At 72.8% G+C, this 55,895-nt stretch carries 54 protein-coding genes and 2 pseudogenes (2 of these 56 running past the window's edge); 31 read left to right on the forward strand and 25 right to left on the reverse strand.

Annotated features, from left to right (window positions below; all coding sequences use genetic code 11):
* From OG730_RS39710 to OG730_RS39720, 3 genes are all read left to right on the forward strand, one after another.
* Positions 1-145: the final stretch of a helix-turn-helix domain-containing protein gene (locus tag OG730_RS39710; protein ID WP_442815155.1), read on the forward strand. 458 nt of this gene lie to the left of the window's left edge; 145 of the gene's 603 nt are visible here — the last part of the coding sequence; its start codon lies beyond the left edge, outside the window; it ends in the stop codon at positions 143-145.
* A gap of 115 nt (positions 146-260) precedes the next feature.
* The gene (locus OG730_RS39715) at positions 261-1,256 is read left to right on the forward strand and encodes a class I SAM-dependent methyltransferase (RefSeq protein WP_327308857.1); all 996 of its coding nucleotides are present in this window, start codon (positions 261-263) and stop codon (positions 1,254-1,256) included.
* Positions 1,257-1,592: 336 nt separating this feature from the next.
* On the forward strand, positions 1,593-1,763 hold the full coding sequence (locus OG730_RS39720; RefSeq protein ID WP_327308858.1) for a CorA family divalent cation transporter: 171 nt from the start codon (positions 1,593-1,595) through the stop codon (positions 1,761-1,763).
* Positions 1,764-1,821: 58 nt separating this feature from the next.
* Here OG730_RS39720 and OG730_RS39725 read toward each other — a convergent pair whose 3' ends face one another.
* Positions 1,822-2,439 carry a TetR/AcrR family transcriptional regulator gene (locus OG730_RS39725; RefSeq protein WP_327308859.1) on the reverse strand — a complete coding sequence of 206 codons (618 nt, stop codon included), beginning with the start codon at positions 2,437-2,439 and terminating at the stop codon, positions 1,822-1,824.
* A gap of 116 nt (positions 2,440-2,555) precedes the next feature.
* Here OG730_RS39725 and OG730_RS39730 point away from each other — a divergent pair.
* Positions 2,556-4,018 (forward strand): annotated as a pseudogene (locus OG730_RS39730) (MFS transporter).
* A 23-nt stretch (positions 4,019-4,041) separates the two neighbouring features.
* Here OG730_RS39730 and OG730_RS39735 read toward each other — a convergent pair.
* The gene (locus OG730_RS39735; protein WP_327308860.1) at positions 4,042-5,151 is read right to left on the reverse strand and encodes an SRPBCC domain-containing protein; all 1,110 of its coding nucleotides are present in this window, start codon (positions 5,149-5,151) and stop codon (positions 4,042-4,044) included.
* Between the two features lie 57 nt (positions 5,152-5,208).
* On the opposite strand from OG730_RS39735, the gene OG730_RS39740 reads away from it, so the two are divergent.
* Both OG730_RS39740 and OG730_RS39745 read left to right on the forward strand, forming a co-directional pair.
* The gene (locus OG730_RS39740; RefSeq protein WP_327308861.1) at positions 5,209-5,733 is read left to right on the forward strand and encodes a GNAT family N-acetyltransferase; all 525 of its coding nucleotides are present in this window, start codon (positions 5,209-5,211) and stop codon (positions 5,731-5,733) included.
* 262 nt (positions 5,734-5,995) lie between these two features.
* Positions 5,996-6,796 (forward strand): AraC family transcriptional regulator, encoded by an 801-nt coding sequence (locus tag OG730_RS39745; RefSeq protein ID WP_327308862.1) that lies wholly within the window; start codon positions 5,996-5,998, stop codon positions 6,794-6,796.
* A gap of 38 nt (positions 6,797-6,834) precedes the next feature.
* Here OG730_RS39745 and OG730_RS39750 read toward each other — a convergent pair whose 3' ends face one another.
* From OG730_RS39750 to OG730_RS39760, 3 genes are all read right to left on the reverse strand, one after another.
* A complete protein-coding gene (locus OG730_RS39750; RefSeq protein ID WP_327308863.1) occupies positions 6,835-8,106 on the reverse strand; it encodes an alpha-L-fucosidase in 1,272 nt (423 codons plus the stop codon).
* Between the two features lie 169 nt (positions 8,107-8,275).
* The gene (locus OG730_RS39755; protein ID WP_442814818.1) at positions 8,276-9,379 is read right to left on the reverse strand and encodes an IS110 family RNA-guided transposase; all 1,104 of its coding nucleotides are present in this window, start codon (positions 9,377-9,379) and stop codon (positions 8,276-8,278) included.
* A gap of 209 nt (positions 9,380-9,588) precedes the next feature.
* Positions 9,589-9,801, reverse strand: coding sequence for a hypothetical protein (locus OG730_RS39760; protein ID WP_327308864.1), 213 nt, complete (start codon positions 9,799-9,801; stop codon positions 9,589-9,591).
* Between OG730_RS39760 and OG730_RS39765 the strand changes: the two genes are divergently transcribed.
* A complete protein-coding gene (locus OG730_RS39765) occupies positions 9,800-9,955 on the forward strand; it encodes a DUF6131 family protein (RefSeq protein WP_327308865.1) in 156 nt (51 codons plus the stop codon). The two genes, OG730_RS39760 and OG730_RS39765, sit on opposite strands and share 2 nt — an antisense overlap.
* 203 nt (positions 9,956-10,158) lie before the next feature.
* Positions 10,159-10,509 (forward strand): DUF3618 domain-containing protein, encoded by a 351-nt coding sequence (locus OG730_RS39770; RefSeq protein WP_327308866.1) that lies wholly within the window; start codon positions 10,159-10,161, stop codon positions 10,507-10,509.
* Positions 10,510-10,600: 91 nt separating this feature from the next.
* Here the strand turns inward: OG730_RS39770 and OG730_RS39775 are convergent, their stop codons facing one another.
* On the reverse strand, positions 10,601-10,933 hold the full coding sequence (locus tag OG730_RS39775; protein WP_327308867.1) for an SH3 domain-containing protein: 333 nt from the start codon (positions 10,931-10,933) through the stop codon (positions 10,601-10,603).
* A 234-nt stretch (positions 10,934-11,167) separates the two neighbouring features.
* Here OG730_RS39775 and OG730_RS39780 point away from each other — a divergent pair, with 234 nt between their 5' ends.
* A complete protein-coding gene (locus tag OG730_RS39780; RefSeq protein ID WP_327308868.1) occupies positions 11,168-11,671 on the forward strand; it encodes a hemerythrin domain-containing protein in 504 nt (167 codons plus the stop codon).
* A 120-nt stretch (positions 11,672-11,791) separates the two neighbouring features.
* Here the strand turns inward: OG730_RS39780 and OG730_RS39785 are convergent, their stop codons facing one another.
* On the reverse strand, positions 11,792-12,157 hold the full coding sequence (locus tag OG730_RS39785) for a PRC-barrel domain-containing protein (protein WP_327308869.1): 366 nt from the start codon (positions 12,155-12,157) through the stop codon (positions 11,792-11,794).
* Positions 12,158-12,360: 203 nt separating this feature from the next.
* Between OG730_RS39785 and OG730_RS39790 the strand changes: the two genes are divergently transcribed.
* Both OG730_RS39790 and OG730_RS39795 read left to right on the forward strand, forming a co-directional pair.
* Complete coding sequence (locus OG730_RS39790) at positions 12,361-13,134, forward strand: VanZ family protein (RefSeq protein ID WP_442815156.1); 774 nt, start codon at positions 12,361-12,363, stop codon at positions 13,132-13,134.
* A 106-nt stretch (positions 13,135-13,240) separates the two neighbouring features.
* Entirely contained in the window at positions 13,241-14,308 is a 1,068-nt protein-coding gene (locus tag OG730_RS39795) for a mechanosensitive ion channel family protein (RefSeq protein ID WP_327308870.1), read from the forward strand.
* A 58-nt stretch (positions 14,309-14,366) separates the two neighbouring features.
* On the opposite strand, the gene OG730_RS39800 is transcribed toward OG730_RS39795, so the two are convergent.
* The 5 genes from OG730_RS39800 to OG730_RS39820 form a co-directional block, all read right to left on the reverse strand.
* The gene (locus OG730_RS39800) at positions 14,367-14,489 is read right to left on the reverse strand and encodes a hypothetical protein (RefSeq protein ID WP_327250591.1); all 123 of its coding nucleotides are present in this window, start codon (positions 14,487-14,489) and stop codon (positions 14,367-14,369) included.
* A gap of 80 nt (positions 14,490-14,569) precedes the next feature.
* Entirely contained in the window at positions 14,570-15,001 is a 432-nt protein-coding gene (locus OG730_RS39805) for an ATP-binding protein (RefSeq protein WP_327308871.1), read from the reverse strand.
* Between the two features lie 185 nt (positions 15,002-15,186).
* The gene (locus OG730_RS39810; protein WP_327308872.1) at positions 15,187-16,143 is read right to left on the reverse strand and encodes an anti-sigma factor RsbA family regulatory protein; all 957 of its coding nucleotides are present in this window, start codon (positions 16,141-16,143) and stop codon (positions 15,187-15,189) included.
* A 13-nt stretch (positions 16,144-16,156) separates the two neighbouring features.
* Complete coding sequence (locus OG730_RS39815) at positions 16,157-16,594, reverse strand: STAS domain-containing protein (RefSeq protein WP_327308873.1); 438 nt, start codon at positions 16,592-16,594, stop codon at positions 16,157-16,159.
* 9 nt (positions 16,595-16,603) lie between these two features.
* Entirely contained in the window at positions 16,604-17,530 is a 927-nt protein-coding gene (locus OG730_RS39820; protein ID WP_327308874.1) for a SigB/SigF/SigG family RNA polymerase sigma factor, read from the reverse strand.
* 209 nt (positions 17,531-17,739) lie between these two features.
* Between OG730_RS39820 and OG730_RS39825 the strand changes: the two genes are divergently transcribed.
* Complete coding sequence (locus tag OG730_RS39825; protein WP_327308875.1) at positions 17,740-18,084, forward strand: STAS domain-containing protein; 345 nt, start codon at positions 17,740-17,742, stop codon at positions 18,082-18,084.
* Between the two features lie 31 nt (positions 18,085-18,115).
* Here OG730_RS39825 and OG730_RS39830 read toward each other — a convergent pair whose 3' ends face one another.
* The gene (locus tag OG730_RS39830) at positions 18,116-18,619 is read right to left on the reverse strand and encodes an ATP-binding protein (protein WP_327309602.1); all 504 of its coding nucleotides are present in this window, start codon (positions 18,617-18,619) and stop codon (positions 18,116-18,118) included.
* Positions 18,620-18,960: 341 nt separating this feature from the next.
* On the opposite strand from OG730_RS39830, the gene OG730_RS39835 reads away from it, so the two are divergent.
* The 3 genes from OG730_RS39835 to OG730_RS39845 are packed head-to-tail and all read left to right on the forward strand — an operon-like array spanning position 18,961 to position 26,357.
* Positions 18,961-22,986, forward strand: coding sequence for a HAMP domain-containing protein (locus OG730_RS39835; RefSeq protein WP_327308876.1), 4,026 nt, complete (start codon positions 18,961-18,963; stop codon positions 22,984-22,986).
* Entirely contained in the window at positions 22,983-25,499 is a 2,517-nt protein-coding gene (locus OG730_RS39840) for a SpoIIE family protein phosphatase (protein ID WP_327308877.1), read from the forward strand. The genes OG730_RS39835 and OG730_RS39840 overlap by 4 nt, the downstream gene beginning before the upstream one ends.
* 51 nt (positions 25,500-25,550) lie before the next feature.
* The gene (locus tag OG730_RS39845; RefSeq protein WP_327308878.1) at positions 25,551-26,357 is read left to right on the forward strand and encodes an N-formylglutamate amidohydrolase; all 807 of its coding nucleotides are present in this window, start codon (positions 25,551-25,553) and stop codon (positions 26,355-26,357) included.
* 27 nt (positions 26,358-26,384) lie between these two features.
* Here the strand turns inward: OG730_RS39845 and OG730_RS39850 are convergent, their stop codons facing one another.
* The gene (locus OG730_RS39850; protein WP_327308879.1) at positions 26,385-27,071 is read right to left on the reverse strand and encodes a GNAT family N-acetyltransferase; all 687 of its coding nucleotides are present in this window, start codon (positions 27,069-27,071) and stop codon (positions 26,385-26,387) included.
* A gap of 153 nt (positions 27,072-27,224) precedes the next feature.
* On the opposite strand from OG730_RS39850, the gene OG730_RS39855 reads away from it, so the two are divergent.
* The 3 genes and pseudogenes from OG730_RS39855 (at position 27,225) to OG730_RS39865 (ending at position 29,774) form a co-directional block, all read left to right on the forward strand.
* Positions 27,225-27,638: a cytidine deaminase family protein gene (locus OG730_RS39855; protein ID WP_327308880.1), complete on the forward strand. Its 414-nt coding sequence runs from the start codon at positions 27,225-27,227 to the stop codon at positions 27,636-27,638.
* A gap of 196 nt (positions 27,639-27,834) precedes the next feature.
* Entirely contained in the window at positions 27,835-28,536 is a 702-nt protein-coding gene (locus tag OG730_RS39860) for a beta-glucanase (RefSeq protein WP_327308881.1), read from the forward strand.
* A gap of 174 nt (positions 28,537-28,710) precedes the next feature.
* Positions 28,711-29,774 (forward strand): annotated as a pseudogene (locus OG730_RS39865) (WD40/YVTN/BNR-like repeat-containing protein).
* 31 nt (positions 29,775-29,805) lie between these two features.
* On the opposite strand, the gene OG730_RS39870 reads toward OG730_RS39865, so the two are convergent.
* Entirely contained in the window at positions 29,806-31,167 is a 1,362-nt protein-coding gene (locus OG730_RS39870) for a hydroxymethylglutaryl-CoA lyase-like TIM-barrel protein (protein WP_327308882.1), read from the reverse strand.
* A 204-nt stretch (positions 31,168-31,371) separates the two neighbouring features.
* Between OG730_RS39870 and OG730_RS39875 the strand changes: the two genes are divergently transcribed.
* Positions 31,372-32,109 carry an SAM-dependent methyltransferase gene (locus OG730_RS39875; protein ID WP_327309603.1) on the forward strand — a complete coding sequence of 246 codons (738 nt, stop codon included), beginning with the start codon at positions 31,372-31,374 and terminating at the stop codon, positions 32,107-32,109.
* A 19-nt stretch (positions 32,110-32,128) separates the two neighbouring features.
* On the opposite strand, the gene OG730_RS39880 is transcribed toward OG730_RS39875, so the two are convergent.
* The gene (locus tag OG730_RS39880; RefSeq protein ID WP_327308883.1) at positions 32,129-32,815 is read right to left on the reverse strand and encodes a DUF4230 domain-containing protein; all 687 of its coding nucleotides are present in this window, start codon (positions 32,813-32,815) and stop codon (positions 32,129-32,131) included.
* Positions 32,816-32,868: 53 nt separating this feature from the next.
* Positions 32,869-33,798, reverse strand: coding sequence for a DUF7916 family protein (locus tag OG730_RS39885; RefSeq protein ID WP_327308884.1), 930 nt, complete (start codon positions 33,796-33,798; stop codon positions 32,869-32,871).
* A 395-nt stretch (positions 33,799-34,193) separates the two neighbouring features.
* Here OG730_RS39885 and OG730_RS39890 point away from each other — a divergent pair, with 395 nt between their 5' ends.
* A complete protein-coding gene (locus OG730_RS39890; protein WP_327308885.1) occupies positions 34,194-35,099 on the forward strand; it encodes a D-hexose-6-phosphate mutarotase in 906 nt (301 codons plus the stop codon).
* A 39-nt stretch (positions 35,100-35,138) separates the two neighbouring features.
* Here OG730_RS39890 and bla read toward each other — a convergent pair whose 3' ends face one another.
* Positions 35,139-36,065 carry a class A beta-lactamase gene (gene bla / locus OG730_RS39895; RefSeq protein WP_327308886.1) on the reverse strand — a complete coding sequence of 309 codons (927 nt, stop codon included), beginning with the start codon at positions 36,063-36,065 and terminating at the stop codon, positions 35,139-35,141.
* A gap of 508 nt (positions 36,066-36,573) precedes the next feature.
* Here bla and OG730_RS39900 point away from each other — a divergent pair.
* Entirely contained in the window at positions 36,574-36,978 is a 405-nt protein-coding gene (locus tag OG730_RS39900) for an aggregation-promoting factor C-terminal-like domain-containing protein (protein WP_327308887.1), read from the forward strand.
* Positions 36,979-37,076: 98 nt separating this feature from the next.
* Here OG730_RS39900 and OG730_RS39905 read toward each other — a convergent pair whose 3' ends face one another.
* From OG730_RS39905 to OG730_RS39915, 3 genes are all read right to left on the reverse strand, one after another.
* Complete coding sequence (locus tag OG730_RS39905; protein ID WP_327308888.1) at positions 37,077-39,851, reverse strand: helix-turn-helix transcriptional regulator; 2,775 nt, start codon at positions 39,849-39,851, stop codon at positions 37,077-37,079.
* 95 nt (positions 39,852-39,946) lie between these two features.
* Complete coding sequence (gene bdeA, locus OG730_RS39910) at positions 39,947-40,804, reverse strand: bis(hydroxyethyl) terephthalate hydrolase (protein WP_327309604.1); 858 nt, start codon at positions 40,802-40,804, stop codon at positions 39,947-39,949.
* A 481-nt stretch (positions 40,805-41,285) separates the two neighbouring features.
* Positions 41,286-42,479, reverse strand: coding sequence for a PucR family transcriptional regulator (locus OG730_RS39915; protein WP_327308889.1), 1,194 nt, complete (start codon positions 42,477-42,479; stop codon positions 41,286-41,288).
* 187 nt (positions 42,480-42,666) lie between these two features.
* Here OG730_RS39915 and OG730_RS39920 point away from each other — a divergent pair, with 187 nt between their 5' ends.
* The 5 genes from OG730_RS39920 to OG730_RS39940 are packed head-to-tail and all read left to right on the forward strand — an operon-like array spanning position 42,667 to position 47,530.
* Complete coding sequence (locus OG730_RS39920) at positions 42,667-43,464, forward strand: ABC transporter ATP-binding protein (RefSeq protein ID WP_327308890.1); 798 nt, start codon at positions 42,667-42,669, stop codon at positions 43,462-43,464.
* Positions 43,461-44,252, forward strand: coding sequence for an ABC transporter ATP-binding protein (locus OG730_RS39925; protein WP_327308891.1), 792 nt, complete (start codon positions 43,461-43,463; stop codon positions 44,250-44,252). Before OG730_RS39920 ends, OG730_RS39925 begins: the two co-directional genes overlap by 4 nt.
* Positions 44,249-45,139 (forward strand): branched-chain amino acid ABC transporter permease, encoded by an 891-nt coding sequence (locus OG730_RS39930; protein WP_327308892.1) that lies wholly within the window; start codon positions 44,249-44,251, stop codon positions 45,137-45,139. The genes OG730_RS39925 and OG730_RS39930 overlap by 4 nt, the downstream gene beginning before the upstream one ends.
* Entirely contained in the window at positions 45,132-46,268 is a 1,137-nt protein-coding gene (locus OG730_RS39935; protein ID WP_442815157.1) for a branched-chain amino acid ABC transporter permease, read from the forward strand. The genes OG730_RS39930 and OG730_RS39935 overlap by 8 nt, the downstream gene beginning before the upstream one ends.
* Positions 46,265-47,530, forward strand: a complete 1,266-nt coding sequence (locus OG730_RS39940) for an ABC transporter substrate-binding protein (RefSeq protein ID WP_327308893.1) — start codon at positions 46,265-46,267, stop codon at positions 47,528-47,530. Before OG730_RS39935 ends, OG730_RS39940 begins: the two co-directional genes overlap by 4 nt.
* Positions 47,531-47,910: 380 nt before the next feature.
* Here OG730_RS39940 and OG730_RS39945 read toward each other — a convergent pair whose 3' ends face one another.
* Positions 47,911-48,699 (reverse strand): GNAT family N-acetyltransferase, encoded by a 789-nt coding sequence (locus OG730_RS39945; protein WP_327308894.1) that lies wholly within the window; start codon positions 48,697-48,699, stop codon positions 47,911-47,913.
* Between the two features lie 140 nt (positions 48,700-48,839).
* Entirely contained in the window at positions 48,840-49,043 is a 204-nt protein-coding gene (locus tag OG730_RS39950) for a cold-shock protein (protein ID WP_243336897.1), read from the reverse strand.
* 272 nt (positions 49,044-49,315) lie between these two features.
* On the opposite strand from OG730_RS39950, the gene OG730_RS39955 reads away from it, so the two are divergent.
* A complete protein-coding gene (locus OG730_RS39955) occupies positions 49,316-49,708 on the forward strand; it encodes a TOBE domain-containing protein (RefSeq protein WP_327308895.1) in 393 nt (130 codons plus the stop codon).
* 13 nt (positions 49,709-49,721) lie between these two features.
* Here OG730_RS39955 and OG730_RS39960 read toward each other — a convergent pair whose 3' ends face one another.
* Both OG730_RS39960 and OG730_RS39965 read right to left on the reverse strand, forming a co-directional pair.
* Positions 49,722-50,330, reverse strand: a complete 609-nt coding sequence (locus tag OG730_RS39960; RefSeq protein WP_327308896.1) for an HAAS signaling domain-containing protein — start codon at positions 50,328-50,330, stop codon at positions 49,722-49,724.
* On the reverse strand, positions 50,327-50,701 hold the full coding sequence (locus OG730_RS39965; protein WP_327308897.1) for a PadR family transcriptional regulator: 375 nt from the start codon (positions 50,699-50,701) through the stop codon (positions 50,327-50,329). Before OG730_RS39965 ends, OG730_RS39960 begins: the two co-directional genes overlap by 4 nt.
* A 189-nt stretch (positions 50,702-50,890) precedes the next feature.
* Between OG730_RS39965 and OG730_RS39970 the strand changes: the two genes are divergently transcribed.
* The 4 genes from OG730_RS39970 to OG730_RS39985 form a co-directional block, all read left to right on the forward strand.
* Entirely contained in the window at positions 50,891-51,901 is a 1,011-nt protein-coding gene (locus OG730_RS39970) for an AraC-like ligand-binding domain-containing protein (RefSeq protein WP_327308898.1), read from the forward strand.
* Positions 51,902-51,945: 44 nt separating this feature from the next.
* Positions 51,946-52,584 carry a class I SAM-dependent methyltransferase gene (locus tag OG730_RS39975; protein WP_327308899.1) on the forward strand — a complete coding sequence of 213 codons (639 nt, stop codon included), beginning with the start codon at positions 51,946-51,948 and terminating at the stop codon, positions 52,582-52,584.
* A gap of 263 nt (positions 52,585-52,847) precedes the next feature.
* Entirely contained in the window at positions 52,848-54,977 is a 2,130-nt protein-coding gene (locus tag OG730_RS39980; protein ID WP_327308900.1) for a glucose PTS transporter subunit IIA, read from the forward strand.
* A 154-nt stretch (positions 54,978-55,131) separates the two neighbouring features.
* Positions 55,132-55,895 carry the 5' portion of a PRD domain-containing protein gene (locus tag OG730_RS39985; protein WP_327308901.1) on the forward strand. It continues 88 nt past the right edge of the window, so only the first 764 of its 852 coding nucleotides appear in the window; the start codon lies at positions 55,132-55,134; its stop codon lies beyond the right edge, outside the window.

Raw genomic sequence — 55,895 nt, forward strand, 5'->3', positions numbered from 1 at the left:
GGCTGCGGAGTTCCCGACGATGATGCCGCACGCGATCGGCGCCGAGGGGGGACCGTGCGAGATCCTGGGGATCTTCGACCGGGACGCCCGCCGCGGTCATCAGCGCGACGGCGGCGGACTCGACGAAGGTGCTGATCAGGGGTAGCGGCGAGACGTGTCCGAAGCGGGCGTCTTGCGCGTCCGGGGGGCCGCGAGGCCATCTTCTTGCCTAACCGGCAAGAGTCGATGCGGCAAGCGCATGAGCGTCCTACGGTGGAGCCATGACCGACGCACAGCACGCACCCCAGCACGGCAGCCACGGCGAAGCTCACCAGACCCCCGGCCAGGATCACGGCCACGGCCGGAACCACGGTCACGACGGCGGGCAGGGCCACGGCAACGGCCACCACGGCCAAGCGCGGCACGGCCACGCCCAGGCTCACGGCCACGCCCACCACGACACCGAGGCCGACAGCCAGGCGGAGATCCTCGACCTGGACGCGGAGGTCCTGGCCGGGCACATCACCGACATCGCCACCTGGCTGCCCCTGAACGAGCCGCCCCGGCACATCGTGGACCTGGGCTGCGGCACGGGAGCCGGCACCTTCGCCCTGCTCGAACAGTTCCCGGACGCGCAGGTCACGGCCGTCGACTCCTCGGCGGCGCACTTGCAGCGCCTGAGGGAGAAGGCCTGCGCCCGGGGCGTCGAGGACCGTGTCCGCACCGTGCAGGCCGACCTCGACGAGACCGAGTGGCCCGACCTCGGCGCACCGGACCTCGTGTGGGCCTCGGCCTCGATGCACCACATGGCCGACCCGGACCAGGCCCTGCGCACGGTCCGTGAACTGCTCGCGCCCGGGGGACTGTTCGCCGTCGTCGAGCTGGCGGGATTCCCCCGGTTCCTGCCCGCGGACGCCCCCGAAGGCCGGCCCGGCCTGGAAGACCGCTGCCACACGGCGAGCGAGAGCCACCACGCCGAGCACGTGCCCCACCGCGGCGCCGACTGGGGACCCAAGCTCACCGCGGCCGGATTCGCCCTCGACGGCGACCGCACGATCAACGTGAACATCGAAGGCTCGCGCAGCGAGGCGGTCGGCGCGTACGCCCTCGGCAGCCTGCGGCGCCTTCGGCTCAGCATCGTCGACACCCTGCGGCCCGAGGACCTCGCCGCCCTCGACCGGCTGCTCGACACCGACGGGCCCGGGAGCATCCTGCGCCGCGAGGACCTCGCGGTGCGGACCGAGCGCGCCGTCTGGGCCGCACGCCGCAAGGGCTGAACCGTACCGCGGCCCCGCGGCCCCGCGGCCCCGCCGGCCCGGTCCCGCGCCGCGACGCCTCCCGTCGGGGTTCGCTCGCGGACCGGCCGGAGCCGTCCGCCCGGCCTGCTCGGGTGGCACGAACCCGGCTCTACCGCGACGGCGTCCTGGCCCTGGAGGGATTCCCCGCCCAGGACCTCCCCGCCTACGCGGGCCAGCCGGACCGCACCGTCTGGCTGGACCTCTGCGATCCCACCGAAGCGGACTTCGACCTGATCACCGAGCAGTTCGGGCTGCACGAGCCGGCCGTCGAGGACGCCCGGCACGCGCACCAGCGCGCCAAGCTCGAACCTGATCATGAAGAAGGTCACCAGCTGGGCGTCCATCATCGCGGTCCCGACCGCGATCACCGGCTTCTACGGCCAGAACGTCCCCTTCCCCGGGGACGGCACGCACACCGGCTTCGTGGTCTCCTCCGCGCTGATGCTGGCCCTCTACTTCGGCTTCAAGCGGCGCGACTGGATCTGAGCGACCGCTACGGGGCTCTGCTCACCGGGGAGACCGCGGCGCTAAGGCCCGAAGGAGCTCACTCCTGCGGCCAGCGCAGCAGTGGGGGAGCCGGGTGGGGCAGGGGGGTCGCCGCGGCCGGGCTCAGGCCGTCCATGACCAGGGCCACGTAGCGGCGCCATCCCTCCTCGGCGGGGTCCATGGTCCACAGGACGCTGACGAGCATGCTCATGATCCTCTTCAGATCGTCGGGCACGAGGTCCCCCCGGATCACCCCGGCCCGCTGACCCCGCGTCACCAGCGGGTCCAGCGCGTCGAAGAAGCGGGCGCTGACCTCGGGGGAGAGGACGCCGGCGTTCCGGGCGGCCGTCAGCACGTGGTGCTCGTCGGCCGCCGAGGCCAGGGCGGCTTCGAGCACGGAGGCCAGGCCGCGGCGGGGGTCCTCGTCGGTCAGCGCGCGGTCGATGGCCGGGAGCACGTCCTGGGTGAACTGCTGGTCGATCACGGCCCGCAGGAGGGCGCCCTTGTCGGGGAAGCGGCGGTAGAGCGTGGCGATCCCCACGCCGGCCCGCCGCGCGACCTCGTCGAGCGGCACATCGGGTCCCAGCTCGGCGTACACGTCGCGGGCCGCTCGGACGATCTTCTCGATGTTGCGCACGGCATCGGCGCGCAGGGGTTTGGGGCTGTCGTTCGGCACGCTGCCGACCCTACAACTGATAGTCGACGATCGGATCCGGTTGACACGTCGGACACCGCGAACTGATAGTTGACTACTGATTGTGGTGTGTGCCGATCTCGCTCTTAGGACCCCTCATGCAACAGCCGCCCATGGCCGTCCCCCGCACCGGCAAGGTGATCGCGACGCTCGCCCTCGCGGGCATCGCCGCAGCCGTCATGCAGACACTGGTCACGCCGCTGCTGGCCGACCTGCCGACCATCCTCCACACCTCCCACTCCAACTCCGCCTGGGTCGTCACCGCCACCCTGCTGGTCGCCGGCGTGTGCGTACCCATCAGCGGGCGGCTGGGCGACATGCTCGGCAAGCGCCGCATGCTCCTGGCCTGTTGCATACCGCTGATCGCCGGATCGGTGGTGTGCGCGCTGGCGGGCGGCGTCGTCCAGATGATCGTCGGGCGGGGCCTCCAGGGCGTCGGGATGGGCATGATCCCGCTGGGCATCGCCCTGCTCCGCGACATCGTCCCCGCCGAGAAGCTCAGCTCCTCCATCGCCCTCGTGAGCGCCTCCATGGGCATCGGCGGCGGCATCGGCCTTCCGGTCTCGGCGGCCGTCGCCCAGTACACGAGCTGGCGCTTCCTGTTCTGGGGGTCCGCGGCCCTCGCCTGCTGCGTCGCCGTCATGATCGTGGCCTTCGTCCCGGAGGTTCCGGCCGCCGCCAAGGGCCAGCGCTTCGACGTGGTCGGCGCGCTGGGCCTCGCGGCCGGCCTGGTCTCCCTGCTGCTGTTCGTGTCCAAGGGCGCCGACTGGGGCTGGGGCTCCGGCACCACCCTCGGCCTGATCGGCGCGGCCGTCGTGATCCTGGCCGCCTGGGGGTGGTTCGAATGGCGCACCACCGACCCGCTCGTCGACCTGCGCACCACGGTCCGCCCGCGGGTCCTGCTGACCCCCTCGCCTCGGTCTCCATCGGCTTCGGCATGTACGCGAGCATGCTGGTCATCCCCCAGCTGCTGCAGTTCCCCGCCGCCACCGGCTACGGCCTGGGCCAGTCCATGCTGGCGGCCGGCATGTGGATGCTCCCCGGCGGGCTGATGATGATGGCCGTGTCCCCCCTCGGGGGCAAGCTCACCAACGTCCACGGCCCGAAGGTCACCCTCGTCTGCGGAGCGCTCGTGCTGGCCGCGGGCTACGGCGTCGCGCTCCTCTTCTCCGCGACGGCCGTCGGGCTGATGGCCGCCGTCATGGTCATCAACAGCGGTGTCGCCCTCGCCTACGGGGCCATGCCCGCTCTGATCATGAGTGCGGTGCCCCTGACGGAGACCGGCGCCGCGAACGGCTTCAACGCCCTCATGCGCTCCCTGGGCACCTCCGTCGGCGCCGCCGTCGTCGGTGTGGTCCTGGCTCAGATGACCACCACGGCGGGCGGATTCACCTTCACCTCCGAGGCGGGCTTCCGCACCGGCCTCCTGATGGGCGGCGGCTTCGCCCTGCTGTCCGGTGCCATCGCCGCTCTGATCCCCGCCCTCCGGCCGCAGCGGCTCGAACTGCGGGACCAGGCCGGCCCCGCGACCGAAACGGCCCCCACCGCGGTGGGCAAGTAGCGCCGCCGCTCAGGCTGCCCGGGTCATCGGCCCCCTTCGACGTACGAGGCCAGGTGGGCCAGTGAAGAGGCGATGCCCGCCTCGTGTTCCGCCCGGTCGATGCCGGGCGGAACACCGGTGGCGGTGACGGTCACCTCGGTGCCCCTGCCCCCGTCACGGGCGCCGAGGCGCCAGGTCATCGTCATGGTGCCGGCGTACGAGGGGTCGTCTGACTCGAACACGGCCTGCTGCACCACGCGCTCCGGCGGCACCAGACCGGTGAACCGTACGTCGACCACATCGGTCGAGCCGGAGGTCTTCCCGGGGCTTTCGGTGGGATCGAGGTAGGTGAGGACCATCCGGAACCCGCCCCCGGGACGCGGGTCCCACCGCTCGATCCGGCCGCTCATCCCGTCCGGCGGGAGCCAGGCTTCGAGGGACGCGCGGTCGAGCAGGGCGGCGTAGACGGCCGCCGGCGGCGCCGCGACCGTCCGGGCGCCGCGGTCGGTCCTGCCGGGGGACCCGTTCCCCGTTCGGTTCCGGGGCCCCGGCGCACCGTCGGCGGGGGCCTCCAGGGTGCGCAGGTGGGCCGTCACCGCCGCCGTGGTGCGCGGTTCGTCACGGCTCGCGAGGAGGTCCAGCAGCGCCCCGCGCAGGACCGACAACAGCAGGGTGCGCTCGGCGAGCCCCTCCGGCGTGTCGCGGCGGGCGGCCGGCTGGGCGGCGGCGAAGAGCTCCAGCCAGTCGGCGATCGTCCGCTCCGCGAAACCCGCCCAGGGCCCCTCGGCGCCGCTCAGCGAGCGCGCGTAGCCCTCGACCCAGAGCGTGAGCACCTTGCGGTGCCCAGGGTCGGCCAGCCAGCTCCACACCAGTTCGCCCGTGCGAGCGAGCCCGTGCTCAGGCCGGGCCCGGTGCACGGCTTCGAGCATGCCCGTCTCGTCCTGCCGGGCCCGCGCGAGCAGCGCCCGCACCAGTGCGTCCTTGCTGCCGAACAGGAAGAGCAGGACGCGCGGGCTGCTGCCGATCGCCTCGGCCAGGGGCCGCAGGGACATGTCCGCCAGCCCGTGGTCGAGCACGTGGGCGTAGGCCAGCTCCAGGAGCTGCAGCTTGCGGGCGGAGTCGGCGCGGGCGGAGTCGTCAGCGGAGGGGGTCACCCGGCCATTATGCTTTACTGAAACAGTCGTTTCAGTTGCCTGGAGATGAGGATTCCCATGAACGAGGTCCGCGCGGTGATCCGGCCGCTGGGGGAGCCGGGCGATCTCGGTTGGGTGGTGATGGCCCACGGCGAGCAGTACGCGAAGGAATTCGGCTGGGACATCAGCTTCGAGGCCCTGGTCGCGCGGATCGTCGCGGACTACGCGGCCGGCCACGATCCCTCCCGCGAGGCGGCCTGGATCGCCGAGCTGGACGGCCGCCGGGTCGGCAGCGTGTTCTGCGTGGCCGACGAGGAGGGCGGGCGGGGAGCGGCGGGAGAGGGGCGCACCGCCAAACTGCGGATCCTCCTCGTGGACCCCGCCGCACGCGGCCACCGCCTGGGCTCGCGCCTGGTGGCCCGGTGCGTGGACTTCGCCCGTGAGGCGGGGTACGAGCGGATCCGGCTGTGGACGAACGACACCCTGGTGGCCGCGCGCGGGATCTACCTCGCCGCGGGCTTCCGGCTCGTCGAGGAGGAACCGCACCACAGCTTCGGCGCCGACCTGATCGGACAGGTCTACGCACTCGACCTGTCCGCCTGAACGGCGCCCCGCGCTCCCGCGCTCCGCGCCCCCGCGCTACCTCGCTCCCGCGTCAGCGCCGCTCCCGTGCTACCGCCGCTGCGGCCCGAGGTCGACGGCGACCACCGTGCAGACCCCAGCAGGCGTACGGGACCGTCGACCACCTCGAGCCGGGCGCCCACACGGTCACCGTCACCAAGACCGGTGGCGCCTATCCGCTATCCGCAGACCGACTCGGGCACGGTCCTCCCGTAGGTCCGGCCGGCCCCCACGAAAGCGCGATGTGAACGAGACGTACTGGACCGATCCCGGCCGCACCGTCGCCGTCCCCCTGGACGAACCGCCGCGCGTGGCCGGCCTCGGCGTCGGCGTCCACGGCGCCACGCGCGCCCTGGACGTCTTCCGGCTGCCCGACCTGTGGCAGCTGCACCTCTACCGGTACGGCGCCGAACTGACCGTCGACGGAGTCGCGCACCAGGTCCGGCCCGGACACGTCAGCCTGGTTCCGCCCGGCGCGGTGGTGGCCTTCCGCTACCGGGGCCGCTCCGAGCACCTGTACGCGCACTTCGCGCTGCCCGGCGCTGCCCGGACGGACGGGATACCGGTGGTGCAGGACGCCGGGGCGCAGACCCCGGTCCTCTCCGAGCTGCTGCTCCTCGCCATCGCGTCGGCCCCGCGCACCCCGCGCCGGGCCGACGCGGAGGTCTGGGGTGCGCTGTGGCGCGTCGCGGGCCTGGCCGGGCCCGCGGACGGAGGGCCGCGACCGCACCGTGCGTTCGCGGCCGCCCTGGCGCACATCGAGTCGCACCTGGCCGAACCCCTGGCCGTGCCCGGGATAGCCCGCGCCGCGGGCGTCTCGCACAACCACCTGCTGCGGCTGTTCAGGGCCGAGACCGGAACCACGGTGGTGGCCTACGTGCGCCGGCGGCGCATGGAGCGGGCCCGGCACCTGCTGCGCGAGTCCACCCTGCCGATCGCCGCGATCGCGGACGCCGTGGGGATCGGGGACCTGCAGGCCTTCAACAAGGCCTGCAGGCGCGAGTGGGGAGCCCCGCCCCGCGCGGTGAGGGGCGGCGAGGGCTGATGCCGGCCGCATCAGCCGCATCAGCCGTATCAGCCGCGTCAGCTGCGTCCGGCGCCTCGGTAGAGGTCCAGCTCGTCTTCCAGTTCCACGGCGAGCACGGTCGCCCGCCCGTCCACGTCGGCCGGCGCCGGGGCGTCGATCCACAGCACGCCGGGCACCTCGCCGAGGCCGCCGGTGACCCGGTGCCCGAGGAGGGCGCCGGAGCCGACCACCGAGACCCGTCGCACCTTGGTGCGCAGGCCCCGCAGCGAGACGGTCTCGCGCGGCGGGTCGAAGCAGACCAGGTACAGCGTGCGGCCGTCGGCGGACAGCGTGCTCGGCCCGTAGTGGTGCCCGGCCGGGAGACCCGCGACGGTGGAGTGCACGGCCTCGGAGTGCTTCGCGATCCAGTCACCGAGGCCCTCCAGCCGCTCCACCTGCTCGGGGAGGAACGTGCCGTCCTCGCGCGGCCCGACGGCCAGCAGCAGGTTGCCGCCCATGCCGATCGTCTCCGCGAAGTAGCGGACCAGCTGCCGCACCGACTTGTGCGCCCGGTCCTGCGGCTGGTAGCCCCAGGACTCGTTGACGGTCAGGCACAGCTCCCAGGGGCCGGGGGGCTGTTGGAGGGGCACTCCCTGTTCGGGAGTCGCGTAGTCCCCGTAGCCGAGCATCCGCGCGTTCAGGACGGTTTCGGGGTTCCCGGCGAGGATCCGTTCGGCGAGTGCGGGCAGGCCCCACTGCTCCTCGCCGCGCTCCCACTCGCCGTCGAACCACAGCAGATCGGGCCGGAAACGGGAGACCAGCTCGCCGACCTGGCCGTCGCGGTACGCCAGGTACCGGGACCACGCCCGCGGGTCGTCGACTCCGTCCGCGGGGGTGACGAGCGGGTGGGTGGCGACGGATTCGTTCGGCGGCGCGGGATGGGTCACGCTCGCGTAGTCGGGGTGGCTCCAGTCCGAATGCGAGTAGTACAGACCGACCTTGAGGCCCTGCTCGCGCAGCGCCGCGGTGTACTCGGCCACCAGGTCGCGGCCCGCGGGGGTGTGGTGCACGGCGTTCAGCTCGCCGTGGGCCGTGTCCCAGAGCGCGAAACCGTCGTGGTGGCGGGCGGTCAGCACGGCGTACGCGGCTCCGGCGCGGGCGAACAGCCGGGCCCAGGCCCCGGCGTCGTAGGCCGAGGCGGTGAATCCGTCCAGCTGCCGCATGTACCGCTCGTGCGGGACCTCGCCGCTGTAGAGCGACCAGGACTCCGGGACCCCGTCGACGGAGTAGATGCCGTAGTGGACGAAAATGCCCAACTTGGCTTCGGTGAACCAGGGTTGCATCGGCATGATCGGGTTCCCTTGGTGAGAGGGGGGCGGGGTGCGCGGCCTCGTGGACCGCGCACTTCGAAGCTATGCCCGGGTATTCGCCCACCGCGTGGGGGACAGTCACCAAAACTGGTCGGTTCTCACCACGGGTTCTCACCACGGGGTGTGGGCGGGGATGCTCTTATGGATGTCAAGCAGGGGTTGTGAGGTGACTTGAGGTTGCTGTTGCGGCATGGGTAGCGGTCAGGACGCGGAAGATCTCGCGGGCGACGAACCGCTTGAGACAGCGGATGGTCTCCTTCTTGGAGAGGCCTTCTTTGGTGCGTCGTTCCATGTAGTCCTTGGTGCGCTGGTCCCAGCGCAGGCGGCAGAGAACGATCCGGTAGAGGGCCGCGTTCGCGGCCCTGTCGCCGCCACGGTTGAGGCGGTGTCGATGGGTGCGACCGGATGAGGCCGGCAGTGGGGCGACGCCGCAGAGCATCGCGAAGGCCGCCTCGGAGCGGAGCCGGTCGGGGTTGTCGCCCGCGGTGACCAGCAGCTGGCCGGCGACGTCCGGGCCGACGCCGTTGAGCTCGGTCAGGGCCGGGTTGATCTCCTGGGTGAGCGGGGCTATCAGCTCGTTCAGTTCGTCGATCTCCTGGCCCAGGTCGCGGTGGCGGCGGGCGAGGGAGCGCAGGGCGATCTTCGTCGCGGTGACCGGGTCGCCGGCCTGGTCGAGGCTGGGGCGGAAACCCGCGCAGATGGTCAGCAGGTCCTTGTCGTTCAGGTGCCGCAGCATGGTGCGGACTCCCTCTGGCGCGGTGATGATCAAGGTCTTGATCTGCCGGGTGGCGTCGGCCCGCTGCTGGACCGCGCTGCGACGGGCGACCCGCAGGGCCCGCAGGGCCTCGACACGGCCATCACGGGACTTCGGGGTCCCAGTGCGGCGTTCTGCGAGCGCGGCCCGGGCTGCTGCCTCGGCATCGACCGGATCGGACTTGCCCTGCCAGCGACGGGTCTTGCGGTCTGGCCGGTCGATCTCGACCACTGTGACGTCGTTCTCGCGCAGGTAGCGGGACAGGCCGGCGCCGTAGGCACCGGTGCCCTCCACCCCGACCAGGAGCAGGGCACCGAAGGAGCGGAGCCAGGTCAGCAGTGTGCGGTAGCCGACTGTGGAGGCTGGGAACTGGGCCGACCCCAGCACCCGCCCTGCCGAGTCGATCGCGGCCGCGGTGTGGGTGTCCTTGTGGGTGTCGACGCCGCCGGTGACCTCGACCTCATGCTGTGCCATCGTGGATCGTGCCGTCCTCTCCATTCGACCGGGCAGGATGGCACCCGCCGGCCGGGAGGGCGGACAAGACAGTGATGGGGCCTCTGGCCAGGCTCTTATGAAGTCACGTCCCCCGGTCCGGCGGATGCACGTGAGCGTCCCCCGGCCGGAGCCGACAGATCCAGTTGAGGACCCTGAGTCAGTCAGTCGTTGGGTCAGACCCCGCCGGGGAACGCTTCCGTACATCCTCACTGTCAGTCGTCGAGCCGGCCGCGCATCCACTCCTCGACCTCGCCGACGTGCGCGGCAGACCGTGCGTACGGGTTGAAGGCCTGACCCGACCGGCCGACGACGGCACACACGGCGACGGCGGGGATAAGGCGGGCGCCCGGGGGCAGACGCGAGCCGAAGCACCGCGGCGGAGCCACCGCTCCGCCGCGTTCTCGACGCGCGAGTGAGGACATCATGCTTTTCGCCGGACTCATCCTCCTGCTCATCGGATTCCTGACCGGAATCTCCGTTCTGTGGACCATCGGCGTCATCCTGCTCGTGGTGGGGGCCGTGCTGTGGATCATGGGCTCGGTCGGACACGCGGTCGGCGGCCGACGTCACTACTGGTAGCCGGTGAAGTGTGCGCGCAACACGGCAGGATGGCGGCCCGCCCCCGACCGGGGCGGGCCGCCATCCCGTTTCAGGGGCAACTCGGCTGTGTCATGGGCCCGTTGCCGGGTATCCGCGCAGCACGCCCTCCGGCAGATGCCGCTGGGCGGACGACACCCGGCCGGCCCGCGGGCAGGCGGAGGACTCGAAGGAAGGGAACCGCGATGACGACGACCGGATTGCACGGAAACAAGACGCTCCCCGGCGCACGGACGCTCCGCCGGCAGGCCGTCCGGACCCGGAAGGAGCTCGGCCGGACCGTCGAAGCACTGGTCTCCAGGGCGGGCTCCCCGGCGCGGGTCCAGGAGAGCGCCGGGCGGCTGAGGAAGACGGCCGCATCGCACGTCGGCCGCCTCGTCCAGGACGGGAAGCTCGACGCGGCACGGGGCAAGGCCGTACGGGCCGCGACCGCGGCCCGGAGCCACCGGACCGCGTTGGCCACGGCCGCCGGCGTACTCACCGCGGCCCTGCTGGCCCGGCGCAGCCGCCGGGCACGACGAGGTCGGGCTGTTTGATCCGGCTGGAGCCGCGGCACCGGCGAAGGGAGCGGCCCCCGGACGCCGGGGGCCGCTCCCTTCACCGGTGCTCAGCGCGTGCCGCGCGCTCTCAGCAGGGGCGGACCGGCTGGAGGTTGTGGACGTAGCGGGCCGAGACCCAGCCCTTCGAGCCGTGCAGGCGGTACCACACCGGGTTGCCGTCCACCCAGCCGCCGCGCTTCTGGCACACGAGGAGCACCCGCTCGTGCGGACGCAGCTGCTTCACCACGTCCGAGTACACGGTCGGCTTCTCGCGGACGTTGAGCGGCGCGCGGGTCTCGACCACGCCCACGGGGCCGGACGCGGCCCGCGCGTACCCGTCGGCGGCCCAGCCGGCCGTACTCAGCGGCCCGATCAGTACTCCGGCCGCCAGGGCGTACGTCAGCAAAACCTTCTTCACCATCGGATCCACTCTCCCTCTGCCGCCTGGGCGCGGGGCCGGCGGCCCGTGCGGCCGACCGCCCCGACCGACTATCCCCCGCGCGGGCGGCGGATCGGCGGCGGCCCGGAGGGAACACGCCCCCGTTGCTCCGGATGGCCCAGAGCCGTTCGCCCCGGTGGACCCGAGGTTTGAACCCGCCGGTATCGAGCAGGCGCCCCTGCGGAACGAAACGTACGAGAACAGGAGGAACGTGGCATGGCCGCGGAAGCACAGGATAACCAGGACGTCGTCGCCTTGATCCTCAAGGATCACCGCAGGATGGAGGACCTCTTCCGCCGGATGCGCAGTGTGGAGGCCGACCGCGCGGACGCGCTCGCGAAGCTGTCCGCGCTCCTCGTGGCCCACGGCGAGGCCGAGGAGACCGAGGTGTACGGCGCGCTGAAGCGGTTCAAGGGCGTGGACGACGGGGAGGTCGAGCACGGCGCCAAGGAGCACGCCGAGGGCAACGAGGCCCTCCTGGCGCTGCTGGAGGTGTCCGAAGTGGGCTCCGACGACTGGGACGAGCGTCTGGAAGACCTGGTCAAGGCGGTTTCCCACCACCTCGACGAGGAGGAGCGCACCATCCTCAACGGAGCCCGGGAGAACGTCCCGGACGAGCGGAGGGCCGAGCTCGGGGCGGCCTTCCTGCGGGAGCGGGAGCGTCGGCTGAACGCCGACTGCGGCAGCGTCGAGAACGTACGCACCCTCGTACGGGGCTGACGGCGGCTGCCGCCGCGTCCGCGACCGGCTCGGGGGACGAGGATGAGGAAACGGACCCGGACCCGGACGCGGACGCGGGCCCGGACTCGAGGAGTCCGGGCCCGCGTCCGTCCCACCGCGTCAGATGATGCGGCCGCCGAAGCCGCCGATGGAGTAGTAGGTGCCGATCTCCTCGCGATACCCGACGTCGTCGAGGTGCTTCTCCCGGTGGAACTCCGGTGCGTTCTTGATCTGTTCCTTGGTGCCGTCGACGTAGATCGTCTCCCGGTTCACGTCGACGATGATGACGGTGCTCGCGGGGAGCAGGACCTCCTTGCCGAAGATCCAGATCCCCGTGTCCACGACCAGGTAGGCGTCACCGGCCTCGTCGGAGTGCTTGTCGACCTTGCCGATGCTGCCGTCGGTCGCCTCGACCGTGTACCCGATCAGATCGGTGCCGGTCAGGTGGCCCGCGGTCGACCTGTAGCTCCACACATGCTCAGTCACGCGAAAACAACTCCTTCGCCAGACAGGGGGCGGCGGCGCGGTGCCGGCCGTCCCTCTCTTTCGATGTCGTACGCGGCGCCGTAGGCGCCCCGCCCGAACTCGCCTGCCCCGGCTCCGGTCCTTCATTCGCCCGGGATCGCCGACGTCGCGAAGGCGCGGCGGTCGCGGCGCGTAGGGGGCCGTTCACAGGGCAGACGGCCGCCATGACATGGAGACACGCGCTGCGGCGCGGCGAGAGTCCCGACAGCGGGTCAGTGACGGCAGCCTGGCAACGACGCCGACCCGCGCACCCGGCCGTCCGGGCGCTGGCGATGCTGGCGGCCTTCGTCGGGACCGTCCTGTTCAGCGTGGTGCTGGCACGGCTCACGCTGGAACCCTCCGCCGCCTCGGTGGCCCTGGTGCACAGCAACACGACGCCCGGCCATTCGATCAACGCCTACCTGGACGGCGCGTCGACCACGGAGGCGGTGCGCCAGCTGGGCGGGAACCTGCTGCTGGGCCTGCCCTTCGGGGTGCTGCTGCCCGTCCTCATGCCCCCGGCCCGGGGGCTGCTGCGGGTCGCCGTCGTGACGGTGTGTCTGATGACGCTGGTGGAGCTGATCCAGGGCGCCCTCGTCACGGGACGCGTCTTCGACATCGACGACGTCATCCTCAATACGGCCGGAGCCCTCCTCGGCTACTTGCTGATCGGCCGCCGCCTGGGCCGCGCCGTGCACCCGCGCCGCAGGCACTGGTGGCACCGCCGGCCCCGGCCGGAACATCCCGCGACCTCGCCGCGACCGGAACCGAGGCCCGTGGAGCCGGAAACGAAGCCGGAGACGAAGTCTGCGGCGAAGTCGGCATGGACTCGGGCAACGAGGGCAGCAACGAAGCCGGCAGCGACGCGGACAACGAAGCCGGCGGCGAACCCGGCGGCAAAGGCGATCACGAAGCCGAGTCGCGCGGGTTGGCGGAAGGCCTTCCACCGCGGCGAGTGACCGCCGGTGGGGTCGGGCGACCGGCGGGGAACGGGCTCCCCGTGTCAGGTCCTCGCCGTGGGGCAGGCGCGGGAAGATCCGTGCCGCTTCCACCCACTGGGGAGACATGAACAGCGCCCTACGCCTCCTGACCCTCCTGGCGGGTTCGATCCTGCTCACCGCCGCGGCCGGCTGGGCCGTCGACCGACTGCTCCGCCGCGCCGGCGCGCGACACCCCGAGACGCCCTTGTGGAACCTGCTGCGCCGCTGCCGCCACGCCCTGCAGATATTCCTGCTCGCCGCACTGTTCAAGGGTGCCTGCCGGCAGACGGCGTGGCCGCCGCTGCGGGACCACGCGGCCGCCACGGGCCGGATCCTCGCGCTGGCCCTGATCGGTGCCGGGGCCTGGCTGATCGTGGCCGTGGCCTCCGCCGTCGTGGAGTCGGGGTACGCCCGCTACGCCACCGGCACCCGCGACCCCGCCCGGGTGCGCAGGGTCCGTACCCAGGTGACGTTGATCACGAGGGTCGTGACGGTCGTCGCGGCCGTGATCGCCGGCGCCGCCATGCTCCTCACCTTCCCGAGCTTCCGCGCGCTCGGCACGTCCGTGCTTGCCTCCGCCGGAATCATCGGCATCGTGGCCGGGGTGGCGGCCCAGTCCACGCTGGGCAACCTCTTCGCGGGCTTCCAGATCGCCTTCGGCGACCTCGTGCGCATCGGGGACACGGTCGTGGTCGCCGGCGAGTGGGGGGTGGTCGAGGACATCACCCTGACCTTCCTCGCCGTACGCACCTGGGACGAACGCCGCATCACCATGCCCGTCTCGTACTTCACCACCAGGCCCTTCGAGAACTGGTCGCGCGGCGGTGTCCAGATGACCGGCACGGTCTTCCTGCACTGCGACCACGGGGCGCCCGTGGACCTCATGCGGGACAAGGTGCACGAGATCCTGCGCGACTGCCCGCAGTGGGACGGCCGCGGCTGGGACCTCGCCGTCACGGAGACGACGCCCTCCACCATCGTGGTGCGGGCCATCGTCACGGCCAAGGACGCCGACGACGTGTGGACGGTGCGCTGCGCCGTACGCGAGCAGCTGATCGCCTGGCTGGCGGAGAAGCACCCCGCCGCCCTGCCCCGCATCCTGCTGGACCCGGCTCCGACCGGGCCCGGCGCGACCGACGGGCACCCTCGCTGACGGAACTCGGCGCCGGGCCGCGCCCGTACGGCCCGGCCGCGGCCGGGCACGGGAGTTCCTACCGGTGCCGTGCCAGGGTGTGCACGAGCACGATCAGCGCGAAGGCGATGACGAGCAGGTGCACCCAGGAGGGCCCGATCGCCGGGGCCAGGGACAGGGAGGTGAGCTGATGAGAGGTCATGAGGCGCTCCTGCCCCCGACGGCCGGATCGACGCCCGCGCGCGACGACCGAGGAACGGACCCGGGGGTCCGCCGGATCGGTCAGCGTGGCGCCGGCCTGCCGGACATCAGACGGTCCGCCTCGATCTCGGCCCAGACGGACTTGCCGCCCTCGTGCGCGTGCGTGCCCCAGCGGTCGGACAGCCGCTCCACGATGTGCAGACCGTGGCCCCCCGGCATGCCGCGCCGCGGGGCGGGATGGAGGAGGGGCAGGGTCGTCGTGCCGTCGTACACCTCGATGCGCAGCGTCTCCCCGGCCGTCAGGACGAGTTCCCGGCAGCCGCCCGCGTGCAGCGAGGCGTTGGTCAGCAGCTCGGACACGAGGAGCAGGGCGTCCTCGGAGGTCTCGGTTCCGTCCCAGCCCCAGTCACGCAGCGCCCGGCGCGTGAAGTCGCGTCCCTTGGCCACCGAGCCCCCGACGCCCGTCAGGGCGAGGCGCCGCCGCTGGCCTCCGCCGGGAAGGCCGACGCTCACTGGATCTCCCGTTTCCGCTCCGATGGTCTCCACCGTGCTCTCGCACCCCCGTGCCGACGCTGATCCGCTCACTGTTCCCGGGAGACCGCCCGCCGAGTTCGTGGCCGGTGTCCGGGACTGTCCGTATGCCCCCGAGCGGCCCGGGGACACCCGGGCCAGACCCCGAGTGTAGGTGACCTCCCCCGTCAGGGCGCCGCCATGTGGAGCCGCAGGGTGAAGCCGTCGGGCAGGGCCCGGACCTCGACCAGATCGCAGAGCTGGTGGATCATCCACAGGCCGCGACCGCCGTTGGCCGAGGCCAGGGACGGGCGGCGGCGCCCCGCGAGGGGATCCGCCAGGCGGCCCGCGTCGCGGATCTCGGCGACGGCTTCCGCACCGGGCCCGGCGGTGACCCACAGGCGCAGTGCGCCCTTCCCGCCCCCGTGGGAGAGGGAGTTGGCCGCGGCCTCGCTGACGGCCAGGACCAGGTCGCCGCGGCGCGCCGCGCTCAGACCGGTGCCGCGGGCCCAGGCGTCGGCGTACTCGCGCACCTCGGCCAGCCCTCCGTGGGCGTACGTGAACCAGGGCACCTCGCCCCCGGGTTCGGGCAGCGGCCGGTCGCAGTCCGCCGAGACCCGCGCGGCGTCCGCGTACGCCGGGCTGGGGAGGTCCGAGCCCCCCTCGATGAGGGTGGGGTGCGTGCGGCGGGCGTCGGCCAGGACCTCGGGCGCCAGGCCCCGTACGTCGTACGGGCACAGGACGGTGGCGGGCCGGCCGGCGAAGGCGGTGTTGATGAGGGCCTCGTGCCGGGTGGCCTCCAGCACCTCGGCGGGGGAGCGGCCGGCCCAGATCGGCTCTCCGACGATCCGGGCCGGCCGGCTCACGTGCAGGTCGGCGAAATCCTGCAGGGCGGCCAGAATGCGGCCGGGGTTGCGGCCCAGATCCGTCATGTCCGTCCAGGTGACGCCGTCGGCGCTCCCGCCGAGGCTCTCGCGCAGGGCGTCCAGGCTCGGGCCCGGTACGGCGACGAGGACCGGTTCGCCGGCCGACACGGCGGCGCCCACGAAGGCGCCCACGCCGGCCACGTACCCGTCGAAGTCCTCGTAGAAGAAGGCGGGATGGACGAAGGCCCCGGGCCCGGCGGGCTCAGGAACAGTGATCATGCTGCGACCTCGATCATGCTGCGACCTCCAGCGCGGCGCATTCGTCCGGGAACATCTCCACGACCTTGCGGAGCGAGTACGGCGGATCGTGGAGCAGCAGACGCCGCCCCTGCCCGCCGAGGGCCGCGGACGCCCCTACGAGCGCGGCGACCGCGGCCGTGTCCAGGAAGACCACGGCGGACAGGTCGAGATGGACCACGGGTCCGGGCAGCGCGGTCACGACGCCGAGGGCGGCGGACAGGCACTTTCGGGTGTCGAGGTCGCAGCTGCCGCTCAGGCGCGCGCCCGGACGGTCCTGCCAGGGCCGGGCGGTCAGCGGCGCCCACGCGCCCGCCGCCGCCCCGGAGCCCGCGGCCGTCACAGAGCCCGCCGCCGATTTCGGGCCTGCCGCGGCCGAGCCCGCCGGCTCCGAGGAGCCCGCGCGCTCCCGCGCGCCGGATGAGGAGTTCACGGTCCCTTCCTACACCGCCAGCATGCCGGTGCGCAGCCGCGCCAGGGTCCGGGTCAGGATGCGGGAGACCTGCATCTGCGAGACGCCGAGCTCGGCGCCGATCTCCGCCTGGGTCTTCTCCAGTCCGAAGCGCAGCCGCAGGACGAGCCGGTCGCGTTCGTCCAGTTCCTCCAGCAGGGGCGCCAGGGTGTGGAAGTCCTCGAAGAGTTCCATGCCGGGATCCACGGTGCCGTGGCGCTCCGCCATCGGCCGGGCGCCGCGGCCCGCCACCGGGGAGCTGTCGCCGTCGATCGTGGCGGCGTCGAGGGAACTGCTCGTGTAGCCGTTCGCGGCCACCAGCCCCTCGATGACCTCGTCCTCGGACAACTCCAGGTGCTGGGCCACCTCCTTGACCGTCGGGGCCCGGCCCAGGACATCGCTGAGGGCGTCCTGGGTCTTGGCGAGCTCCGTACGCAGCTCCTGCAGCCGGCGCGGGACGTGCACGGCCCAGGTGGTGTCGCGGAAGTAGCGCTTGATCTCACCCGTGATGTACGGCAGGGCGAGGGTGGAGAACTCCACCTCGCGCTCCGTGTCGTAGCGGTCGATGGCCTTGATCAGGCCGATGGTCCCGACCTGGATGACGTCCTCCATGTCGAGGCCCCCGCCGACCACGCGGGCCCTGAAACGCCGCGCCGCGAACTGCACGAGGGACAGGTTCATCTCGATCAGGGTGTTGCGCGTGTACTGGTACTCGCGCGTCCCCTCCTCCAGCGTGCGCAGCCTCACGAAGAAGAGCCGCGAGAGTTCCCGGGCGTCCGAGGGGGCCATCTCCCGCGGGTTCTCCACCCGGAACAGGTCCGCGTCCTGCGTGGTCGCTCCCGCGGACTCCAGGTCACACGCGGGTACCGATGCGTCTGCTGCACGAATGGGGCCTACAACGGTGGCCGAGCGATTCATGGTGGCCGCTCCCTCCCGATTGACTGACGGCTGCCGGGAGCGCTTCTGCCCCGCCTTCGCGGGTCTACACACTTCGAGGGCAGGGGAGTTCCACCCCTGGCGCGCCGAGGCCCGGAGAGGGGCCGCGGCCCGGGGGGCGGTGGTGCCGGAGCGATGAGCAGGCATACTCCCTGGGAAGGACGTACGACGGACGATCCGGGGAGGCGGACATGACCGGAGCAGGGGACGGATACGGGCAGGGCGTGGTCGGGGACGGCTACCCGGTCGGGGCCGGCTGGGTGGTGGTGGCCCGCGGAGAGCTCGACCAGGACACCCTCATTCCCTTGGAGGAGGCTCTTGTCGCCGCCGCGGACCTGCATCCGCTGGTGGTTCTGGACGCCGCTTCCATCACCTTCGGGGACTCCTCCTTCCTGAACCTGCTCCTGCGGCTGCACCGCCTCACGACCCTGCGCATCGCCGCCCCCGGCGAACAGTTGCGCCGGCTCTTCGCGGTGACCGGGGCCGATACCGTCCTGTCCCTGCACGCGAGCGTGGACGCCGCCGCCGGGACGTGAACCCGGATCGGCCGCCCGGCCGCCGCCCCGGTCATCCGGTCTCCGGGGCCCCGGACCACGGGTGTTGCGGGGGAGGTTCCCGGGTGCGTCGAGATTCCCTGGTACGCCGAGGCTCCGGTTCGTGCGGGTCCGGTCCGCCGCCCGGCCGGAAGCACGCGGTGATGGCCTTCCCGCCGTGCGACGCGTGGATGTCCAGGGAATCGGCCAGGGTGGTGACGATCCCGAGCCCGCGGCCCGACGTGGCTTCCGCGCCGGCGTCGGGCTCCCGGTACGGGGGCACCCGCGGATCGGCGTCGGCTACGCTGACATGCAGGCAGGAACCGTCCCAGGTCAGGACGAGGTGTGCGGTCCCGACCGCGTGCAGGTGCGCGTTGGTGACGAGTTCGGAGACGCAGATCAGTACGGAGTAGACGGTGTCGGCCACCGAACCGCTCCACGGCAGCGACGCCAGGTGGCCCGCCGTCCACTCCCGCGCCGCCCGGACCCCCTCCGAGACGGGGAACGACCGGGCCCAGCCCACGGCCTTGACCGCCATCCGCTTCACCCCGATTCCTCCGTTGTGTGCGAGTGTCACCCGTTCGTCTACCCGGAACCCGGCAGGTCACCCCCGAGCCGTCCACATCGCGCGGCCCGGAGGCGTGTTCGGGCCGTGTTCGGAAGACCGCCCGCCCACCTCCCCTTCCCGCAGGCGGGATGCGCTGTCCCCGGTGTGATCGACCGTGCCTTATCGTCCCTTCGGCGGCGCTAGCCTTCACCGGACCGGTGGTGCGGCGCAGACGGATCACCGCGGAGCCGGGCGCATCGCCGCGCCCGGCGCCGGGGGTCCTTCTGGTCCCGTTCGGCGGAGTGTCGGTTTCGAGTGTGAGGTTGGGGCGGATGGCCGAGCGGGCGGGCGCGGGTTCGGCGGGCGGGGTGTCCCCGCTCGCGGGTGAGGGCGGGATCGGCGAGGCGGAGCTGCGCAGGCTGCTGGCCGGGCTGACCGCCGTACGCGACGGGGACTTCCGTACCCGGCTGCCCGATGCGGCGGACGGGCTGCTCGGGGAGATCGCCACCGTCTTCAACGGGATGGTCAATCAGCTCTCCCTGTTCACCTCCGAGGTGACCAGGGTGGCCCGCGAGGTGGGCACCGAGGGGACGCTGGGCGGACAGGCCGACGTACCGGGAGTCGGCGGCGCCTGGCTGGACCTCACGGATTCGGTCAACTTCATGGCCGGAAACCTGACCGCCCAGGTGCGCTCCATCGCCCAGGTCGCGACCGCCGTGGCCAAGGGCGACCTCTCGCAGAAGATCAACGTCACCGCGCGCGGGGAGATCCTGGAGCTGAAGGAGACCATCAACACGATGGTCGACCAGCTGTCCGGATTCGCCGGCGAGGTCACCCGGGTGGCCCGAGAGGTCGGCACCGAGGGCCGGCTCGGCGGCCAGGCGGACGTCCAGGGCGTCTCCGGTACGTGGAAGGACCTGACGGAGTCGGTCAACGTCATGGCCGACAACCTGACCGCCCAGGTGCGCTCCATCGCCGAGGTCACCACCGCCGTGGCCCAGGGCGACCTGACCCAGAAGATCCGGGTGGACGCGCGCGGGGAGATCCTGGAGCTGAAGGAGACCATCAACACGATGGTCGACCAGCTCTCCGCGTTCGCCGACGAGGTCACCCGCGTCGCCCGCGAGGTCGGCACCGAGGGCAACCTGGGCGGTCAGGCCACCGTCCGGGGCGTCTCCGGCACCTGGAAGGACCTCACCGACAACGTCAACGTGATGGCCTCCAACCTGACCGGACAGGTGCGCTCCATCGCCCAGGTGGCCACCGCCGTCGCCCGCGGCGACCTCTCGCAGAAGATCATGGTGGAGGCCAAGGGCGAGGTCGCCGCGCTGGCCGGGGTCATCAACACGATGGTCGACACCCTGTCGGCCTTCGCCGACGAGGTGACCCGGGTGGCCCGCGAGGTGGGCACGGAGGGCCGGCTCGGCGGCCAGGCACAGGTCCCCAACGTGGCGGGCACCTGGAAGGACCTCACCGACAACGTCAACTCCATGGCCAACAACCTCACCGGCCAGGTCCGCAACATCGCCCTCGTCACCACGGCCGTCGCCAACGGCGACCTCTCCAAGAAGATCGACGTGGACGCCCGCGGGGAGATCCTGGAGCTGAAGACCACCATCAACACGATGGTCGACCAGCTCTCCGCCTTCGCCGCCGAGGTCACCCGCGTCGCCCGCGAAGTGGGCAGCGAGGGCCGCCTCGGCGGTCAGGCCGAGGTCGAAGGCGTCTCCGGTACGTGGAAGCGCCTGACGGAGAACGTCAACGAGCTGGCCGGCAACCTGACCCGCCAGGTCCGCGCCATCGCCGAGGTGGCCAGCGCGGTCGCCGAGGGCGACCTGACCCGCTCCATCACCGTCGACGCCTCGGGCGAGGTCGCCGAACTCAAGGACAACATCAACTCCATGGTCGGCTCGCTCCGCGAGAGCACCCGGGCCAACCAGGAGCAGGACTGGCTCAAATCGAACCTGGCCCGCATCTCCGGCCTGATGCAGGGCCACCGGGATCTGGGCGCCGTCGCCGAACTCGTCATGGACGAGCTGACGCCGCTGGTCGCCGCCCAGTACGGAGCCTTCTACCTCGCCGAGGACCGCCCCGGCGGCACCGTGCTCACCCTCGTCGGCTCCTACGGGCGTTCCGCCGCCGCGCAGGAGGGCGCCGCCTTCGCCCTCGGCGAGTCCCTCGTCGGCCAGGCGGCCCGCAGCCGCCGGATCATCGCCACCGACCAGGTCCCGGGCGGGTACGTGATCTCCTCCGGGCTGGGCCACACCACCCCGGGCAGCCTGATCATCCTGCCGATCGTGGTGGACGACCAGATCCTCGGTGTGATCGAGCTGGCCTCCTTCTCCGCCTTCAACCCCGTGCACCGCGACTTCCTGGCCCAGCTGATGGAGGCCATCGGAGCGAACGTCAACACGATCGTCGCCAACGCCCGCACCGACGAGCTCCTCGGGGAGTCCCAGCGGCTGACCGGCGAACTCCAGGCCCGCTCCGAGGAACTCCAGGTCCAGCAGGAGGAGCTCCAGCGCTCCAACGCGGAGCTGGAGGAGAAGGCCGCCCTCCTCGCCAGCCAGAACAGCGACATCGAGGCCAAGAACCTGGAGATCGAGCAGGCCCGGCAGGAGCTGGAGACCCGCGCGCAACAGCTGTCGCTGGCCTCCACCTACAAGTCCGAGTTCCTGGCCAACATGAGCCACGAGCTGCGCACCCCGCTCAACAGCCTGCTGATCCTGGCCCAGTTGCTCGCCCAGAACCCCGCGCGCAACCTCACCCCCAAGCAGGTCGAGTACGCCGGCATCATCCACTCGGCCGGCTCGGACCTCCTCCAGCTGATCAACGACATCCTCGACCTGTCGAAGGTCGAGGCGGGCAAGATGGACATCAACCCCGAGCGGGTGCACCTGCCCCAGCTCCTGGAGTACGTCGACGCCACCTTCCGGCCGATGACCACGCAGAAGAGCCTCGACTTCACCGTCACCACGGCCCCCGGCGCCCCCGACGACCTGCTCACCGACGACTCGCGACTGCGCCAGATCCTGCGCAACCTCCTCTCGAACGCCGTGAAGTTCACCGAGCGCGGCGGCGTCGAGCTCCGCATCGAACCGGCCGCGGCCCCCGAGATCCCCGCCGGCCTCACCCGGCGCGGCCCGATGTTGGCCTTCCGGGTGCGCGACACGGGCATCGGCATCCCCGAACAGCAACTGGAGTCGGTCTTCGGGGCCTTCCAGCAGGCCGACGGCACCACCAGCCGCAAGTACGGCGGCACCGGCCTCGGGCTCTCCATCAGCCGCGAGATCGCCCAGCTCCTCGGCGGGGCCGTCACCGCGGAGAGCGCCCCCGGCCAGGGCAGCACCTTCACCCTCTACCTGCCCGTCAGCCGCGCGGACTACGAGGGCGCCACCTACGCCGAGACCCCCCTGGCGCTCCCGCCCGGGTCCTCGTCCCGGGCGCCGGCGGAGCGGGGCGGCCGTCCGGACCGGCCCGCCCTGCCGGAGCAGCGGCGGCCCCGGCGCCTGCTCGTGATCGAGGAGCGGCCGAACGGCCTGCTCTCCCTCGTCGCCGAGAGCGCCGAGCGGGACTTCGCCCCCGGCCACCTGACGGCGGGGGAGCGGGGCGGCGTTCACGTGGTCAACGCCACCGGGTCCCGCGAGGCGGCCGCCGCCCTGGCGGCACACTCCTTCCACTGCGTCGTCCTGGAACTGGACCTGCCCGACGGCGAAGCGCTCCGCTTCCTCGACGCCCTCGACGGAGACCCGGCCCTCGCCTCGCTCCCCGTCCTCGCCCACAACAACCCGCGGGTGCGGCCCGGCCAGGAGGAGGCCCTGCGCCGGCGGTCCGCGTCACGCCGCCTGGAACTGCTCTCCAGCCTGGACGAGCTGCGCGAACGCATCGCGCTCCACCTGTCCGCCGAACAGCCCGGGGACGTCCTGCCGCTGGTGCACGGCGACGCGCGGCGCCGGCCCGCCGATCACGTCCCCGAAAGCGGCCTGGCCGGACGTACGGTCCTGGTCGTCGACGACGACGCGCGCAACCTCTTCGCGCTCAGCGGGGTCCTGGAACTGCACGGCATGCGCGTGCTCCACGCCGAGGACGGCCGCAAGGGCATCGACGCCCTCGTCCGCAACGCCGGCGTCGACATCGTCCTGATGGACGTGATGATGCCCGAACTGGACGGCTACGCCGCGACCGCCGAGATCAGGCGGATGCCGCAGTACGCGGACCTGCCCATCATCGCGGTCACGGCCAAGGCCATGCCCGGGGACCGGGAGAAGAGCCTCGCCGCGGGCGCCAGCGACTACGTGACCAAGCCGGTGGACGCCGACGACCTCATCGCCCGCATCCGGCGCAGGCTCACCCGATGACCGGCGACACGCGCCGGCACGACGATGCCCACCCGTACGAAGACGCCCGCCGGTACGAAGACGCCCACCCGTACGACGGTGCGCGCCGGCCGGGAACACCGGACGGCGACCGGCCCGCGGGCGTCATCCCGCAGCAGGCTCCGACACCCCTCGGCCGCCTCGTCGCCACCGTGGAACGCCTGCGCCGAGAGGTGCTGGACGCGCAAGCGGCCGCCGACGGGCGGGCCTTGGTCGAACTGGCCAAGGGCATCCTCATCGGGCAGCTGCGCTGCACCCCGGCCGCGGCGGCACGCCAGCTCGACGTACTGTGCCGCGAGAGCGGGATGTCCCCCCTCGCGCTCGCCGCCGACATCGTCAACCAGGCCTCCCGCGACCACGTCAGCGAGATCGCCGCGGAGTTCGTCGAACGTACGGCTACGGCTACGAGCACGGGCAACAGCGCGGGCGCTGGGGCGCACGGCGGGGACCCGGCCGATCAGCCGTCCGCGGTGTCGGTGCGCCTGCGCACCGCCGAGAGCGGGGTGCTCGCCGTCGCCGCCGACACCCAGGCGGTAGCCGAGTCCCTCCTGACGAACGCCCTGGGCCCCCTGGGAGCGGTGGCGGTAGCCGTGTGGGCCGCCGAGCCCGACGGGTCGCTGGCCCTCGCCGGCCACGCCGGTTTCCCGCCCCGGGAGGCCGCCCGCTGGCGCCACGTCCCCCCGGGCGTCTCCACCGTCGCCCGACTCGCCCTGGGGGAACGCCGGCTGGTCACCCTCACCGCCATGGACCGGGAGGGGCTCCCCTCCGTCGGCCGCGCCGAGTGGCCCGGCGGCGGGCGGATGGCGGTGCCCACGGGGACGGGCGGACGGATCCAGGGAGTCCTGGAGATCTGCTGGCCGCGTCCGCTGGAGCCACAGGCACCCCAGATCGAGCGCCAGGTCGAGGCCCTCGCCGAGCTGTGCGCCCGCACGATGGACGCCGCGCCCCCGCACGACCCCGCCGCGGCCGAGGCGGTCCTCCCGGACGTCGCCGAGCTCATCGACCTCGCCGAGGGGCTCCAGGACCCGGCCGTCGTCCTCACCCCGGTCCTCGACTCCGACGGCCGCCTCGCCGACTTCCGGATCCGGCACACCGGCAGCCGCTTCGTCGACCCGGTGGGACGTCCGCGCGGCGACGTCAACGGCGCCCTGCTGCTGGAGGCCTACCCCCTGGCCGCCGGCGAGAGCGGGCTCTTCGACATCATCGAGCGCGTGCACGCGACGGGTGAACCCTTCCGCGCCGAACGCATGAGCCTGACCGCGCTCGTCGACCAGATCCCGATCACCTCCGTCGCCAACATCAGCGTCAGCCGCCACGGCTCGGCCGTCCTGCTGATCTGGCGGATCCAGGACGAGACCGCCCGCCTGGCGGGCCTCCTCCAGCACGCCCAGCGCCTGGGCCGGATCGGAGGCTTCGAAGAGAACCTCGTCACCGGCGAGACCACCTGGAACGCCCAGCTCTACGATCTCCACGGACTCCCGCCCACGGCGCCCCCGGTCCGGCTGCGCGAACTCCCCGGCTACGCGCACCCCGACGACTCCGCGGCCGTCCAGCGCTTCCTGCGCGCGGTGCTGCGCCACCGCCGCCCCGCCTCCGTCAACCTCCGCCTGCGCAGACCCGACGGAATCACCCGCCACATCCGGGTCGTCGCCGAGCCCGTCCTCGACGCCGACCAGCGGCTGCACACCGTGCGCGGCGCCTACCAGGACATCTCCGCCCAGCACTGGACCGAGGTGGCCCTGGCCGCGACCCGGGACCAACTCGCCCACACCGAGGCCGAGTCCGCCGAACGCAGCCGGCTGGCCCTCCAGCTCCAGCACGCCATCATGCCCCCGACCCCGCCGGCCATCGAGGCCCCGGGCCTGCGGGTCGCCGTCCGCTACCGGCCGGCGGAGATCGAGGCGCTCGTCGGCGGAGACTGGTACGACACCGTGGTCCTGCCCTCCGGACTGATCATGCTGTCGGTGGGCGACGTCGCCGGGCACGGCATCGAGGCGGCCACCGGCATGGTCGTCCTGCGCAACGCCCTGCGCGGTCTCGCCGTCACCGGGGCGGGCCCCGCCCAGCTGCTCTCCTGGCTCAACACGGTCACCCATCACCTGGCCAAGCACGTGACGGCCACGGCCGTCTGCGGCCTCTTCGACCCGCGCACGAGGGTGATGCGCTGGGCCCGCGCGGGCCACCTGCCCCCCGTACTGGTCCGGCGCGGGGAGGCGGAGGCCTTCCCGCTCATCGAGGGGCTGCTCCTCGGGGCCCTGCCCGATGTCGCCTACGTCGAGCGGGAGGTGCAGCTCGAACCGGACGACACGCTCCTGATGTACACGGACGGGCTGGTGGAGCGCCGGGACTCCTCGGTACAGGAGTCCCTCGGCCACCTCGTGCACGCGGCGGCCGCCGCTGCCGGGGACCTGGACGGCCAACTGGACCGGCTCCTCGCCGAGAGCCGCTCGGACACGGACGACGACACGTGCGTGATCGGCATCCGGGTCGGCTGACGGCCCCGGCCCGCCCGGTCGACCACCCCCAAGCCAACCGAGGAACGACACGTGAACCACCGACCCGAGTCCCCGGAGTCCTTCGAGATCCTCCCCGGCGCCGACGCGTCGCCGGTGATCCTGCACGTGCCGCACTCCTCGCGCGTCATACCGGAGTCCGTCCGCCGCGGGATCCACCTGTCCGACCCGGCGCTCGACCGGGAACTCGACCACATCACCGACGCGCACACCGCCGAGATCGCCGCGGTGGCCGCGGCCGCCTGCGCCGTCACCCCGTGGCGGTTCGTGAACGGTCTGTCCCGGCTGGTCATCGACCCCGAGCGGTTCCCCGACGAGCGCGAGGAGATGACGGCCGTGGGCATGGGGGCGGTGTACACGCACTCCACCCACCGGGAGCGGCTGCGCCCCGAGGGCTTCGAGGTCCGGCCCCTGCTCGACCGCTACTTCCATCCGTACGCGGACGCCATGACGCGGGCGGTGGAGGACCGGCTGGAGGCCGCCGGGCGAGCCGTGATCATCGACGTGCACTCGTACCCGACGGCGCCCCTCCCGTACGAACTCCACGGTGACGGCCACCGGCCGCCGATCTGCCTGGGCACGGACGCCTTCCACACCCCGGCCACCCTCCTGGCCGCCGCCGGGAAGGTGTTCGCCGGCTTCGGAGGCACGGGGCTCGACAGCCCCTTCAGCGGTACGTACGTCCCGCTGAAGCACTACGGCAAGGACGACCGGGTCGGCGCGCTGATGGTGGAGATCCGCCGGGACACCTACATGTCGGAGCCGGGCGGTCCCGCCGGACCCGGCCTCGCCGCACTGGCGGCGGCCCTGACGGAACTCGTGGACGACCTGCTCCCGTAGGGGACCGGGGGCCACCCGCGACGGCCGCTACCGGGACTCGGGCGCGGCGATGACCCCGGCACCGGTACCGGACGCGGACGGCTCGTACCAGAGGCTCGTCATCGGGGAATGCGTGGTCCAGCCCAGCGCGGAGTAGAGCGCCCGGCCATCGGGCGTGCCGACCAGGACGCCGGTCCTCGCGCCGGTCTCGTACGCGGTGCTCTGCAGCGCGCGCATCACCAGGCCGCCGAGCCCCTTGCGGCGGTGGTCGGCGGCGGTCTCGACCTGGTCGACCACGGCGTGCGCGCCGGCGTGGGCGATCTGTCCACGGGCGGCGAAGTGCCCCTCGGGCGTGCGGACCAGTACGCGGCTGACGCCGCCCCGGGTCCACCGGGTGAGCGTGTAACCGGCCGGCACCTCCGGGCGTTCCGCCGCGAGACGACAGGTCATCAGGAACCCGGGTACGTCATTCCGCCAGCCCGGTCCGACCCAGGGCAGGACCGTCTCCTCCTCGGCGAACAGTTTCAGCCAGGTCCCCGGCGCGCTCGTCGCGGCGACGATCTTGCGCACATCGGCCTCGGAGGGCTCCGGCAGCACGTGCCGGGCCACGTGCTTGGACTGCCCGACGTCGATCGTCCACCCCCACGGCTCGACGATCGGGTCCGAGCTGCCGCGGGAGACGACCCAGCCGTCGATCCACATCCGTACGAGCTCATCGATCCTGGTGTCCGGCATCGCCGCGCGCCCCCTGGTAGGTAATAGGTAATTGCGTTAGGTGAACCTTACATATCAAGGATGCGGCTTGGCCAGAGGCGCAGATATCGGCTTGCGCGCCATCGCGGCGCGGGTGAACGTGGCCCGACACCGTACGAAGCGAAGGCGGAGAAGATGACCGCGGACGTCCGCCCCGTCGACCACGAACTCGTCCGGGCCGCGGCCGACCTCGCGCGCACCCGGTGCCGGGGCGACAACCACACCATGGCGGCCGCGGCCCGTGCCCGGGACGGCCGGATCATCACCGCGGTGAACGCCTACCACTTCACCGGAGGCCCCTGCGCGGAGCTGGTCGTCATCGGCGCGGCGGCCGCCCAGGGCGCCTACGAGCTGGACGCGATCGTCGCTGTGGGCGACCGCGACCGGGGGGTCGTCCCCCCGTGCGGCCGGTGCCGGCAAGTCCTCCTCGACTACTTCCCCACCCTGAAGGTGATCGTGGGCAAGGGCGACCGGGTCCGCACCGCCCTCATCGCCGAGTTGCTGCCCGAGACCTACGTCTGGGCCGACCACCAGCTCGAAGCCGAGTAGGGCCCCGCCGCGCCGCGCCGCACTGCTCCCGGCCGTCCGCTACGCGAGGAACGCGCGGAGCGCGGCGGCGGTCTCCTCCGGTGCTTCGAAGGGCTCGCCGGCTCGTGGGGACTCTGAGTGTCTCCCGCGTTACCAAAAGTGACGATCCGGGTGTGCGGGGCCCCCTGGCGGGCAGATATCCGCCATGCTCTCGGACATGATCGAACGGCTGCGGAACCTGCCACGCCCGCGCCGCACCCCCGTCTTCACCGCCGACTTCGCCTCTCCCGCCCAGTGGATCGCCGGCCGCTCGTGGGCGTATCCCGACGGCGGCCCGGTCAACCCCGGCGACAACAAGCTGGACCACCTCACCGAAGACCCCGCCTACAGCCGCACCGGGACCTTCCGGGCGACACCGCGTCCCGACGGGAACTGGGACAGCGGGCTGCTCACCACCGAGGGCAGCGACGAGGGCTTCGAAGTGCGCACCGGAGACGTACTGGAGGCCCGGGTGCGGCTGCCGGAGGGGCTCGGTGCCTGGCCGGCCATCTGGACCTGGCGCGACGGAGGCCAGGAGATCGACGTCTTCGAGTACCACCCCGACAACCCGGACCTCCTCGAACTCTCCAACCACGTCCGGGAGGCGCACCGTTATCACCGTGACCCGGCGGTCCGGCCCGGAGCATGGATCGATCTGAAGGTCGAGTTCGGGAGGAGCTCGGTCATCTGGTGGGTCAACGGCGACCGGGTCTTCAGCGACGGCAGGGGAGTGGGGCGGAGCTGGTCCGCCCACCTGATCGTCAACCTCTCCGTCTGCGCGGGCCGGTACCACCCCGCGCCGGAGCCCGGGGTCGCGGAACTGTCCTACGAGGTCTCCGGGCTACGGGTGTACCGCACGCGCCGAGGGTTGCTCCTCTGAGGCGAGGAGGCGCCGGACTCCGGCAGGGCGGGAGTACGGGAGTACGGGAGTACGGGAGTACGGGCGATGGGGGATCCCCATCCGATGCGGCGGCGGCCGGTGGCCGGGAGGCGCCCTGGACGGTGAATCCGGGGTGCGTTAGCTTCCGGCGCCATGAGACTTCTGGGAGTTGGCATGTGCGCCGCGGGGCTGCTGCTGGGGGTGGTGGCCGCCCCGGCGCAGGCCGCGGACGGGTCACGGGACCTGCGCGGTGCGCGCTGGGCGCTGAAGGAGACCGGCAAGGACGCCCGGTTCAGGGGACTGGCCGCCGTGAGCCGGTCCACGGCCTGGGTGGCCGGCTCGAAGGGGACCGTGCTGCGCACCTCCGACGGAGGCCGCAGCTGGCGCGACGTGTCACCGCCCGGGGCCGTCGCCGAGGGACTGGAACTGCGGGACATCGAGGCCTTCGACGGGCGGCGCGCCGTGGCCCTGTCCATCGGCGAGGGCGAGGCCTCCAGGGTGCTGCGCACCGAGGACGGCGGCGCCACGTGGACGGAGACCTTCCGCAATCCCGACCCGCGGGCCTTCTACGATTGCCTCACCTTCTTCGACTCCCGCCACGGGCTCGCGATGAGCGACCCGGTGGACGGCAGGTTCCGCGTCCTGTCCACCGAGGACGGCGGCCGGAGCTGGCGGGTCCTGCCCGATGCCGGAATGCCGGACGCGCTGCCGGGCGAGGCGGGCTTCGCGGCGAGCGGCCAGTGCCTGGTGTCCGCCGGGCCGCGCGACGTCTGGCTGGCCACCGGCGGGGGCCCGGTCGCGCGGGTGCTGCACTCCGCGGACCGCGGGCTGACCTGGCGGGCAGCCGAGTCCACCCTCCCCGCGGGCGACCCGGCGCGCGGGGTCTTCGCCCTGGCCTTCAAGAACCGTACGAGGGGTCTGGCGGTCGGCGGCGACACCGCACCGGGCAGGCCTCCCCGCAGGCCGCGGCGGTGTCCTCGGACGCGGGCCGCACCTGGAGCCCGGCGTCGACCCCGCCGCCCGCCTACCGTTCGGGCGCGGCCTGGCTCCCGTACGGCGCCGGCACGGCCCTGGCGGTGGGCCCGACGGGCACGGACGTGACCCGGGACGGCGGACGCACCTGGCGCACGCTCGACCCGGGTTCCTTCGACACGGTCGCCTGCACGGCCGACGGCGGCTGCTGGGCGGCGGGGGAGAAGGGGCGCGTCGGCCGTCTGGAAGGGACGCGCAGGGGCTGACTCGCCGCCCTGCGTCACCCGCGGCCCTGCGTCACCCGCCGCCGTGCGCCGCGCGAAGGTGCGTCAGGTAGGCCTCGGGGTCGGGGCCGTGCGCCCGGTCCTGGGCTCCGCCCCGGACGTGCGCGAGGTCCCCGCCGGCGCCGATGCGGAGCATGGTGGTGGCCGCGTGGGAGGTGCCGGGGCGGCGTAGCGCGTCGGCGTCGACGACCGGGATGCCGGGCCCGAACATGGCCGTCGCCCGGGCCGCGGTGTCCGCCGGTGGCTGCCCGGTCCGGCGTCCGGCGACCGTGCGCAGGACGCGCCGACTGGCGAGGTGGGTCAGCACCACGGTCGGCGCGAGGCCCAGATGGCGCTCGGGGTCGTAGGGCTGGAAGGTGCCCGGGTGCGTGAAGGGGGTCCCGGTGGAGATCGTGGCGACGCCGGTGCCGACGATCGGAGTGGTGACCGTGAGCGGTACCCCGGTCTCCGCGGCCACCATCCGGGCGATGCCGGGCAGCCGCGTCAGATCCGGCGCGCTCCACCACGGCTCGCAGTCCGGCCCCAGGACGTACGAGGCCTTGGCCCGGTCGTGCGCGAGCAGGAAGAGCAGTTGTTCGGTGGCGACCATGCCGCTGCGCTCAGCCATGCCCAGCCAGGAACAGGCGGCGACCCGCGCCCCGCTCTCGAGGGCGGCCAGGGTGTTGGCGAGGCCCAGGCCGAGGTCGTTGTGGAGGTGCGAGACCAGGACCGTGTCCGGACCGGCACCGGCGGCCACCCGCCGGAACAGGTCCCGGGTCTGGCCGGGCAGCAGGTCGCCGACGGTGTCCGCCAGCACGATCGTGGCCGCCCCCTGCGCCGTCATCCGGCCGGCGAACTCGGCCACCAGGGCGTGGTCCGCGCGCGGCGCGTCCACCAGGCACACGTCCACCGCCGTGTCGCCGGCGCGGTCCACGGCCTCCTTGACCACGTCCAGGCCCCGGTCCAGGGCCGTGCGGGCGTCACTGTGCACCAGGGCGCGGGCCGTGGCCTCCGAGGCGGCCACGATCACCATGACCCGCCCGTGCGCCGCACCGCGTACCGCGCTCAGCGCCAGCCGCACGTCCTCCACCGTGCCCCGGCAGATCGCGGACGGGCTCACCGATTCCTGCGCCTCCAGGGCGACTTGTCGGGTCGCCTCGAATTCCTGACCGCACACGGAGGGGAATCCCGCGGCGAAGACCACGTGCCGGGGGCCGTCGGACCCGAACACCGCCCCCTGTGCGCGGGCGAGCCGCACACGGAAACCGGCACTCATCAAGGTCTTCGCCTGCGCGCCGTCCCGCGCCGACTCCTCGAAGAGCACGACCCGTCCGGCACCGGCCGACTCCCGCACCACGTCCACGCCGCTCCCACCCGCACGCGCACCCGCAGTCACGCCCGCACCCCCGCCCGCACCCACGTCCGACAACGCCCAAGCCCCCTTTTCAACGCGGTACTTGAGCGTCCGCGCGCGGCTGTGGAGATCCACTGGGAGAGATCGTACGGTGCACGGCATCCGCGGATGTGCCGTACACGAATGTTCGGATCCGTGATCGAAATCGAGATGCGCACGGCCCCCGCGGGCTGGCAGGGTGCCCCGGTGAACCGTGAACAGATCTCCAGGATCGCCCATGCCGACCACCCGATAAAATCGCCGCTCGACGACGACTCGGTACGCCGCCTGCTGGAACGGGGCCTGCCGCGCGGCGACGAGCGCGTGCTCGATCTCGGATGCGGCACCGCGGAATGGCTGCTGCGCGCCCTGACCACCCACCCGGAGCTGCACGCCGAGGGGGTCGACGTCTCCGAGGACGCCCTGGCGCAGGCCCACGAGGCGGCGGTCCGCCTCGGCGTCCGGGACCGGCTGGTCCTGCACCACCAGGAGGCCGCGGACTTCGTCTCCGCGCGGCCGTTCGACCTGGTGCTCAACGTCGGGTCCACGCATGCCTTCGGTGGTCTGCTGCCCACCCTCGCCGGCGCGGGCAAGCACCTGGCCCCCGGCGGCCGGGTCCTGATCGGCGAGGGATTCTGGGATCGCTCCCCGTCCCCGGAAGCCGTCGAACTCTTCGGGGAGCAGGCCGATCTGGCGACCACCGTGGACCAGGTCGTCACCGACGGGTGGACCCCCGTCCACGGGCACGTCAGCACGCGCCGCGAACTGGACGACTACGAATGGGCCTGCTGGGGGTCACTCGCCTCCTGGGCCCTGGACCGCCCCGCCGATCCGGACAGCGAGCAGGTGCTGGCCACGGCCACCGCCCGCCGCACCGAATGGCTGCGCACCTACCGGGACACCTGGGGCTTCGTCTCCCTGGTCCTGCGCCGGACTTCGGGCTGAAGGGTCCCGCCCGGCGGCGTCACACGTAGGCGACCGTGACCTCCCGGAAGCCCAGGGACCGGAGCAGGCCCTCCAGCATCGTGGTGGTGTTCTTCTCCGTGCGCTCCGCGAGGCCGCTGTCGCGGGCGGCGTCCGTGATGTGCTGAACGGCCAAGCGCTGTACGGCCTGTTCACCGGCCGGATTGTCGGTGAACAGGTCGCCCAGCCGGTCGAGCAGCCCCCGCTGCTTGGACACGGCGTACGAGCGGTCCAGGTCCAGCGCGGCCGTCCCGAGGACGGCGTGGGGCAGCCGGAGCGAAACCTTGGTGCGCTCCTCGTCGACGGTGACGGCCTGCTCGCCGAGCCCGCCCAGATCCACGTAGCCGCTCACGGAACCGGCCCCGACGTAGAGGGTCCGGGTTCCCCGGACGGAGTCCGGCAGGAAGGCGGCGTCCTTCTCCAGGTCCACCACGACCTGGAAGTTCCCGGCGGCGCCTTCGTAACGGTGCATGTCCTGAATGGACTTGAGCAGGACCGGACCCGAACGGTCCACGGTGTCCTGGCGGAACAGATCGCCGAAGCCGGGCAGCAGACTGAACCGGCCGGCGAGCAGCAGGACCACCCCCAGTACCACCAGCCCACCGACGGCCCGTCCCCACCACGGCAGCCGCCGCGGCTCTCTTCGCGGTGCGGGTTGGCGCTCCGCGTCGTGCGCTGAGTTGTCCATGCCTTGCGGATGCCCGCCCCGCGCGGCCCCACTCCCCGGATCCGGCGTCAGGGTTACCAGGCGCCGCCCGCCGCGGCTTCGGCGTGGGCCGCGCGGCCGGGGGCGAAGGACATGCGGTTCCAGGTGTGGCGGCGGCCGCGGATGGCCACCGAGTAGGCGTACATGACCTCGGGGTCGCACATGCCGGGAAGGTAGGAGTCGCCGAAGTGGTGGGCGTCGAAGCCGGCTTCCTTGGCGTTGAGGGCGAGCTGCGGCACCACGTTCGCGTGGGAGCCCTCCTGGCTGGTGCCGATGGCGCCCATGACGATCGCGCCCGCGTCCTGGACCGCGGCGACGGCCGTCGCGGCCAGCTCGCGGGTCATGCCGGGCAGGGTGCCCGGCAGCGGAGCGACGACGCCGTCCGCCCCGGCGTCCACGAGGGCGGTCAGCCGCGCGGGGGTGACGCGTTCGGGGCAGCCCGCGTGGTGCATCTTGCCGGACCACAGGGCCGCCTCGTCACCGAGACCCTTGCGCAGTTCCTCGGTGACCCGGGCCATGCCGCCGTAGGTGCCGCCCGTACCGGGGTTGGCGGTGATGCACAGCAGCGCGGCGCCCATGTCGACGAGGCGCCGGGCGTGCTCGGAGGTGGCTCGGCGGATCTCCGGGACGTCGCCGGGCTCCAGGTTCACGCCCACGGGGCGGCCGATCAGGCGGGCGAGATCGGTGAAGGAGGTGAAGGTACCGAGGCCGGGCATGACGAGCCGCTCCCCGTCCCAGGCCCGCTCGATGAGGTTGAGGATGACGATGTCGGCGCCGAAGGCGGCCACCAGCTCGGCGTTGTGCACACCGCGCCCGTCCGGGTGCGGGGAGAGCGCGGCGCGCTCGGCGAAGACCTCGGCCACCATGGTCCGGCCCTCGGCGGCGGCCACCGCCCGGGTCAGCTCGCGGCCGCGCAGGGCGGAGAGAGCGTCGCGGTCGAGGTCGAGGATGCGCTGAGTGGTCATGCCTACGACCCTAGCCACGCCGAGCCCGGTCCCCGCCCCGCCGATGGTCCCCCCGAGAGGGCCCTTGGCCCCTGACCCAGCCCCCTCCCGTCCATACGACCCCTGCGCCACCCCCGCCCCTACGACGCCCGGCGCCAAGCGGCCCGCCTGCGGAGTCCGGGCGTGCCGAGTCTGTCCGTGTCGCGCCTGTGGACTCGCCTGCGGCGATTCCGCGCGATGCCCGTCGGGACCGCCCGCCCGGTCGCGGGGGAGGCGGGCCGGTTCCGGGCGGCGGGTCTGCGCCGGTGGAGGAGGAGCGAGGCAATTAAGGTTCACGGCCGCGGGCACCACGAACCGAACGCCCCTCCCGACCGGGAAGATTTGACCCGGTCTGCGCCGTCGAGCAAGGTCGGGGCATGGATCAGATCTTCGAGAAGTTCCGGACCCTGCCCGTCGAGGAGCAGCTCTCCCCGGCCCTCACCCGCCGCAGGTACGCGGACTTCCCCGTTCTCGTCGTGGACCACCCGCGCGCCGGACAGGCGTGCGTGAGCCTCCAGGGCGGACAACTGGTCACCTGGCGACCTGCCGCCGCCCGTTCCGACGACCCGGGCGTGCTGTGGTCCGCCGACCCGGACCTGTGGCGGCGCGGAACGGCCGTGCGCGGCGGCGTCCCGCTGTGCTGGCCGTGGTTCGGCCCGAACGGCCCCGCCGGCTCGCCCTCGCACGGGTTCGCGCGGACCAGCGACTGGGAGCTGACGGCATGGGAGGACGACGCCGACCGGGTCGTCGTGGAATGCACGCTGCGTCCCTCGCCGGCGACCCGCGCCGTGTGGCCCGAGGAGTTCGTCCTCGTGGCGCGGTACACCCTGACCGACACCTGCCTCATCGAGATCGAGGACCGCGGCGACCACACCGCCACCGCCGCGCTCCACACCTACGTACGCATCGGCGACCTCGGCCGGGCCCACCTCGCGGGCCTCGGCCCCGAACACACCGACGGGCTCACCCGGCGCCACTACGAGGACGAGGACGGCACGCTGACCCCCGTGGACCACGTCGAGCGGTTCCAGACCGCGCCGGCGCCCGTCACGACGGTGCGCGACGAGGTACTGGGAAGGATCGTCGCCCTCACCCACCACGACCACAGCGACGTGGTGGTCTGGAACCCGGGCGCGGAACTCGCCCGGGGCATGGCCGACGTCGCGCCGCGGGAACACCTGCGCTTCCTGTGCGCGGAGACCGCCCGGGTGGGCCGCCCGCTGGTGGCGCGAGAGGGGCGGCCGGGCCGGCTGGCGGTGGAGCTTCGGATGACGGAGCACTGAGAGCGGGGCATCCCGCTCCGGGAGCGCCTCGGGCCCGGGTCAGTTCCCGGTCAGCGCGGCGGCGAGGAGCGCGGCGGTCCGGGCGATGAGGGGGTTGTCGGGCGCGGCGCCGGGATCGGGCTTGGTCGTCAGGACGGCGATGACGAGGGGTGCCCGGCCGGGGGGCCAGGCGATGGCCACGTCATTGTTGGTCCCGTAGGAGCCCGCGCCCGTCTTGTCCGCCACGGTCCAGCCCCCCGGCAGCCCGGCCCGCAGCCGCTCGCCGCCCGTGGTGTTGCCGAGCAGCCAGCCGGTGAGCCGCCGCCGGTCCGCCGCCCCGAGGGCGGTCCCGAGGGTGAGCCGTTCGTAGGTCCGCCCGATGGCGTACGGGGTGGTGGTGTCGGTGACCCGCCCGGGCTCGGCGCTGTTCAGCTCCGGTTCCCAGCGGTCCAGGCGGGTGCTCGTGTCCCCGGTGGAGCGGGCGAAGCGGGTGACGGCGGCGGGACCGCCGAGCTCGCGCAGCAGGAGGTTGGCGGCGGCGTTGTCGCTGAAGCGGATCGTGGCATCGCTCAGCTCCCCGATCGTCATCCCGCGGGCGAGGTTCTCCGGCAGGCCCGTGATCGGCGCGTGCCCGGACGCGGTCGTCTCCTGGGCGGTGTAGCGGACGCGCTTGGCCAGGAACTCCCCGTCCCGGTCGAGGTCGCGCAGTACGGCGGCCACGGCCAGGGTCTTGAAGACCGAGCAGAGCGGGAAGCGCTCCTGTGCCCGGTAGGCCACGGTGCGGCCGGTGGCGGTGTCGCGGGCGTACACGCCCAGGCGGGCGGAGTGATCCCGCTCCAGCTCCGCCAGCCGGCGCGCCACGGCGCCGCTGCCGGAGCCGCTCGCGGCGAACGCGCCGCCGCCCGCCGGCAGCGAGGCCGCCAGCGCCGCTCCGGCTCCGAGGGCCAGCAGGGTGCGTCGGGACGGGCTCTTCCCTGTGTTGTTCACGGTCGTCGTCCTCTTCCTCTCCGGACCAAGATCTCCACCTTGTCCCACGCGTGTCCCGTGGCGATGGTTCCAAACGGATGCGCGGTACGTGGCCTTCGATCCGGGGGCCGAAAAGCGTCCTCGCCTTCCGCCGAGAGGGGTACGAGCGGGCACGGAGGGTGAGATCCGGGCCTCGTGGCGGTGACCCGCCCCACAGGACCTAGGTCACATACGAGGCGGGATAGTAGTCCTTGAACGTCCCTTAGCCACCCCCACCCGTGGGCCCTCACCAGCGGTGATGCCCACCCGCCCCGCAGGGGGCCGTTGCGCCCCGGCTGCGAGGACCACTAGTAAGAGGGGTCGTTGCCAGCCGCCCCGGACCCCCGTAGAACTGGATGAGTCGCAGGGCGGACGGAGATCCCCCGGATCCCCGCTCCCGCCGACGATCCCCTCTCCTTCACGTGAGTGGCTCACGCATGCTCCGGCATGTCCGCTGCGGCAGTCCTTGTCCCCGTCGAAAGGTCCGTCCGTGTCCAACGTCGTCATCCGCCGCATCGCCGCTTCGAAGAAGACCCTCGCGGGTACCGTCCTCGCCCTGGGTGTCGCCGGTTCCATGCTGGCCGCGGTTCCCGCGCAGGCCTCCCCGATGAGTGCCAAGGCGATCGCCCAGCAGATGATCAAGGACCCGGCTCAGTTCGCGGCGTTCAACAACATCGTTTCCCGTGAGAGCGGCTGGGACCACACCGCCACGAACTCCTCCTCGGGCGCCTACGGCCTGGTCCAGGCCCTGCCGGCCTCGAAGATGGCCTCGGCGGGCTCGGACTGGAAGACCAACCCGGCCACCCAGATCAAGTGGGGCCTGGACTACATGAACTCCCGCTACGGCAGCCCCGCCGGCGCCTGGACCTTCTGGCAGAACCACCACTGGTACTAAACCACCAGCGGAACGCGGGGACACGAAACGCTCGGCCGGACACCCCGGCCGAGCGTTTTCGCGTGCCTGCGTGCCTGCGTGCCTGCGTGCCCGAGTCCTCAGGGCTGTGCTCCGCTCCGCTCCGCCCGGTCCACCAGTCGTGAGAGCTCGGTCCGGGAGCGCACTCCGAGCAGGGCGAAGACGTTGCGCAGGTGATGGTCCACGGTGCGCGGGCTGACGGAGAGGCTCAGCGCCACCTCGCGGTTGGTGGCGCCCTCGGCGACGCGGCGCGCGATGCGCAGCTGCTGCGGGGTCAGGACGGCCAGCCCACCCGTGGGCACCGGGGCCGGTGCGTCACCGGTCGCCCGCAGTTCGCCGCGGGTCTGCTCGGCCCAGGCGGGGGCCCCGCAGTGCTCGAAGGCGACCAGTGCGTCCCGCAGCCGGTTCTTCGCCTCGGCCGGACGGCGCCGGCGCCGCAGCCACTTCCCGTACAGCAGTTGGGTACGGGCCCGCTCGAAGTCGCCGTGCACCGCCTCGTGCCGGGTCAGCGCCAGGGCGAAGAGGGCGTCGGCGGTGTCGTCCGGCGGGGCGACCAGTGCGCGGCACCGGGCCAGCTGCGCCGGTGCCTGTGGGTCGACGCCCTGGGCGGTCCACAGGGCGAACTCCTCGACGGCCACCCTCGCCTCCGCCGAAGCCCCGGACAGGACGGCCGCCTCGACGAAGCAGGGCAGGGCGAGCATGCGGACGGCGAAGTGGCCGCGCCCGGGCCCCGGCCGGGTCAGCGGGCCGAGCCGGGCGGCGGCCTCGAAGGGCCGGCCGCGGCACAGGTCCGCGCGCGCCGAGGCCCATTCGGCCAGCGTGACCGCCTGGAGCAGTCCGTGCGGGCGGGCGATCTCCACCGCGGCGCCCGCGTGCGCGGCGACCGCCGCCGCTTCGCCCTCGACCGAGGCGACCAGGGCCAGGATCGCGTGCTGGCCGGCGGCCACGTTGCGCTGCCCGGCCCGGTGGGCGGCGCGCAGACCCTCCTGTGCGTGGCTCCTGGCCCGTGCGTGCTGGCCGGCCCGCAGTTCGGCGTACGCGAGGTGTTCGAGGATCCGCGGGGTGAGGGAGGCCAGTCCCCGGGACCGGGACACGGCGAGGGCCCGCGCGTTGGCCCGGCACGCCGCCGGGATGTCGCCGAGCACCAGCGCGGCCACCCCGGCCCGCATCAGGCGTACGGGGTCGTCGTCGTCCCGGGCGCGGTCGAGGACCCGACGCAGGGGCGACGCGGCCTCGGCCAGGTGCCCGTCGAGGGCCGTACGCAGTCCCGCCCGGTAGTCGCGCCTCGGGTCCTGTGGGGGAGAGGGGAGCGGGGCCTCGGCGAGGGCCGGCGCCTCGGCGAGAGCGGCGAGGCAGGCCACGGGGTCGCCCGCGGCCCACGCCGCGTCCATCGCCTCCATCCTGGCCTCCAGGGCCGCCTCCGCGTCGGACGGGTCGAGGCGCTCCGCGGCCATGAGCAGCGCCTGATAGGCGTCGCCGACCGGCCCGTCCCGCAGGGCCATGCTCCCCCGCACGAGTTCCGTGCGGCCCTGCACCGCGTCGGGGGACGCGCCCTCCCGGGTGGCCGCCAGCAGCCGGCGCGCCCTGCGGGGATGTCCCGACAGGCGGGCGTAGTCCGCCGCGGCGGTCAGGCGTGCGGTACGGGCGTCCTCGTGGGGGGTGAGCTCGGCGGCCCTGGACAGGGCGGCCGAGCGTTCCATGCCGGACGTCGGCGTGCCGGGAGCGGCCGCCTCGACGAGGCGGGCTGCGAGGACGGCGTCGGGTCCTTGCACGGCCAGGGCGAGGTGGAGGAGGTGGCGCAGGCGAAAGCGGTCGGCGTCGATGACCGAGGCGAGCAGCGCGTGGGCGGCCCGCCGCCGCGAGGACGGCGCGCCGGAGTAGACGGTCCGGCGGAGCAGGGAGCCGGCGAAGGCGATGCGGTCCCCGTCGTGGTGCACCAGTCTCGCTGCCTCGGCGGGGTCCGGCGCGGCCGGGTCCAGTCCGGCTTTGCGGGAGGCCCGCAGGACCAGGGAGGCATCCGCCCCGGCCGCGTCGGGGTCGGGCTCGTGCGCGGCCGCCGCCAGCAGCAGGAACTGTCGGGTGGCGGTCGGCAGCGGGGCGAGGCGGCCGCCGAAGGTGGCCCACAGGGCGCCGCCGTCCAGGAGTGGGCGGGGCAGTGGCCGATGGCCGCCGAGCTGATCCGGTGTCAGGCGCTGGGCGAGGGCCGTCAGGACGGCCGGGTTGCCTTCGGCCTCGGACAGCAACTCCGAGCCTACGGAGGGGTCCAGGTCCCCACCGGTGAGGTCGCGGAGCAGGGCCGCCGCCGCGCCGTCGTCGAGCGGGCCGAAGCGGACCACGGGCAGCCCCGCGAATTCGGGATCGTCCGCCCGGTGCTCCGCGACCGAGAGCAGGAGTCCGATCGGCCGGGCGGGGTCGGGACGTCGTGCGGCCGAGCCGAGGACGGCCCGCGAGGGCGCGTCCCACAGGTGTACGTCGTCCACGCAGACGAGCAGCGGATCTTCCTCGGGGACGTACTGCCTGAGCAGTTCGGGCAGTACGGCCGGCCGGACCGTTCCGAACGCGGCCCGCGGCGGCGCCGCGCCCCTGCTCTCGGCCGCCGCGCACAGCAGTGCGTGCATGCCGTCGTAGGGGCGTGGCTCGCCGGGGAGGCGTCGGGGGCGTAGGACCGGCCCGAGGGTGAACGCGTGGGCGGCCCAGGCGAGAAGAGCGCTGCGGCCCAGGCCGGGCTCCGCCGCGAGCAGCAGTGCCCCGCCGTGTCGGGGCCGGAGCTGATCCGACAGGGCTGCCACAGCTGCCAGTTCGGTCGTCCGGCCGTAGATCCGGCAAGGACTTGCCACAGTCGTGTGTCCGGTCACGCCGCTGAGGTTACTGCGGTGTAAACAATGGCGGAAGGCCGTACGCAGCAGGTGGGAGGCCGAAGCGGAACGACCTCCCACCTTTCGGGGTCGGTTCAGGAGGTGTGGGGGCAGTTGCCCCGGTACTCCTCGATGGTCAGGCTCGGGCTCGGCACTGGGCAGAGGAACTGCTCGAAGCGGTTGTCGTTGTCGATGAACCGCTTCAGCCACGAAATGCTGTACTTCGCGATCGTGGTGTCCGCGCTGTTCGGGGTGAAGTGCGTGGCGTTGTTGAGTTCCAGGTACGCCTTGTCGAGCGAGCTGGGCAGGCTCGTGTAGAAGGGCTCGGAGTGCGTGGCGACCGGTGCGACCGTGTCGCCATCGGCCCCCACGATCAGGGTCGGGGTCTTGATCTCGGGCCAGGACTTGTCGGTGTTCCAGCCGGTGAGCGCGATCGCCGCCTGCAGCGAAGGCCGGCTCTTGGCGGCCTCCAGCGTGCCGCCGCCACCCATGGAGTGGCCCATCACACCGAGCCGGCTGCTGTCGATCCTCGTGCGGACGGTGCTGCGCTCCGTCAGGTAGTCCAGGGCGGAGAGCAGTTGACGTCCCCTGCTGTCGGGCTGGTCGAGGGTGGTGAGCGTGTCGATGGTCATGACGATGAAGCCCTGGGAGGCCAGTCGCGGGCCGAGCCAGGCGATGGACGACTGGTAGGCGGTGAAGCCGGGTGAGATCACCACGGCGCCGAAGGTCCCGTCCGCGGTGGACGTCGGGTAGTAGATGGTGCCGCCGCCGAAGCCGGTGACCCCCAGGGAGGAGACGTTGGTCTGCGACACCGCGTAGGAGCCGCGGAGGGCCTCGATGCTCGAGTTGGTCGGGGCCGGGCCCCGCTCGTACGGGTTGGCCGCGGCCTGCGCCCCGGACGCGGTGAACGTGGCGATCGCGCCGATCGTCACGAGCGCCGCCAGCGCGGACACGAGCGAACGGAGCCGCGTCCCGCCGCCGGCGGGGTCGACGGAGCGCCCCCTCGTACCGGCGGCGCCGTGGTCGGAGTGGGCCTGGTGGGCGTTCTCGGAGTGTTGCTGCTGCACGACGGAGTCGTCCTCTCGGTCGTGGCGGAGCCGTCCCGGCGGTGGCTCGCCCCCGGCTGCGTGCCGAGGTCCGTGCCGCCTGACGGTGGTTCCCGCCGCTGTCGCTGGCCGGACCACTGTCACGGCGCACTCCGCGCCCGCACATCGGTGTAATCACCGGTCTCGACGGCGGAACCACCGGTCTCGTCGGTGGACTTACCGGGGCGCCGCAGGACGTACTGGTCACGCCCTCGGGCCGACCGTCCGCCGCTCGACGTACCGGTCACGCCTTCGGGCAGACCGTCCGCCGCTCGACGTACCGGTCACGCCGTCGGGCGCACCGTCCGCCGCCCGATGCCCGGTCACGCCGCCGGGCCGGCCCGCCCGCTCAGCCGCCCGACAGCCGGTACGCGTCCCGCGCCAGGGTCAGCGCGATCAGGTCCCGGGGCCGGGAGAGCGACTTCGACGTCAGGTGTTCCAGCCGGCGCAGCCGGTTGAAGACCGTGTTGCGGTGGCAGTACAGCCGGCTCGCCGCGCGGCCCGCCGAACCCTCCGCCGACAGCCAGGCGTCGAGGGTCTCCAGGAGCATCGCCCGGTCCGCCGGGTCCAGGTCCAGCAGGGGCCCGAGCACCGCCTGGACCAGCTCCGCCGACAGCTCGGGCTGGCGCACCACCAGGGCCGTGGGCAGCCGGTCGGCCAGCCGCACCAGGACCCGTTCGTCCGGACCGCAGGTCCGCAGCGCGGTCTCCGCCAGCCGCCGGGCCCGGCCCAGTTCGGCCAGCCCGTCCACCACCGGGCTGATGCCGCCCGGCCCCGGGCAGCGGTCCGCGAGTTCCGCCGCGAGATCGGCCGGGGAGGAGTCGCCCAGCGCCACCACGGCCAGCTCCCGCTCCGTGCGCATCCGCCAGAACAGCCGCATCCCGCCCGCCGCCACCACCCGGTGCACCGCGTCGGCCCGGTCGGCCGGGAGCACCACCACCGCGTACCGCCCCTGCTCCGGCAGGTCCAGGGCCAGCGCCACCTGGGCCGCCAGGGCCGGCGCTGTGTCCCCCTCCAGCAGGGCGTCCAGCAGGGCCTGGGCCCGCTCGTCGCTGCGCCGGCGCATCTCCACCTCCGCGGTGCGGTACGCCTCCGCGGTCGCCGCCGCCTGCTGTTCGATCCCCGCCCACATCGCCCCGGCCGCCCGGGCCAGGACGGGCAGCGCCTCAGGCTCCTTCTCGGTGACGATGTCCAGCAGCGCGTCCCAGGTGAGCCGGCCCGCCCTGCGGTACGCGTAGAGCAACAGGTCCAGCGGGAGCCCCTGTTCGGCCCGGCGCCGGCCCAGTTCCTCCGCGTACGCGAGGTCCTTGCGCGGGACGGACCGGGATGCGGCGAAGGCCTCGATCCCGTAGTGCATCGCCTCGCTGACCTGTTGCCAGTGTTCGTCCCGCGGCACGGCCAGGTCGAACAGCGGCGAGTGCTTCGCCAGGTCCCTGATGAGCTGGTCGGTGAGTCCGGGGATGTCGGCGATCAGTACGTCCGCCGCCGACACCAGGACCGACCACTCCTGTTCCGTGCGCGTTCTGCGTCCACGTCCACCCATGGCCGCTGAGGATGTCACCCCGCCTCCGCCGCCGTAAGGGGCGCGCGCGACAGGTCTGTGCGCGTGCACAACACGCTCCTGTCCGGGCTGGTCATCGGCAGCGATTCCGCATCCGCCGGTGGACGCCCGCCCCGGCCCGGTGCTGGTGTGTGCGCCAGCACAAGGCCGCCCAGAGGAAGGAGAGGACGTGGGTTCGCTACAAGTGCGCGAGCTGTCCGTCGGCTACGGGCCGGTCCGGGCACTGCGCTCCGTATCGCTCGACGTGCCCGCCGGCGCGGTGGTCGTCGTACTCGGAGGGAACGGCGCCGGGAAGTCCACGCTGCTGCGCGCGGTGTCCCGGACGCTCGGGTTCCACCGGGGAGCCGCCACGGGCGGGAGCATCGCCTTCGACGGCCGGCCGCTGGACGGGCTCACCCCGGACCGGGTCGTCGCCGCCGGAGTGGTGCAAGTGCCCGAGGGGCGCAAGGTGTTCACCCGGATGACCGTCGCGGACAACCTGCGCGCCGGGGCCCTGGGCGGTCGCGCGGGATCCCGCGCCGACACGGCCCGCTCCCTGGCCCGGGTGCACGAGCTGTTCCCCGTACTGGCCCAGCGGGCCCGGCAGCGCGCCGGACTGCTGTCCGGCGGCGAACAGCAGATGCTGGCCCTGGGCCGGGCCCTGATGGCGCGCCCGCGCCTGCTGCTGCTCGACGAGCCCACCCTCGGGCTCGCGCCCAAGATGGCCGCCACCATCGCCGAGACCATCACCGAGATCAACGCCTCCGGCGCCTCGGTCCTCCTCGTCGAGCAGAACGCCGCCCTGGCGCTGCGGCTGTCCTCCCACGCCTACGTCCTGGAGGTCGGCGAGGTCACCCTCGACGGCCCGGCCGCCGAACTGGCCGCCTCGGACGAGGTACGGCGCCGCTACCTCGGCATCACCGACGAGGCCGCGCCCGACCCGGCCGGCGCCGGGACCCGGCGGGAACTGCGCAGGTGGACGGCATGAACGCGAACGACTCCCCGCCGCCGCTCACCGTCACCGACGTAACCGTCCGATTCGCCGGCCTGACCGCGCTCGACTCGGTCTCCTTCACGGTGGAGCCCGGCAGTGTGCACGCCGTCATCGGACCCAACGGAGCGGGCAAGTCCACCTGCTTCAACGTGCTCTCCGGGGTCTACCGGGCCACCGGCGGATCCGTCCGCTTCGGCGCCGCCGAGCTCACCGGCCTCGCCCCGCACGCGGTCGCGGCCCTCGGCATCGCCCGCACCTTCCAGAACCTGGCGCTGCCCCCGCACACCACCGTCGCCGACAGCCTCCTGCTGGGGCGCCACCGGCTGATGCGGACCGGCTTCCTGGCCGCCGGACTGCGGCTGCCGGCCGCGGCGCGCGAGGACCGCCGGCACCGCGAACGGGTCCGGGAAATCGCCGAGTTCGTCGGCCTGGAGGGCGACCTCGCGGCGCCCGCCGGCTCCCTCCCGTACGGAAAGCAGAAACTCGTCGAACTGGCCCGGGCCCTGTGCATGGAACCCCGGCTGCTGCTCCTCGACGAACCCGTCGCCGGCATGACCGCCGACGAGAGGCAGCGCACGGCCGCCGTCATCGCGGGCGTCCGGAACGGCCTCGGCATCTCGATCGTGCTGGTCGAACACGACATGGGGGTGGTGATGCGGCTCGCGGACGCGGTGACCGTACTCGACTTCGGCAGGCGCATCGGCGGCGGGACTCCCGCGCAGGTGCAGAACGATCCCGCGGTGGTCCGCGCGTACCTCGGAGAGGAGGAACCGGCCGCATGACCACCTTCCTCGAACTGCTCCTCGGCGGGCTGTCCATGGGCTCCGTCTACGCCCTGATCGCCCTCGGCTTCGTGGTCATCTTCAAGGCCACCGAAGTGGTCAACTTCGCCCACGCGTCCCTGCTGCTGGCCGGCGGCTACGTCACCGCGACCCTGCACGAGGAACTCGGATTCTGGGGCGCGCTCCTGGCCGGCGCGCTCTCGGCGGCCGCCGTGGGCGCGGCGATCGAGTTCCTGGTGATGCGCCGCTACCGGGGCCAGGACCAGAGCGTGCTGGCCATCGTCACCATCGGCGTCGACATCCTCCTCATCACCGACCTCACCCGGCGCCTCGGCACCGACGTGCTCTCCCTCGGCGACCCGTGGGGCGACCGCGTGGTCCACCTCGGCGCGGTCACGGTGCCCCAGACCCGGATCGCCGCCATCCTCGCCGCCGGGCTGCTGATCACCGTGTTCCTGCTGGTGTTCCGGCACACCTCCTGGGGCGTGGCCATGCGCGCCGCCGCAGAACAGCCCGAGACGGCCGCGCTGATGGGCGTACGGCTGGGCCGGGTCTCGCTCGCGGCGTGGGCCGTGGCCGGGGCGCTGGCCGCCGTCGCCGCGCTCTTCCTGACCGTCTTCCCCACGCCCGGCCTGGAGCGGGCCACGTCCCTCGCCGCCCTCAAGGCCTTCCCGGCCGCGATCCTCGGCGGCCTCGACTCCACCTCCGGCGCACTGGCCGGCGGGCTGATCGTGGGCGTCACCGAGGCGCTGGCCACCGGCTACCAGGGTCAGTTGACCTTCCTCGGCCGGGGCATCGGCGACCTGGCTCCGTACCTGGTGATGGTCGCGGTCCTGCTGATCCGCCCCGCCGGACTCCTCGGCACGAAGGAGCTCGCCCGTGTCTGACACCCGCAGCCCCGTGCTGCACCCCGAGGCCGTCGCCCCGGCGGCGGCCACCCGGCTCCGGCTGCTCACCTCCCGGAACGCGACGGTGGCGGCCGCCGGCCTGGTGCTGCTCGCGCTGCCGTTCTACCTCGACCGGTTCTGGCTGCAGGCCGGGCTGTTCGCCATCGCCGCCGCCATCGGGGCCATAGGGCTCAACCTGCTCACCGGAGCCACCGGCCAGCTCTCGATGGGCCACGCCTTCTTCCTCGCCGTCGGGGCCTACGGGTACTGCGCGCTCGCCGGGGACGGCAGCACGGCGGGCGGCCACACCCTGGTCGGACTCGGCCTGCCCAGCTGGCTCGCCGCGGTCCTGGCCGTCGCCCTCGCCGGGGCGGCGGGCGGCCTCTTCAGCCCCATCGCCGGCCGCCTTCGCGGCGCGTACCTGGGCATCGCCACACTCGCGCTGATCTTCATCGGCCAGCACGTGCTGTTCAACGCCACCAGCGTCACCGGCGGGTTCAACGGCCGGGAGGTGGAGCCGCTGTCCCTCTTCGGCTTCACCTTCGACGACACCGAGACCGTCATCGCCGCCGTCCCCTTCCAGTCCGCCGAGAAGCTCTGGTACGTCGCCCTCGCGGCCCTCCTCGGCGGCGCCCTGTTCGCACGCGGCGTCCTGCGGGGCCGGCCCGGCCGGGCCATGAACGCCCTGCGCGACCACAGCATCGCCGCCGGGGTGATGGGCGTGCCGGTCGCCCGGTACCGGGCCGCCGTCTTCGTCCTGTCGTCCATGTACGCGGGGCTGGCCGGCGTCCTGCTCGCCCTCGTCTTCCAGCGCACGGTGCCCGACTACTTCGGCATGGTGCTGTCCCTGGAGTACCTGGCCATGATCGTGATCGGTGGCCTGGGCACCGTCGCGGGCGCCGTCGTGGGCGCGGTCTTCGTCTCCCTGCTGCCCCCACTCCTCACCCGCTACAGCGAAGCCCTCCCGCTGGTGTCCGCGCCCGGAACGGGCGGTGTCTCGCCGGGCGAGGCCTCCCGCTATCTGTACGGAGCGGCCGTCGTCGTGGCCGTCCTGTTCCTGCCCGGTGGACTCACCGGCATCACCCGGATCGTCCGCACCCGCACCACACCCTCGAAGGAGCGAACGTGAACAGAAGAAGGCACGCTGCCGCGGTCCTGGCGGCCGCACTCGTCCTGACCGGCGCCGCCGGGTGCAGTGGCAAGGCAAAGCCCGCCGACGGGGACAAGCCCGCCGCCTCGGGCGGGGTCAAGGCCGGGGCCGGGGTGAGCGACAAGACCATCAAGCTCGGCGCGCTCACCGACATGACCGGCGTCTACGCCTCCCTCGGCAAGAGCGTCACCCAGGCCCAGCAGCTGTGGGTCAAGCAGACCAACGCGGCGGGCGGCATCTGCGGCCGCACCATCGAGCTGACGGTCCGCGACCACGGCTACGACCCGCAGAAGGCCCTCGCCGCCTACACCGAGCTGGAGCCCTCGGTGCTGGGCTTCGCCCAGTTCATCGGATCCCCGTTCGTCTCCGCCGTCAAGACGCGGATCGACGGCAAGGACAAGGGGCTGGTCATCCCGCAGGCCTGGTCCGCCTCCCTGCTCGGCAGCCCGTACATCCGCACGGTGGGAGCGACGTACGACGTCGAGACGATCAACGCCGTCGGCTTCCTCCTCGACCAGAAGCGGATCGCCTCGGGCGACAAGATCGGGCACGTCTACTTCGAGGGCGACTACGGCGAGAACGCCCTGACCGGCTCCAAGGCCATCGCCGCGGAGTCCGGGCTGACCGTCGTCGAGCAGAAGATCAAGCCCACCGACAACGACATGACCGCCCAGGTGGCCGCGCTCAAGCAGGCCGGGGTCAAGGCCGTGGTCATCAGCGCCGGCCCCCGCCAGGCGGCCTCGCTCGTCGGAGTCGCCGCGGCGGGCGGCTGGAACGTCCCGTTCGTCGGCAACAACTCGGCCTTCGCGCCGCAGCTCCTGGCCACCCCGGCGGGCGCGGCCCTGCAGAAGGACTACTACGTGGCCTCCTCGGCCCTGCCGATCGGCTCGACCGAGGCCGGACCGGCCGCCCTGGCCGCCGCGTACAAGGCCGAGTACCCGGACGCCGGCCTGGACAACGGCGTGGTGGCCGGGTACAGCGCCGGAGCCCTGTTCGGGGAGGTGCTGAAGAAGGCCTGCGCCGACAAGGACCTGACCCGCGAGGGGATCCGGGCGGCCCTGCTGAGCCTGAAGTCCTATGACAACGGTTTCGGCATCACGCACGACTTCTCGGACCCGAAGGCCCCCTCCACCCGGCAGAGCGTGATCCTGAAGCCCGACGCGACGGTCCCGGGCGGCATGAAGGTGGTCAAGGAGGCCGCCGCGGCACCCGCCGCGACGAAGTTCACTCCCGCTTCCTGAGCGGCGGGCAGGAACGGACGCTGCCGCCCCGACACGAGTCGGGGCGGTAGCGTCCGTCCGTCGGCGGACGGGCTGGTCGCCTCCCGATGAAACGCTTGGGGCCCTTTCGCCCAAGTACTGGACGAGGGGGCCGTCCGGGTTCCCGCACAGGGGAGGGACCGGGTGCTCAGCCCACGACACCGAAGGCCAGTTGGAGGTAGCCCGATGAACGAGAGGCCCAGTGGCTTCGAGGAGCGCCTCAAGGCGGCGCTCATCGCACGTCTTCCGGAGGCGCCGCCCGCGCCCGCCGACAGAGGATCTGCCCGGCGGTACGGCATCCGCTGGCCGTGGGCCTCGCGGCGGCGGAGGTCGTCGCCGTGAGCGCCCGGCCGGCGGGTTCCCTACGGGCGCGCGGTGAAGAGCGCTTCCGTGAACTCGGTTACCTCGCTGAAGCCGAGCCGGTGGTAGAGGCGGACGGCGGTGGCGTTGTCCGCACGGACGTTCAGTCCGATGTGGTCCGCGGTCTCTGCCAGCCGTCGGCACAGCTCGGCGACGCAGGCGCCGGCGGCGCCCTGCCCGCGGACCCGCGGATGGGTGGTGACGTTCCCGATCGCGGCGACCCGGTACGCCGCGGAGTGCACGTGCACTCCGGCCACGGCGACCAACTGCCCGGCCTGCCGGGCACCGACGTACTGGCCGGTGTCGAGCATGCGGTCGTCGAACCAGTTGCCCGGATACGCCTGCTCGAACAGTTCGAGCAGCTCGGGGAGGTCATCGCGGCTCAGCGGGGCGGGCCGCCACGGTCCGGAGGCATACCGGTCGGCCAGGTCGGGCTCGGTCAGCGCCATGCGCAGCAAAGTGGTGTGTGACTGCGCCGCGTAGCCGGATTCCAGGACCTTCGCGGCGGTTCCGGTCAGATGTCCGAGGAAACGCCGGGGGAGTACGGGCAGCAGTGCCTCGGCCAGCTCCTCCAGGGCGGCCGCTTGCCCGGGGCGGGTGAAGCCCAGCAGCGTCGGTACGTCACCGACAGCGTAGAGCAGCGCCACCGGTCCGTCCTCGGACACGGTGTACCAGCTGGTGTGGGGCCACGGCAGGTCGTCGAGGTCGCCGAGTTCCATCAGGTTCATGGCCGGGTCCCGTTCGAAGCGGGCGGCCAGGTCTGATCGGTCGTGGAGGCTGCGCAAGATCACCCGCACAGCGTACGGCGGGGCTCGGTCCGGTTCGACGGCGAGGTCGGGCAGCGCCACGGGAAGCGGCGGCGGACATCGCGGCGGACGCGGCGACGCCCCGCACCGAGACGGTGCGGGGCGTCGGGCTGCTGCGGTGCGGATCAGAGGGGACGAATGTCCTCGGCCTGCGGGCCCTTCTGGCCCTGGGTGACCTGGAACTCGACCTTCTGGCCCTCCTGGAGCTCACGGAAGCCCTGGGCGTTGATGTTGGAGTAGTGGGCGAAGACGTCGGGGCCGCCGCCGTCCTGCTCGATGAAGCCGAAGCCCTTTTCCGAGTTGAACCACTTCACAGTTCCGGTGGCCATCTTTTTGCTCCCTGTCGGGGACGAGGGTCCTCGCTTCTGAGGACCCTTGGGTGTGGGTTGCTTGCCCTGGTCCTCCGACGCTTGGTGAAGCGGTACTTCGGACACACGACTGCCGATCACGAGGCATGATCTACCCACTTGCACGAGGAGGGCAAACCGATGATCGGTTTGCCCCGGATCGGGCACTGCGCCCCCGGCCGATCGAGCCCGTCGGAGCCCGGAACCGAGGATGATCAACAGGCCTGTGACCTCCTGCCCCTAGGGTGGTGGTCATGGAGTCGTACACGATGGGACAGGCCGCCGAGCTACTGGGCGTGAGCGTCGACACGGTGCGGCGGTGGGCGGACGCGGGCCGCTTCCCGACCCATCGGCAGGGAACCCGGCGCATCGTGGAGGGGCCCGACCTCGCCGCGTTCTGCGTGGAGGTCGCCCAAGAGGGCGCCGACGCCGAGGACACCCCTCACACCTCGGCGCGCAACGCGTTCCCGGGGATCGTCACCGCGATCAAACTGGGCGAGGTGTCGGCGCAGGTGGAGGTCCAGGCGGGCCCGCACCGGGTGGTGTCGCTGCTGACCCGGGAAGCCGTCGAGGAACTCGGCCTGCAGCCGGGTGTGACGGTCACCGCCCGGGTGAAGTCGACCAGCGTGCACGTCCAACGCGCCTGAACACCCGTGCGCTTCAGGCGCGGCGGACCCGCCAGAGCCATGCCGTCGTGCCGGCCAGCAGGGCGAGCGTCGCCGCGTTGGCCAGGTGGGCCGGGGTATCGCCCACCGGGGCGGCGAGGGCCCACTTCCAGACGCCGGTGGCGACGGTCGGCACGACGGCGGTGAGCAGGACACCGGTCGTCTTCTGGACCCGGGTCCAGCGCACCGAGGTGCAGAGGAGCACCGCGCCGACGACGCGGAACAGGGTGCTGCAGAAATTCGAGCCGGGCACGGAGGGGAAGAGCGCGGCGAACAGGAAGGGGAGGGTGAGCATCAGGAGCGGGACCAGGGGGTGGACCTTCCCGCGCCGGACCAGTGCGCCCGCGGTGTCGGTCCCGCCGGCTGCCGGGACACCCGCGCCCTCGCTGCCCGCCTCGGCCAGTGCCGTCGCCGCGATCGTACGGGGGTCTCCCAGCTCCGCCAGGACCTCGCCGATCGTGACGCCGGGACGCTCGGCGCGCGTCACCTCGATGTGTTCGGCAAGGTCGGCGAGGAGTTCCCGGCGCCGTTCGGAGGGCAGTGCGGAGCTCTCGCGTTCGACGGCGGAGAGGTAGTCGCGTACGGGGTCGGCCGAGGTCTTCATGCGGGGTCTCCGGTGGAGTGGTGCGGGGTGGCGAGGAAGCCGTCGACGGCGTTGCGGAAGCCGGGCCAGACCCGGGCGAACTCGTCGAGCGCGGCCCGGCCGCTGTCGGTGAGCGCGTAGTAGCGGCGGGGCGGTCCGGTGGCGGACTCCTGCCAGGTCGTGGTGACCAGGTCGTCGCGGCGCAGCCGGGAGAGCAGCGGGTAGACCGTGCCCTGGCTGGTGGCCAGGGTGCCGGAGTCCTCCAGGGCGTGCAGGAGCTCCACGCCGTACCGGGGGCGGTCCCGCATCAGTGCGAGCACGCAGTACTCCAGGACACCCTTGCGCAGCTGGGCGGCAGCCCGGGCCTGCTTGGTCGAATCACCTGGTTCCATGCGATGCAAGATACCTGGCGAGGCAACCAGGCGGTAGAGGGGGCCGTGAGAAAGGGGCCGGCCAAGGGGACAGGTGTCCTCGCCGGAGCCCTGTGGCTGATACTTGATCATGTGACGGGGGGAAGCACGGCTGTGGGTCGACCGGTAGGGAACTGGTTCACGGCCAGGTCAAAGGGTGTGGGTGATGGCATGGGCTCGTCGGTGACGCCGGGAGCCGACGTGGCGCGCGAGGACAAATTCGACTGGTTCTGCGAGACGGTGTCCAGCGATGTGATGCCGGTCATGCTCAGTACCCGGCACACGACCGACTTCCGCGCCAAGATCACGGACCTGGATCTCGGCGTGGTGCGGTTGTCCTCCATGGCGTGCTCGCCGGTCCTCTCGCGCCGCACCCCGGCCCACGTCCGGCGCGGCGATCCCGAGCACCTGCAGCTGGCCCTCATCAGTCAAGGCGCCTTCCGGATCTCCCAGCGGGGCAGTGAGTCGGTGGTCGCGGGGGCACTCGTGCTCACGGACTCCTCACGGCCGAGCGAAGGGGCCAGCGCGGGCGGGCAGGGCGAGGCGATCGTCCTCCAGATGCCCCGCCCCGCGGTAGGGCTGCGCCCGGACCGGGTGGACCGCCTCCTCGCGCGGAGCCTGGCCGCCGACAGGGGGTCGGGGGCGGTCCTGGCCGACTTCCTGAGGACCCTGCTCACGCACGGCCCGCGCTGCCGCCCGGAGGAACTGCGCGGGATGGGGGCCATCGCCCTCGACCTGGCCACCGCCTGCCTCGCGCGGCACCTCGGCGACCTGGGCGAGGCGCCTGCCGAGGCGCGCGCACAGGAGACCCTGCAGCGGATCCACCGCTTCATCGACAACAACCTCGGCGACCCGGACCTGACCCCTCAGGTGATCGCCGACCGGCACAACATGTCCCTGCGAGGCCTTTACGCCCTCTTCGCCGACCAGCCGCGGAGCGTCGCGGCACGGATCCGCGAAAGCCGGCTGGCACGCGCCCACGCCGACCTCGCCCGGGGGGAGACGCGATCTCGGCCCGTACAGGCGATCGCGGCCCGCTGGGGATTCTCCAGCGCCGCCGCGTTCAGCCGGGCATTTCGCGAAGCCTACGGAATCACCCCGACCGAACACCGCGCGGCCTCCCCGGCCGTCACCCCGGGGTACGGTCTTCCGGGCTCGTGCGAGCCGGCGCCCTCGGCGTAGGCGCGCCGACCAGCCGCGCGGAAGCGGATGTTAGCTTCCTCCCCATGACGGATCATCAAGCCGAGACCGGGGCGGCCTACGACGGGGTCGTCGAGCTGTACGCCTCGCTGTTCGCCGACCGGCTGGAGACGCAGCCCTTCTCGCGAGCCATGATCAACACCTTCGCCGAACTGGCGCGCGCGACGGGCAACCCGCGAGTGGCGGACGTCGGGTGCGGTCCCGGGCACCTGACGGCCATGCTGCACGGCCTGGGGCTCGACGCCTTCGGGCTCGACCTCTCCGCGGCCATGGTCGACCACGCCCGGCGGGCCCACCCGACGCTGCGGTTCGACGAGGCGCGCATGGAGGCCCTGCCCGTCGAGGACGCCGCGCTCGGCGGCGTACTGGCCCACTACTCGATGATCCACACCCCGCCCGGGGAGCTGCCCGCGCTGCTCGCCGAGCAGGCGCGCGTCCTGGTGCCCGGGGGCCTGCTCCTTGCCTCGTTCTTCGGGACCGACGGACCGGAGCCGGTCCGCTTCGACCACAAGGTGACGCCCGCCTACAGCTGGCCGGTGGACCGGTTCGCCGAATCACTGGCAGCGGCGGGCCTCGTCCCGTTCGCCCGGCTGGTCCACGACCCGGCCTCCGAGCGCGGATTCCTCGACGCCCACGTGCTGGCCCGCCGCCCGGAGGCGACGTAACGCACGTCATGCCCCGCACCGTGCTGATCAGCCACTTCCCGGTGTTAAGGTTTTGTCTGATCGATCTCGATCGCAGGATTGTTACTCCCCGAGGACGCCACCTTCGTCGCCACGCGACGCCAAGGCGGCGTACCGCTTGAGGGGAGGCAAGGCCTGGGTGGCGCCACGTGCGCGGCCCGGGCCTTTTTTGTTGCCCGGATCCGGGCGTGAGAGATCGCGAACCGAAGCAGGCTGGCAAGAGCCCCAGGATGCAAGGAAGCATCATGAACACACCCGTAGCCGGACCCGGCACGCTGGCGGAGCAGATCCTCCGCGGCGTCGGCGGAGCCGAGAACATCGAGAGCCTCACGCACTGCGCGACGAGGCTCCGCTTCCAGCTCCACGACGGGGCGAAGGCCGACACCGCCGGGCTCGACGCCCTCGCCGGCGTCATGGCCACCGTGCCCCAGTCCGGTGACCGCCTGCAGATCGTGATCGGCGGAGCCGTCGCACGCGTCTACTCCGAGATCATGAACCTGCCGTCCATGGCGGGCGGCGCCGCGCCGGGCGCGAAGTCCGACGCCGACGTCAAGGCCGCGATGCGGGCCAAGAGCCGCGGACGCTACGCCTGGGTGGACAACTTCTTCGAGTACCTCTCCGACTCGTTCCGCCCGCTCATGGGCGTCCTGCTGGGCTCCTCGCTCATCATCGCGATCGCCTCGGTCCTCGACGCCCTGGGCTTCGTCGACTTCCGTGCCGCGGACAAGTCCGCCACCTGGGTGTTCGTCGACGCCATGTGGCGCTCGGTCCTGTACTTCCTGCCGATCATGGTCGCGTACAACTCGGCCAAGAAGCTGAAGATCGATCCCTGGGTCGGCGCCGCCGTGATGGCCGCGGTGATGACCCCGAACTTCACGGGCATGCTCAACCCGAAGTCCGGCATCCCCGGCATCACGTGCAGCACCAACGGGACCCTCGGCACCCAGGAGTGCGTGGCGCACGTCTTCGGCCTGCCGATGCAGCTGAACGACTACGGCGGCCAGGTCTTCGTGCCGCTGCTGATGGTCGCCGTGCTCGCCCTGGTCTACAAGGGACTGCAGCGGATCTTCCCGGAGACCGTGCACCTGGTCTTCGTGCCGTTCTTCAGCATGCTGATCATGATCCCGATCACGGCCTTCCTCATCGGCCCGATGGGCGTCTGGGCCGGCAACGGTCTCGGTGAGGGCCTGTCCTGGCTGAACGGCAACGCCCCGATCGTCTTCGCGATCCTCATCCCGCTGCTCTACCCGTTCCTGGTGCCGCTGGGCCTGCACTGGCCGCTGAACGCCCTCATGCTCGTGAACATCAACACCCTGGGCTACGACTTCATCCAGGGCCCCATGGGCGCCTGGAACTTCGCCTGCTTCGGCGCGACCGCCGGTGTGCTGCTCCTCTCGCTCCGCCACCGCGAGAAGGAGATGCGCCAGACCGCCACCGGAGCCCTGGCCGCGGGTCTGCTCGGCGGCATCTCCGAGCCCTCCCTGTACGGCATCCACCTGCGCTTCAAGCGGATCTACCCGCGCATGCTCGTGGGCTGCCTCGTGGGCGGCGTGCTCGTGGGCGTCCTGGGCGGCGTGGACACCAAGGCCTTCGCCTTCACCTCCCTGCTGACCATCCCGGTCTTCTCCCCGATGGCCACCTACGGCATCGCGATCACCGCCGCCTTCTTCGTCTCCATGGCGCTCGTGTACTTCTCCGACTTCCGCACCCCGGAGGAGCGCGTCCAGGCCAACGCCGAGCGCGACGCCGCCGAGGCCGCCTCCCGGGCGGAGGCCGGCGCGGCCGATGACCGAGAGCTCGTCACCGTCGGCGCGGCGACGGCCACCGCGGGGGCTTCGACCGGCACCACCGCCGGCCCTGAGTCCACGACCGGCGCTCCCGCCCCCACCCCCACCCCCGCGCCCACTCCCACCCCCGGTAAGGGAACCGAGCTCGCCGCACCGGTCGCGGGCCGGGTCGTCGGCCTCGACGAAGTCGGCGACCCCGTCTTCGCCTCCCGCGCGCTCGGCGAGGGCGTGGGCATCGAGCCGGCGGACGGCCGCGTCGTCGCCCCGGTCGACGGAGAGCTGATCATCGTCGCCGCCACCGGCCACGCCTTCGGCATCCGTACCGCCGACGGCATCGAGGTGCTCGTCCACATCGGCATCGACACGGTGCAGATGAAGGGGGAGGGCTTCGACGTCCGTACCGAGGCCGGACGGCAGGTCTCCGTCGGCGACCTCCTCGTCGAGGTCGACCTCGACGCCGTGCGCGCGGCGGAGCACCCGACGGTCACCCTCATGACCGTCACGAACACCGCCGACCTCACCTCGGTCGAGCCGCACACCGGGCAGACCGTCGCCGCCGGCGCGCCCGTGGTGACCGTAAGGCGCTGAGGGCCGACCACCGGTCCGCCGCGGGCACGTGACTCCTCGTGGGGCACGTGCCCGCGGCGTACCGGTTCGGGGAAGAGGGCAGGTGGCGCAGGGGTGGGGAACAATGCGGGATCATTGGGTAGTACCGGACCGCGAACGAGAAGGAGAGCAGGCGTTGAAGGCGCTGCGTGTCCTCAATAACAACGTGGTCCTCGCACGCGACGACAAGGGCCAGGAGGTCATCCTCACCGGGCGCGGCATCGGGTTCAGCTCCCGTCAGGGCAAGCCCGTCGATCCCGCGCTGATCGTGCGCGTCTTCGTCCCGGCGGACGGCCGTGACCCCGACCACCTGAGCGAGGTCCTCGCCCTCATCGACGAGGAGATCCTGCGGGCCGTCGTGATCGCCCTCGACGAAGCCGGCATCGAGGGGCGCGAGTCCACCCGGCCGACCCTCGCCATCGCCGTGGCCGACCACGTCGTCGGCGCTCTCGACCGGGCCGCCCGGGGCATCGTCATCGAGTACCCGCTGCGCGCGGAGGTCCAGGCCCTGTACGCCGCCGAGTACGCCCAGGCGCAGCGCCTGCTCGATGCCATCAACGAGCGCGTCGACCCGCGGCTGGAGGACTCGGAGGCCATCGCACTCGCGTTGCACCTGGTCAACGCCGGTTTCGCCACGGGCGACCTGTCCTTCACGTACACGATGACCGGGGTCATCCAGCAGATGCTGGCCGTCGTGAGGGAGCGGTACGGGCTGTCCGTCTCCCAGGAGTCCATGAGCGCGGCACGGTTCATCACCCACGTGCGCTACCTCTTCGTACGCATCCAGCAGCACCGGCAGCTGAAGGGCCACGAGTCCACGATCGGCGACGGCATCCGCCGGCACTACCCGGAGGCGACGCGCACCGCGCAGCAGCTGGCGACGATCGTCGAGCTGCGTCT

The sequence above is a fragment of the Streptomyces sp. NBC_01298 genome, from assembly GCF_035978755.1.
Classification (GTDB): domain Bacteria; phylum Actinomycetota; class Actinomycetes; order Streptomycetales; family Streptomycetaceae; genus Streptomyces.

Bases quoted from the DNA above. Each gene is read 5' to 3' on its own strand.
- OG730_RS39715 (WP_327308857.1), top strand. From the start codon at position 261: ATGACCGACGCACAGCACGCACCCCAGCACGGCAGCCACGGCGAAGCT.
- OG730_RS39720 (WP_327308858.1), top strand. From the start codon at position 1,593: ATGAAGAAGGTCACCAGCTGGGCGTCCATCATCGCGGTCCCGACCGCG.
- OG730_RS39740 (WP_327308861.1), top strand. From the start codon at position 5,209: ATGAACGAGGTCCGCGCGGTGATCCGGCCGCTGGGGGAGCCGGGCGAT.
- OG730_RS39750 (WP_327308863.1), bottom strand. From the start codon at position 8,106: ATGCCGATGCAACCCTGGTTCACCGAAGCCAAGTTGGGCATTTTCGTC.
- OG730_RS39755 (WP_442814818.1), bottom strand. From the start codon at position 9,379: ATGGAGAGGACGGCACGATCCACGATGGCACAGCATGAGGTCGAGGTC.
- OG730_RS39765 (WP_327308865.1), top strand. From the start codon at position 9,800: ATGCTTTTCGCCGGACTCATCCTCCTGCTCATCGGATTCCTGACCGGA.
- OG730_RS39760 (WP_327308864.1), bottom strand. From the start codon at position 9,801: ATGATGTCCTCACTCGCGCGTCGAGAACGCGGCGGAGCGGTGGCTCCG.
- OG730_RS39770 (WP_327308866.1), top strand. From the start codon at position 10,159: ATGACGACGACCGGATTGCACGGAAACAAGACGCTCCCCGGCGCACGG.
- OG730_RS39775 (WP_327308867.1), bottom strand. From the start codon at position 10,933: ATGGTGAAGAAGGTTTTGCTGACGTACGCCCTGGCGGCCGGAGTACTG.
- OG730_RS39780 (WP_327308868.1), top strand. From the start codon at position 11,168: ATGGCCGCGGAAGCACAGGATAACCAGGACGTCGTCGCCTTGATCCTC.
- OG730_RS39790 (WP_442815156.1), top strand. From the start codon at position 12,361: ATGACATGGAGACACGCGCTGCGGCGCGGCGAGAGTCCCGACAGCGGG.
- OG730_RS39795 (WP_327308870.1), top strand. From the start codon at position 13,241: ATGAACAGCGCCCTACGCCTCCTGACCCTCCTGGCGGGTTCGATCCTG.
- OG730_RS39800 (WP_327250591.1), bottom strand. From the start codon at position 14,489: ATGACCTCTCATCAGCTCACCTCCCTGTCCCTGGCCCCGGCGATCGGG.
- OG730_RS39810 (WP_327308872.1), bottom strand. From the start codon at position 16,143: ATGATCACTGTTCCTGAGCCCGCCGGGCCCGGGGCCTTCGTCCATCCC.
- OG730_RS39820 (WP_327308874.1), bottom strand. From the start codon at position 17,530: ATGAATCGCTCGGCCACCGTTGTAGGCCCCATTCGTGCAGCAGACGCA.
- OG730_RS39825 (WP_327308875.1), top strand. From the start codon at position 17,740: ATGACCGGAGCAGGGGACGGATACGGGCAGGGCGTGGTCGGGGACGGC.
- OG730_RS39830 (WP_327309602.1), bottom strand. From the start codon at position 18,619: ATGGCGGTCAAGGCCGTGGGCTGGGCCCGGTCGTTCCCCGTCTCGGAG.
- OG730_RS39835 (WP_327308876.1), top strand. From the start codon at position 18,961: ATGGCCGAGCGGGCGGGCGCGGGTTCGGCGGGCGGGGTGTCCCCGCTC.
- OG730_RS39840 (WP_327308877.1), top strand. From the start codon at position 22,983: ATGACCGGCGACACGCGCCGGCACGACGATGCCCACCCGTACGAAGAC.
- OG730_RS39850 (WP_327308879.1), bottom strand. From the start codon at position 27,071: ATGCCGGACACCAGGATCGATGAGCTCGTACGGATGTGGATCGACGGC.
- OG730_RS39855 (WP_327308880.1), top strand. From the start codon at position 27,225: ATGACCGCGGACGTCCGCCCCGTCGACCACGAACTCGTCCGGGCCGCG.
- OG730_RS39860 (WP_327308881.1), top strand. From the start codon at position 27,835: ATGATCGAACGGCTGCGGAACCTGCCACGCCCGCGCCGCACCCCCGTC.
- OG730_RS39880 (WP_327308883.1), bottom strand. From the start codon at position 32,815: ATGGACAACTCAGCGCACGACGCGGAGCGCCAACCCGCACCGCGAAGA.
- OG730_RS39885 (WP_327308884.1), bottom strand. From the start codon at position 33,798: ATGACCACTCAGCGCATCCTCGACCTCGACCGCGACGCTCTCTCCGCC.
- OG730_RS39890 (WP_327308885.1), top strand. From the start codon at position 34,194: ATGGATCAGATCTTCGAGAAGTTCCGGACCCTGCCCGTCGAGGAGCAG.
- OG730_RS39915 (WP_327308889.1), bottom strand. From the start codon at position 42,479: ATGGGTGGACGTGGACGCAGAACGCGCACGGAACAGGAGTGGTCGGTC.
- OG730_RS39925 (WP_327308891.1), top strand. From the start codon at position 43,461: ATGAACGCGAACGACTCCCCGCCGCCGCTCACCGTCACCGACGTAACC.
- OG730_RS39930 (WP_327308892.1), top strand. From the start codon at position 44,249: ATGACCACCTTCCTCGAACTGCTCCTCGGCGGGCTGTCCATGGGCTCC.
- OG730_RS39950 (WP_243336897.1), bottom strand. From the start codon at position 49,043: ATGGCCACCGGAACTGTGAAGTGGTTCAACTCGGAAAAGGGCTTCGGC.
- OG730_RS39955 (WP_327308895.1), top strand. From the start codon at position 49,316: ATGGAGTCGTACACGATGGGACAGGCCGCCGAGCTACTGGGCGTGAGC.
- OG730_RS39960 (WP_327308896.1), bottom strand. From the start codon at position 50,330: ATGAAGACCTCGGCCGACCCCGTACGCGACTACCTCTCCGCCGTCGAA.
- OG730_RS39965 (WP_327308897.1), bottom strand. From the start codon at position 50,701: ATGGAACCAGGTGATTCGACCAAGCAGGCCCGGGCTGCCGCCCAGCTG.
- OG730_RS39970 (WP_327308898.1), top strand. From the start codon at position 50,891: ATGGGCTCGTCGGTGACGCCGGGAGCCGACGTGGCGCGCGAGGACAAA.
- OG730_RS39975 (WP_327308899.1), top strand. From the start codon at position 51,946: ATGACGGATCATCAAGCCGAGACCGGGGCGGCCTACGACGGGGTCGTC.
- OG730_RS39980 (WP_327308900.1), top strand. From the start codon at position 52,848: ATGAACACACCCGTAGCCGGACCCGGCACGCTGGCGGAGCAGATCCTC.